The following is a 50,653-nucleotide window of genomic DNA, read 5'->3' as shown; positions in this document are numbered from 1 at the left end:
GGTGTCCAGTAGTCACTCACCGACGCATTCAACCGCCACCACAGCACGTCTGCCAGCCACTATCCACGCCACCAGTCACCAATTGAGATGACTTCTTAGCCGCACCCCGTACCAGCCCGGACGGCCAACCTACGCACCCCTCATACCCCCGCAAAGATCGTGTCCGGCCATTGTTTGGCCGTTGGGTCAGCCCTGCCGAACAATGCGCCGGCCGCTGAACTTGATGTCGCGGGGCCCGAGAAGCTCGGTCTGACGACGCACTGTCGGACGGTCACGGGGCTCGCACTTCAGGGGGGAGCGGGATCGGCCTCCACCGTGCAGAGATGACGGCGGAGGCCGATCCCCAGTACGCCTCGCAAAACAGGATCGGAAAAAGTACTCAGAGGAGACAAGATGGTTCGTTCTACTCGGTTTCTTGCGGCATTAGGAGCAGGTGTTGCGCTCACAGCAATGCTGTCCGGCCCCGCACATGCCCGTGGCGGACAGGCGGCTCCTGCGGACTGCTACGTCATCGCCAATGAGCCCTGGTACAGCAGTCCGAATGTGTACGCGACGGGAAGCTTTTCCTGCGATGATCCCGTCGACATCGTGAAATTCGATGTATGGCTCACACGGGACGGATCCACGGCTGGCCACACCAACCAGTCGTGGTACTTCACGACCCACGGAAGCGACACAGCCGTCGGAACCAATCGCACAGGCAACCAGAAATGGTGCACAAGGGCCGATGCTCGATTCGAGCAAAACGGCACCGTCTGGTACGGCAGCGCCACTCAGTGCGAGAACGACGGGTTCTGATTTCCGCGCAGGGGCGATGAGCCCCCGTTCCTGCAGTCCACCACGCCGGGGCGCGAGTTCTCACCCGCTCGGGGCGGATTCCGATCGAAGACGGAGGCGGAAACAGTTCGGCCGACTACGGGTGTTACCAGCCGAGGCCCGTTCGGGACGGCCGTGTACGGGAGTATCTAGTCACTGACGGAACGCAGTGGTGTCGTTGGCGGCAGCCGACGATAAGGCCACTGCCGGAAGGTGGGGGCGGGCCGCTACAGCCGACAGTCCGTCGGCTGTAGCGGCCCGCTCCCACAGCAGCTTTCCCTATGCCGCCCAGTCGAGCCCGAGGTGGGCGAGTGCGGCGAGCTTGTCCGCGGTCAGCTTTGCGCGCCTCGACTTCGTGTTCGACAGAAATACCCCCAGCTTCACCTCTGATCCATCCGGCAGCGTCTCTGTGTGTCCTCTTGGGACGGTCAGGTGCCCTTCCCGTGCCTTGTATTGGGCGAGGGTCGCTACACCTCGTTCGGTTCTCCTCCGGCCGCCACAGCCCATCGCCCAGAGCCCGGCGGCGGAAGGTCTGCAGCGCAGCCGCGATGGTGTGCACCGTGGGCTCGTCCCGGTCCGCCTGGCTGCTGCGGAGCGTCTGGAACTCGTCGGGGGATAGCACGAGGGGGTGAGCGAGTCGCCCGCCAGAGCGGCGATCTCACCGCTGCCCATCTTTGCCATCAGTGGCGCGTACGCGTACCGGAACAGCTCGTCGGCCAAGAGCTCGTACCCAGGCCCCGTGAAGTTCTTGCGCGCAGGGCCTCGACCCGCTCGACCTGGTTGCGGATCTCGGTCGGGAGCGTGCTCAGCAGCTCGATGTTGCGGGGGCGAGGCCTGGCGGGCTTCGTCGGCATAGCTCTCTCCGGTGTGCTGCTCAGCAGCCTTTGGCGATACGAGTTGTAGCGCGGTCGCCTGCCGTATGCGTAAGTCGTCTGAGATTCCAGCGCTCGCGACGAAAGTTTTTGAAATTCAGCCGCGCGGCATTGCCGTTGCGGCAGCGTTGGGCAGGAACGGCGGCGCATCGCCGCGCAGGCGGTCCGGACAGCGGATCGAGGTCCTGGACGCAGCCGACGGCCGGTAGGCGGGCAGGGCAGCCCACGCGATAGAGCAGACGCCGACGTCAGCGGATCAGCGAGCGCAGCACCGGCACGCTGAGCCCCCCGGCTCCCAGCCCCGCCAGGACCGCTCCGGGGACGGAGAAGTCCGAGAGGAAGGTCAGCCCGCCGATGACCAGCCCGACCACGATTGCAGTCAGGAGGACGACGGCCGTGTGCATGCTGATGAAGGGCGGATCCGGCGGCGGGGGCGCAGGCGAACTCACGTGCTCTCCAGGGGTTGTTGGCGATGATGGTGTCCGCTCATACGTCGCGGTCGGGTCGGCACCCCACGGTTGATTTCTGCGCTGCGACCCACCCGAAAAAATCTTGAAAAAGTCCGTGGGGTGCCCGACGGCGGACGACTTACAAGGGGGCGTCTTCGTGCTCTGCCGGACCAGTTCGGAAGCTTGCGGCGGGCTGGGGAGGCAGGGGACGGAGCCGCCCCCGTGCTGTTCGGGGGCGGTGGCGACAACCGAAAGGGGAGGCAATGAGGGGCGACGACGAGGCGGCGGGCCGAGGGTCCGCCGCCGCGCGCGCCCGGCACCTACAACCTGTTGTAGGCGAGCAGGGGCTGCATCTCGGCGCGCCCGTGCCTCTCGAAGCCCAGCGTGAGATGAACCCCGTCGAAGCACGGCAGGCCAAAAGGCTGCAGGAAAACCTGGACCGACGGATGGCCGACCAGCAGATAGTGAGCCTGCTGTCCGAGAGCGGCTTCGCTGGGGCCCACTACGACCGTTTCGAGGAGGAGCTCGCCCGGTACGGGATCTCAGTGCTGCGGGGCTGGCTGTACTCCGGCTACGTGTTCAAGCTCGTCGCCTCGCGTGGGTTCGACCTTAAGCCACATGAGTTGGAGCTTGAGGAACTGGCCCACGACAGCGATCTGCGCGAGGAGCTGGCGATGATGACCGTCGCCCGGGCCCTTCCAGTCTTCCGCCAGCGTGCCCTGGTCGAGACCGGCTGGCGGACCGATGGCGGCGCCAGCATCGCCACGTACTTCATGGGCGCCTCCGCTTACGAGTTCCCCAACGAGTACCGTCGCCACCGCGTGCAGCAGAAGCGGTGGCACCGCGGCCGGGCCACCGAGGAGATCACCACCGAGGACAGGTTCGTCGTGCGTGGCATCGCCGACGATGTGCTGGGCAGGCTGCGCGTTCTCCAGGACCTCCGGGACATCGGCGACCCGCGGACCCGGGCCGCCGTTGCCCTGACGATCGACGGCTACACCCAGGAGGAGATCCAGCAGCTCGTGGACGCCAAGTCGATCCGCGCGGTCGAAGGCCTGCTGTACCGGTGGCGGACGAAAGCGAAGCAGCGCGAAGAAAGAGGCTTCCATGGCTGACCGGAACGACGACTTCGACGCGCTGCTGGAGGGAACGTCCCTGGGGAGCCGCGGGGCCCGCGAACTCCGCGCCCGCACGCCGGCCTACCGGGCTCGGGCCGTACGGGCGATCGCCAGCGCCGGATGGTGGGACAACTACTCGGACGGGCTGCCCAACTGGTTCCCGACGTACTTCGGCCTGGAGAACGTGGCCTCGCTGGTCCGCTCCTACGAGGTGCAGCTCGTGCATGGCCTGCTGCAGACGGAGGCATATGCCCATGCGGTCATCCGGGGCGGCATGAAGCGGGTGCCGGAGGCCGATGTGGAAAGGCAGCTGACGGTGCGTCTCGAACGGCAGAAGCGCCTCTTCTCCGAGAACGCCCTGGAGCTCCACGTCGTCCTGGACGAAGTCGCCGTGCGCCGCCCCTACGGCGACCGCGGGGTGATGCGCGGCCAGCTCCAGCACCTGATCGAGATGTCCGAGCTGCCCAACGTGCGCCTGCAGATCATGCCCTTCAGCTTCGGTGGCCACTCGGGCGAGTCCGGCGCCTTCACCATTCTGAGCTTTCCGGAAAGCGATGTTTCGGACGTGGTCTATGTGGAGCAGCTTGCCAGCGCCCTCTACGTGAACAAGCCAGGGGACGTTCGCCAGTACGAGATTGCGATGATGGAGCTGCAGCAGCACAGCCCTGGCCCAGCTGAGAGTCGCGACCTGCTGCGCGGGCTGGTGCAGCTGAGTTGAGTTCCGGTCTGCCATTCCCAGGCTGATCCTCAGACGCCAGTATCACTTGTCACGGACCATAGCCGTTGCCGAAGATGTTGCAGGATCAGTTGTCCGCGGCAGTGGTGGAATGTGGGAGACGGCAGTAGAGAGTCGGCGTCCTTAGACCGCTGAAGCGGGATGCGGACGCCGACCGGGTAGAGGCACGACGGCTTAGCGCCCCACGTTCAAGCTGTAGGAGGTGATTCCGCGTAGCGCGGCCCGCCTAGGGTCAGGCCAAGCATCAGGGCCGCTTCCACGGCTGTCATCAAGCCGACTACTATCTCGCGCTCCTCAGCCGTTCCGGCATCTGTGTGCTTGATTTTGGAGAGGCGGTTCCGCGCTGTCCTCAGCACGGTGGCGAAGACTTTGGGTATCAGCATCGCCTGCGGATTTCGACCGCCCTCAGCGTTGTACGACTCAGGGATGGGCGTACCGCCGAAGAAGAAGCAGAGCGCTTCCCCGTACTTCGTCGGCTTGACCACGCCGTCCTTGTCCGTGTGGGTGAGATCAGGCTCATCGGGCAGGTTGGCGTCGATCCACGCAAGAACCTGCGGCGGTGGAAACGCCTCACGCATCATCCGGTCGAGCAGCTCGACGAGCGAGTTCGCGGCCTGGGAAATTCCGTCGTCGGCTAGCCGGAGAGCCGCGCGAGCACCTCGCAGTTTGCGCACCAACGTCGCGCTGGACCGGCCCACCCGGTCCACCGATTTGGAGGAGACATCAAGGCGCAGACGTTGCGCCATCTCCTCCAGATCTTGCTCACTCCAACTCGCCAGATCGGTGGCGGCCGCCGGAGTAACCTCCATTGGCAGCGGCGCCAGGACCTTCTCGCCGAGAAACGCATCAAGCTGCACCAGCATGCGCAACCCGTTGGCGGCCAACGCCTCGCCCCCCTTCATAGCGCGCACCTGATCTGGTGACATAGCGCCGACCATGTCCGTCCAGGCGGCCGCGTAGGGCGCCAGACTGCGCAACAGCCGTCGCAGAGCCAGCGCGACGACCGCGCCGTCGGCCTTCAAGGCATCGACGGCAGATCGGTACTCCGCTGCGCCCAGGAGGCGCTTGGCGAAGCCCTGGAAACCGGCTTGCCGCAGGCGTCGCTGCCACTGCTCCAGAGCACCGCTCTGCATGACCCTCGCGAAGTCCGCGGCAAGCCGATCCAACTCGCCCTGCTGTTCGTCGGATATGGCGTCCGCCAGGCGGTCTGCCCACGGGCGCTCGTCACTTGAGGCGCAGAACTGCCGACACAACGAAACCACGATCTCGACGACCACCAGCACCGAGTCATCGATTTGAAGGGCCTGACGGTGCCCAGAGTCGAGTCCGCGTATATACACAGCGAACTGCGAAGGCTGATCGTCCAGCATCTGCAACATGCGTGCCTCTTAGTGACGTTGTCCTAAAAGGAACGGTAGTGCCGCAAAAACAGGATTGGTAGCGACTTTACTGAGCAGGGGAGCGTCCCGCCAACCGGATGCGCAGAGCACGCCCCGGGGCGGCCGACGTCTCCTACGGCGCCTGAGCCCCGAAGTGCGCGGGGCAATGACGGCACGCTCAACGCTCCGCCCCTTCTGTGACCGCCCAGTCGAGCCCTAGTGCGGTGAGCGCGGCGAGCTTATGCGCCGTCAGCTTCCCGCGCCTGCTCTTGCTGTTACTCAGAAACACGCCGAGCCGGACCTCAGTCCCGTCCTCCAACGGCTCTACGTGCCCCCTGGGCACCGTCAGGTGCCCTTCCCGTGCCTTGTATTGGGCGAGGGCCGCTACGCCCCGCTCGAAGGCGCTCAGGGCGCTTTGGGGGGCTGCGGGTTCCTCCGGCTCCGGGGCCGGCGGTGTGATGCCGAGTTGCTCCAGGCGCTCGCGCTGCCCGGCCGCGAGAGCCTCCCAGACCTTGGGCGTCCGCTGCCGGGCCAGCCACTTGCCGACGTCCATCCCATGCACGGTGACACCGGGGAGAACGATGTCGGCCTGGTCCTCATCGCGGACCAGTTCCCGCAGTGCGGCGTAGTGCCGCTGCCAGTCGGCCGGCCACGACGGGTTCCAGTCCTCGTCGACTGACTCCAGCGCCGTCTTCCACTCGGGGTGGTCCTCCAGTGCACCCGGGCGGCGCAGGTTGCTCAACCACTGTCCTACCGGCCTGTCCAGGGCCACGGCGGGCCTCGGAGCACAGAGGGTCCAGTGCTGCTCGTAGTAGGCCTTCGCGGCTTCCAGGTTCTCCTGGAACCGCTCATCGGCCAGGGACCAGACCATGCCGAGCTTTTCCAGACGCTGGGCGCGTTGGCCGGTCATCTGCCCGGCTGCGTAGGCGCGTCGCTGTTCTGCGACCCACTGTCCAAGGGGGAATGGTCCCTCGCGGTGCCCGTAGGGAACCCGGCCATGACCCTCACGTTCGGTGAACTTCTTGAGGTTCGCCCAGCCGCGTGCCCAGTCCTGCTTCTCGGTGTCGATGATGTTGAAGGACACCCAGTCCGCGACCATGACCGGGTCGCGTGGGGCGGCGAAACGGAGCAGGAGACGGGATTCGTCTTCGCCTTCCCCAGGTGGCGGGCCGATGTTCACGGACGGTTGGGCGACGTCCGTCTGCGGCTCCTGGGGGATGGCGAGGAGTTCGATGGCTTCTTCGTCGTGAGCGCGCAGTCCTTCGAGTACTTTCACCAGGGGCCGGTACGAGCCGGAGGTGAACATGTCCTCCGGCTTCTCCCCGGGCTGGAGAAAGACGGGCACGATCAAAGAGGCCAACTTCCCCTGCCCCGGCTTCTGCCGGAGCGCCCGGCCGATGGCCTGGACGATGTCGTGCGGCGCGCCCTTGGGGTCCAGGAGGGCGACGCTGTCCACGGCCCGGATGTCGACGCCCTCACCCAGGACCCGGCAGTTGGAGAGCACGGCCCGCTGCGCGGTGGTGCCGAACTCGCTCAGGACTCCGCGCCGGCGCTCGGGGACGTGTTCCCCGCACAGCCAGTCGGCCCAGATCTTCGACGGGTACGTCTCGGGCTGGTCAGCGTGCAGCTTGGCGGCCACGCTCTCCAGGCCTTCCGCGTACGCCTGTGCCTCTATGGTGCGGTGGTGGAAGGTGATGCAGGTCTGGAGCTGATGCTGGCTCATGGTGTGCAGGAGCGCGGCCTGCAGGGCTCCGAGCCGCTGCCCCCGCACCTCCTCGCCGCGCCGCTCCATGCCCAACCGCTCGGGCGTGACGACGGGGTCCTTGAGCTCCAGCACGATGATCTGATACCGCGCCAGCAGGCCGCGGGAGACGGCCGACGCGAGCGACAGCTTGTACAGCACGGGCCCGAACACGGCCTCGTCGTCCATGCTCGCCGCCAACTCCCGCGGCAGCGGGTCCCGTACCCCCTCGGCAACCTCCCGGCTGAGCCGCTCTTCCCAGATCCGCGGCGTCGCCGTCAGATACAGCCGCCGCTGCGCCGGGATGACACTCTGATCGTGGATGTCCGCCCACGCCTTGCCCATCGAGCCCGACGTCCGGTGCGCCTCATCGACCACCGCGAGGTCCACCGGCGCCAGTTGCTGCCCGTAGGCGCCCTCGAAGGCCTCCGCCAGCACCCCCAGCGACGCATACGTCGCGTAGATGGTGACCGGCCCGGACCCGTGCCACAGCGCCAACTGCACCGGGTTCGTCGTGGAGCGCACCTTCAGACCCCACAACTGCGGATCATCCTGCAGCGAACACACCGCGACCGCCGGCCCCCTGTGCCCCGCCTCGTGCCACGCCCTCACCGTCTGCGCCAGAAGATCCAGCGTCGGCACCACGACCAGGACACGCCCCCGGGGCACCAGCCGCTTCGCCGACGCGGCCGCCATCAAAGTCTTCCCCGTCCCGCACGCGGCGTGCACCTGCCCGCGCAGACCACGAAAAGGAATACCGCCCGGCGGGACATCAAGACCGCGCACGATGGCACTCACGGCCTCGATCTGATGGTCACGCAACTTCACGGCCATGTCTCGTGATCTCCTTTTCGCCGAACTCTGTGCGTCAGTCAGAATGATCCGCCGCTGACTTCGATCAGGACGACGCCTTCTCGCGCCAGCGCCGCGACCACTTCGCGGGCCTCATCCTCGGTGAACCCGCCGCGCTGGAAGTCGGCCGAGTTGAGCTTGACGCTCACCGCGAAGCCGGGCGACACCCGCGACCGTACGCGGCGTGTTGGCTTCGTTCAGCGCGTGTTCTCGAACCCGGGCCGTCCGCAGGAACTTCAACTGGCACCACCTTCCATCCCCGGGCGTGGCCCTTCTGGCGGCAGCGGATGCGAGGCCAGTCAGCAAGGGACGGCCCCACGCCCTCATGACTCTTGACCTTGCCCAAAGGCGAAGGCCGAGACTGTCTGTGGCGACCAAGCGGGCGAGCTGAGCGCTTGTCTTTGACCGAACCCGGATGAGAGGAACCTGCATGGATGACGACGCGGGGATTTCGCCTGCCGCGGCCTCTTGCCGTGCGCCCCGCACACTCCCGTGCCCGCCGATCGCGTGGTGCGCTGAGCACACAGGCGATCAGCGAGATCCTCGAGGGCGAGATGGTCGCCGTCAAGCATGCGGTTGAGGGTCGGCCGTGATGCACACCCTCGCGTCGAATGACGCCGGCTCACGGCGCGGTGGGCAGGTCGTCGACTGTGAGGTCGCCGCGGACGCGCAGTACGCGGGGGCGGTGGCGGAACCGCCCGAACTCGCGGGGGCCGCTCTGATCGGCCTCGATCTCTACGACCACCACGGGGATCACGGGCCGGTAGTGCACCGGATCGGCTCCGGGCAAGCCGCCCACACTCCCGGGCAGTTCCGCTTCCGTGTCCCCGGCCGGCCGCAGCAGCGGGAGCAGCTCGCGCCGTACCGCTTGGCCGAGAGGAAGGCTCACCCCCGCGGCCCGCATGCGGCCGCCAGTGTGCGGGAGGCCGAGGATGAGGCACTGGGTGGCGGGGGTACGGCCGCTCACCCCGAGGACCGCGGCCTCGCTGGTGTGCATCTGCCGCCACTTCAGCCAGCCCGAGTTGCGGCCCGCTACGTAGGGCCGGTTCGGTTTCATCACGACGCCCTCCACGCCGTTCAGGGCGCCCACCCAGTCCAGGGCCGTCGCGACGTCGTCGGTGACCGGTACAGGACGGATCGCCAGCGGCCCGTTCTCCAGCAGATCCAGCAGCCGCCCGCGGCGCTCCGCGTACGGCCTCGGCCGCCAGTCCGCGTCGCCGACGGCCAGAACATCGAACGCGGCCAGGTGCACGGTGAAGCCCTCGCCCGGCCGGGGGCCGCGCCCGGAGCGGGACTGCAGCTTTTCGAACGCCAGCTCGCCGCTGTCGAGGACCGCCACCAGTTCACCGTCCACCACGCAGTCCGGCAGCGCACGCGACGCCTGCGCGATGTCCGCGAACGAGGTGCTCAAGTCGGTGCCGTGCCGGCTCCACAACCGGCCCGCGCCGGTGCGGACCTGGCAGCGCCATCCGTCGAACTTGGGCTCGAGAGCAGCGATGTGGGGGCCGCCGCGGACTTGATCGACGGATCGGCACAGGGCCAGGGACACGGGAAGGTCGAAGGGCGGCACGCTGGCCCCTATCCGGCCGCGAGTGCGTCCACCAGCCGGCGCAGCGCGAGCAGCCCGGGCCGGGTGGGGGAGGTGTCGGCGGATTCCAGGACCACCGTCGCCGGATCGAGGACGTCGATCAGGCGGCCGCTCCGCACGGCCTGCGGGACATCGCGCAGCGAGGCCCGGAAGGCCGGCCCGCTCCACTGCGCACGGGCCAGCCCTTCGGCGAGCAGAAGCTCGCCTGCGTTCGGGGACCAGGCCCCGCCGTCGTACTCCTCAAGGAGCGCGCGGGCATCCCGCTCGAGAGCGTCGGTCATCGCAGCTGTCGTCACACGCGGTCAACGAGGTATGGGGGTGTTCCGTGACAGCGAAGCTTGAGTGCGTGCCAAAGAAGACTTCCGCCTCGGCTACATCGCTGCCGTGGACAGAGCTCCCGGTCGCAAAGGCTGCGGACGGCAGGAAGCGGCCCATTCGCAGAGGTGCTCGCCGAGGCCGTCCGAGAGCTTCGCCAGGTAGCCATCAGGATTCTCAGAGGCGCTCCTCGCCGCACGATCCAGGTCGTCGATCGTTACCATTTGCGAACCGTGGACGAAGTCCCTGTAGTGGAAGTCACGGAGCCGCTCGACGATCTTCCCAATGAGCTTGCCGATGCACCCCTTTACTCGCTCATCGGGATCGTCTCGCCAGATGCCGTAGAGGCGCACAGCGACCGAGCGCAGGGCACCCTCTTCTGCTGGGCTTGTCTTGGTCATCCTCACCAGTGCCTCGACGATGAGGAGCTTGGTCCTGGGACTGAAGGAGGGGATCCAGCAGCCGTCCACCGAGCTCGGCCAGTGCAGGGACTGGCAGGCGTCGAGACTTTCGGCGTTGCGACACAGCAGCTCCGCTGCGACGAGTTGGGCGCTGGAGGACGTTGAGCGCAGCGCGGCGTCGATCACCAAAATGGCTGTCTCATCCGAGATCTTGCCCTCGCTCTCGTCGTCCGACCACAAGTCCACAAGCAGCGCCACGGCGAGATCGGCGTAATCGAGCTTGGTGAGCGCGAGGAGCCCCGAGGCAAGAGCTGCTGGGTGTGCGGGCCCCGATTCGGTGGGGGAGACCAGCTGTCCGGCACGCATCGCTGCGTCCAGCCTGAGCTGACGACGCTGCTCTTCTTGCTCTTGTCCCAGGCGGCGTTCGGTCCGGTGGTTCAGGACGTATCCGATCAGAGAGACCGATGCACCGACGAGGACCCCGGTGAACGTGAGGACGGCCGCAAGTCGAGAGGTACTACCGCTCCCGAAGAATGGACCGAGCAGAAGTACCGCAGGCAAAACGGCGACAATGACCACGATGGCGATCGAGGTCATGACCAGCTTCCGACCGTCTCCACTCATGCGAGACCCCTCCTACACCAGCAGTGCTCGACGCAACGCGGCCCCATCATGACTCTGGCGGGGGTGCCTTGCCCACCCAAGCGGGCGGAGCAGGCCCCAACTCACCGATCGCCGCTGGCCGTCGGTCGACAGTCCTGGCTTTGAGCCGCCCCACTCAACACTCCATGGCACACGCTCAAGGTGAGATGACACAGGACAGTGGGATGTCTTGTGCCACCGATTTAGCGCGTGCCATCGAAGATTGATCGATGAAAGTCCTGGTCACAGCCCGCCGACAGGGGGGCCTCCCCCTGAGTGGTGGACACGCTGATACTGGATCTGCTTGATCCGGAGGAAGCGAGAAGACCGCCGATGGCGATGAAGGACTACTCGGACGAGTTCAAGGCCGATGCCGTGGCCCTGTACGAGTCCACACCCGGGGCGACGTACAAGAGCATTGCCGCTGACCTGGGCATCAACCGGGCCACCCTGCGGGAGTGGGTGCTGCGCGACCGCGAACGCCGTGGCGTTGCCGCCGCGGTTGCGAAGCCGGGCGCCCGGCCTCGGGAGGCGGTGGCGTCCGCTGATCCGGACGAGCGAGTGCGGCAGCTGGAGGCGAGGGTGGCCGAGCTCGAGGCGAGTGAGCGCAAGCTCGCCACCGAGCGGGACATCCTCCGCAGGGCGGCCAAGTATTTCGCCGGAGAGACGAACTGGTGATCAGCCGCTTCCAGTTCGTTGACGACCACCGGGACACCTACGAGGTGAAGCGGCTCTGCCAGGTCCTGGACGTGAACCGGTCCAGTTACTACAAGTGGCTCGCCGGCGCCGAGGCGAGGGCCGCCCGGCAGCACCAGGACCGGACCCTGGCAGAGGAGATCCGTGAGGTCCACGGCGAGTCCGGCGGCGCCTACGGCTCCCCGCGCATCACGGCCGAACTCCGCGAGAAGGGGCGGCAGGTCAACGAAAAGCGCATCGCCCGGATCATGCGGACGTTCTCCATCACCGGTATCCGCCTGCGCAGACGCGTCCGCACCACCGTCCCCGACCCGGCAGCCTCACAGGTTCCGGACCTGTTCCAGCGAGACTTCACCGCCACCGAGCCAGGGCGCAAATACATGGGCGACATCACCTATCTCCCTTTGGAGAACGGGGAGTTCCTCTATCTCGCGACCGTGCTGGACTGCTTCAGCCGCAAGGTCGTCGGCTGGTCCATCGCCAACCACATGCGCACCGACCTGGTCGCCGACGCACTGCGGATGGCAGCCTCGACCCGAGGCCGCCTGGACGGCGCCGTGTTCCACTCCGACCACGGAGCCCAATACGGCTCCAGGGCCTTCGCCGGTCTCTGTGACCAGTTCGGGGTCACCCGGTCGATGGGCGTGGTCGGCACCAGCGCGGACAACGCGGCCTGCGAGAGTTTCCACGCCTCCCTGAAACGCGAGACCCTCCAGGGCGCCCACAACTACGGCGACACCGACACCTGCCGCCGCACCGTCTTCGCCTGGCTGACCCGCTACAACACCCGCCGCCGGCACTCCGCCAACGGCCACCTCAGCCCCAACGAATACGAACACCGACACCACACCGCTAAACTCACGCTCGCCGCGTGATCAATAACCGCGTGCCCACCATCACGGGGGAAGGCCCACCGTCGGTGAGCGCACGGAGCGCCTGATCCCGTGCGACGCCTTCGCTGCGTTTGCCTGCCATGTGGCATCCGCCGACGTGGACGTACACGGCGGGTCCCTCGCCGATGCCCCGCTCGATCAGCCAGTCAGGCTCGGCCGGCCGAGCCTGGATGCCCCGCTGCCGCTCTTGCTCGCGCTGTTCCTCGGCTGCGATCCACCGTCGGGTGCGCCCGAGGTCTTGGCATGTTGACTGAACTAAGAAGGGAGTCTCTGCAGGTCAGCTGATGTTCTGCTAGCTTCCCGGCCATGGCTGAACCAGCAGGTGCCCAACGGGACTTGGCATGCTTTGAGTTACCTGAGATCGGCCGTCTGCACGAGACCGGTGATCAGTGGGAGCCGTACATGCTCCTCGACCTCGAAGAGGCTGTCGTCGTGCCAGCGCGATCCTTCTTCGCGGATCTGCAAGGTGCTTCCAGGTCAGCTACCACGATCCGCTCGTACGGTATGGACCTGCTGCGATGGTTCCGGTTCCTCTGGGCTGAGGACGTGCCATGGAACGAGGCAACGCGGGTTGAAGCCAGAGACTTCTCTCGCTGGATGGCCGGGACGTCCTGCTGGCCATGGAAGTCGACGGCAAGGGTGTCGTCATGCGGCCCGAGGCTCTGCGACCTGCCACCCAAAGAGCCCGCCTCGCCGCCGAGGTCGGGCACCGCAGCAGACTCGCACCGGGAGAGAAACCCAATCGCAAGCGGATGGCTACCGTGGCCTGCCTCTTCGACGCCATCCCGGCCCCCAGGCGCCCGCACGATGTGATCCATCCACCCGGCGGCCGCAGCAGTCGGCGCCAGGTCCGCCGGGGCCCGGCAGCGGAGCGAAAGTGGTGCACCGCTTCCCTCGTCCACCCGACCGAGAAGGTCATCGCCGATGTCTTCGCCCAAGCCGAAGCCCGAGATCCCGGCCACCACCGGTGCTGGGTGATCCTGGTCGACGGCGCCCGCCACCAACTCGACCTGATCCAGCGCGAGGCCGACCGTCGCGGCTGCACGATCAACGTGCTCCTCGACTTCGTGCACGTCACCGAGTACGTCTGGGATGCCGCTCATGCCTTCCACAAGCCCGGCACCGCCGCGGCCGACGCCTGGGCCGCCGGCCATCTGACCACGATCCTTGCAGGCCAAGCAGACCACGCCGCCCAGGAGATGACCACCCAGGCCAACCGGGACGGCTTCTCCGCCAATCGGCGAGGAGCCGTCGATGCCTGCCACCGCTACCTCACCGGCCACCTCGACCAGCTCCACTACGACATCGCCCTCGCGGCCGGCCGGCCGATCGCCACCGGCGCCGTCGAAGGCGCCTGCCGCCATCTGATCGCCGACTGCCTCGACATCACCGGCGCCCGCTGGGGCCTCACCGGCGCCGAAGCCGTCCTCCAACTCCGCGCACTGATCACGAACGGTGACTTCGAGGACTACTGGATCTTCCATGCGGCCCGCGAACATCAACGCCTCTACCCCAGCCCTGGCCAGCAGAACTACAACCTCACTGCTTGATCCCGACCGTCACTTCAGAGATCCGTACCCATCCCTGCTGACGGGCTCGCCTGGCCAGGCGAGTCGACGGCGTTCCTTGCCGCGGCTGGGGACGGGGCTGTGATGGTCGGCAGTCACATTCAGGGAGTTTCTCTGTCGGCGCTGGCCTGCCAGTACACGGCGCCTTCCCGAGTGGCCCGGGTGTCGGGGTGGTCCGGTCCCAGGACGCGGAGGCAGTCCTCCAGCAGCTGTGAAAAGGCAGTCGCAGCCCCGTCCGCGTCGCCTGCCATACCTTTGCAGTAGGCGAGTTGACCTCGCGCGGACAGAGCGTCCGGATGGTCCGGGCCCAGAAGGCGCATGCGCCCGGCCACCAGTTCTTCGAGGGCGGCAGCAGCGCCGTCCGGGTCTCCGGCCTTCCCCAGGGACGACGCCAGCAGGTTCCAGGCGGTGATTGTGTCGGGGTGGCCCGGCCCCAGTACCCGCACGCGAGCCGCAAGCAGCTTCTTCCACGCCGCTGCGGCACCGGAGTGATCTTCCGCTTCTTCACGCCAGTGGGCGAGGATGCCCAGCGTGGTCAGAGTGTCCGAATGGTCCGGGCCCAGCACGCGCAGGCAAGCTTCCAGAAGTTCCTCCTGCGTGGCTGCAGCCCCCGCCGGATCTCCTGCCGTACCTCTCGTGTAGGCGAGGCTGGCCCAGGCTTGCAGGGTATCGGGGTGGGCCGATCCCAGGACGTGTGTTCGTTCCTCCAACAGCTTTACAGCCGCGTCGACTGCAGACTCGTCCCGAGGAGCAGCGGTGGTGTCTCGGGATGTGCTTGCGTGGGAGTCTGGTGCCAGTCGCTCGTCTGCTGGTACAGGTCCGGCTGCGGCCCTCGCCTCACCCCGATCGCAGGCAATGGCGTGGACGACGGCGAGGTTGCCTTGCACCGTCTGAGTGAGCGAGTGGTTGCTGCCGAGTAGTTGCTCGCAGTCCGCGAGCGTTGCCTCAAGGAGTGAGATGGCGCGGGCCAGATCCCCCGCCTCCTGGTAGGCGTGGGCGAGGTTGCTGCGGGAGGTCAGGGTGTCGGGGTGGTCTTCGCCCAACACCTGCAACCGGCTGGCCAGGGTCTGCTCGAACAAGGGAATGGCGTGGGCCGGGTCCCCCGCCTCCTGGTAAGCGCTGGCGAGGTTGCTGCGGCAGGTCAGAGTGTCGGGGTGGTCTTCGCCCAACACCTGCAGGGTATCGGTGAGCGTCTGCTCGGACAGGGGAATGGCCTTGCCCAAGTCACCCACTGATCGATATGCGTTAGCCAGGTTGTTGCGGGAACTGAGTGTGTCGGGATGGTCCTGGCCCAGTACCCGAACTCGGTCCTCCAGAATCTGCTGCCTCAAGGGAATAGCGCGGTCTAGATCTCCCGCCGCTTCATAGGCAGCGGCGAGGTTGCTGTACGAAGTCAACGTGTTCGGGTGGTTCTCTCCCATCAACCGCACCATGTCTGTGACTGTCTGCTGAAACAGGTGGATAGCACGGTCAAAGTCGCCCACGGATGAGTATGCGAAAGCGAGGTTGTTACGAGAGACAAGGGTGTCGGGATGGTCATGGCCCAGCACCTGACCTCGGTCCTCCAGAATCTGCTGCAGTAGGGCAATGGCACTGCCCTGATCTCCCGCCGATAGGTAGGCATACGCGAGACTGTTGCGGCAGCTCAGTGTCCTGGGGTGATCATCGCCCAGTACTTGCACCATTTCGGCGGCAGTTTGCTGCAGCAGGGGGATGGCGCGGCCGGGATCCCCTGCGGCCTTGTATGCCATGGCGACTTCACTGCGGGAGCTCAAGGTGAGCGGGTGGTCACTGCCCAGCACCGCGATTCTGTCGGTAAGGGTCCGCTCGTACAGCGGGATGGCACGGCGCACGTGCCCCGCCGCCTGATAAGCACGGGCGAGGCTGTTACGGGAGGACAGGGCGTCAGGGTGGGCACTGCCCAGAACACGCTGGGTGTCGGCGAGGTTTTGCTCGAGTAGGGGGATAGCGCGATGAAGGTCCCCTGCCGACAGGTGGAAGGCGGCGAGGTTGCTGCGGATGGTCAGGGTATCGGGATGGTCCTCGCCGAAAACTCGCGCGGCGTCGGACAAGACATGCTCGCAAAGGGGAATGGCATGCTTTAGGTCCTCCAAGGCGCCGTAGGCACTGGCCAGGTTGTTCCGGCAACCCAAGGTGTCGGGGTGGTCCTCCCCCAGAACGCGCTCATAGGTGGCAAGGGCGCGTTGGAGGTGTGCAGTTGCTCGTATGAGCATTTCCTGGTCGAGGAGGAATACTGCGGCTCTGTTGAGGATGCGCGCTGTTGTTATCGTGTCGGCCTGTGCGGAAGCGTGGTCGGAGAGGGCGTCAATGTGAGGCAGCAGAGTGCGCCAGGCAGGCCAAGTAGCGGAATCTTCAACAGTGGCGGGTAGGGCGTTGTACAGGTTGTTGGTGGCCTGCTCGCGGGCCTGGTCGGTGTGATCACGTGTGCGGTGGGGGTCGTCGGTGTCCGGGGTTCGGGCGACAGCTTGGACGAGGCGGTGGATGGTCAGTGTGCCGGTTCCGGGGTCGGGGGTGATCAAGTTGTAGGCGGTGAGTAGGCCGATTGCCTGGTTCAGTGCGGGTGGGTCGGTGGAGCCGTCGGCAAGGGTGGTGGGGATGTTCTCGGGGGCGTACCAGGCCAGGGTGCGTAGGAGGTCGGCGGCTGCGGGCTGGCGGGTGGTGATCTGGTCCAGGGTGATGTTCCAGATCCGGGCGATGGTGCGCTGAGCGGGGGTGGTGGCTCCGCCGTGGCTGTACATCGCCGTCGGGTGCTGGGTGAGCCGGTGGAGGTAGCCGCGGGGCGTGACCAGTGGGTTCTGGGCGAGGTAGGCGGCCGCTTGGTCGACTGCCAGGGGTAGATGGCCGAGTTCGGTGCACAGGTCGGCGGCGCCGTCGAGGTCGCGGGGGCCGGCTGCGGTGGTGATTCGGGTGAGGAGAGCGAGGGACTCGGCCTGGTCCAGGACGTCGAGGCGCACCGTGGTGGCGTCGCTCCAGGCGGTGGTGAGTCGGCTGGTGATCAGGAACCGGCCGCCGTGGGCACGGGCGATCAGCCCGGAGATGTCGGCGGGATCGTTGACGTTGTCGAGGACGAGCAGCCAGCCGGTGTGGCTGGCCAGCCATTGAAGCCCGTATTCGGTGAGTGCCTCGGTCGGCAGTGCCTGGGCCAGGGCGGGCTGCAGTGCGGTGGTGAGGGCGGCCAGGCCCTGCTGGACCCCGGCGGGGCTGTCGGCGGCGATCCAGCGGACCGGTGTGCAGCCGTGCGGGCGGGTGGCGGCCCAGTGAGCGGCCAGGGTGCTCTTGCCGATCCCGCCCAGGCCGTGCACCAGTACCGTGCCGGGTGTGCTGAGGTCCGAGTTCAGTTGATCGAGGGCGTGGGTGCGGCCGACGAACTGCGCCGGCCGGTAGGGCAGGTCGTCCATGCCCGTGGGGGCGTCCACCTCGGCAGGGGGGCGCATCGCCTCGGGCGGCAGGTTGACGGTGGGGCTGAAGATGCCGGTCACGGCGATCCCGCCATGGGATGCCGTCGCGTTCCCGCTCTCGATCACCACCTGTTCGGCGCCCGGGGCTCCGGGTGCAGGTTCCGAGGGGGAGTCACGTGGAGCCCACTGCGCTCCGCGGCCACTTCCCCCAGCAGCGTTCGCCGGCGCAGAAGCTCCCTCGCCCGAGTCGTGCTTGCCCCACGGTCGCCTGACCATGCCGACTCCCTGCTTGCTCGGATCAGTCGGGGCGAGGGCGGGGGCCGCTATTCGTTGACGACGCCGCTGACGGCGCTGGAACCGGTCCCTGCCGCTTCGGCGTCGCCGGTGTTCACCGCAGTCGCCGGGCCCGAGTGGCTGTCGCCCGTGCGTTTGACACCGGTGACCGCGCTGCCGCCCTCCCGGGCAGTGGCCTTGCCCGTTCCGATGGCCACATCACCGGTTGAAGCAGCAACGAACGACAGCAGCTCCTGCAGCTGCTGAACTGCCCGTTCCTGCCCGGGGGCATCGAGGCTCTCCAGCAAAGTCTCGAACCGTCCCTGCCACAGGCCTTCCTGCCGCAGCCGTTCGGTGGCGATATCACCTGCGCTGCTCAAAACCTGCGCAGTGTGGTCCAGCCGCTCGATCTCAGCAGCCCCGCGCGCGGCGTCGCCGCGCGCGAAAAGATCCCCCATCCGTCGCTGCAGGCCGTTCCACGCATCGGTTCCGGCGGCCCGGACCACCGCGGAACCGCCGGCCAATGCCAGGCCCGTCAACGCCTCGACCAACACGCGATCACCGCTCTCCGCGATAGGGCCACCTCGGCCGTCCACATCGAGCAGCCGAACGGTCCTCAGTCCCTACATCCAGCAAAACCCACATATACCGACAGTGCAAAGCGCACCAAGCTGTACACGTAGCCGGGTACCAAGTTGGACAGCTTCACGGTTCTGGCAAAATATCCGCAGCCGGAGATCATTTGGGTGCTGAGGCCGGCCGGCTTGCATACCGGCGACGGATATGGGCGATCAGGACGACGCCGGTGGCGGAGGAGCGGAACACCGGCGTGTCCTGCGTGCTGGTCTTCGCGCAGAGCTCCGACGAGGCCGGCAAACGGTGGCAGTCCACTGTGGGAGAGCTCGTCGAGCCAGGAAGACAGAGAGTACCGCGCAGACTTTCGACAGTTCTCTCATATTCATCCTCAGTGAACTCGGGCGACCGCATCTCACCATTGCCGTAGCCCTTCACCCACCCAATGCCGAACGGAGCCAGCGCCGTCTCCTCGGTATTGAGCAGCCGATCATCCCTTCAAAGGATCTGCACCCAGCGGCGTTTTGGCGGTGGCGTTGCAGGTTCAGCCACTTGCCCAGCGCGAACCCCTCATGCCGGGCGGGCTGGGAGACGGCGAGGTGGCCGTGCTGTTCGGCGAAGTCGCGCGCGTGCTTCAGGCCGATGGTGACCGGCCGGCGCCGCCCGGGCCACGACCGGTAGCGCTCGACCTCGGCCGCGGTGAGGCCAAGGCGGGCCAGCAGCTGTTGCTGCCCGGCATCCAGGTGCGGGTAGTGGGCGATCTGGTGCTCAAGCCACCGGGCCAGCCGGCGCGGCAGCCCCGCCAGGTTGTCGCCGCCGCGGACGGGGCCGTGGGCGCGGGTGTGTGCACGGGCGCGGTGCCAGGCACGCTGCCAGTCGATCGGCCAGGGCGGATTCCACCACGGATCCAGCTCGGCAAGCAGCCGTGCCTGCCCGGCGCTCAGCGCACCGGCCTCGGCCCGCAGGTGGGCCAGCCACCGCCCCAGATCGAAACCCGTATCGCGGCCGCCGGTGTGCGCGACGGCCAGGTGCCCGTGGCGGGCCGCAAAGGCGCGGGCATGGACGAGGCCCTCGGCGAACTGCTGCTGGCGGTGCCGGTGCAGGCCGCCACCGCCCAGCCGGTGCGGGACCCGCACTCCGTCCGCACCCCGTGCTCCCGGCCCGTCACCCGCCGGTCCGAGCCTGCCCGCGTCCACGACCGCCTCGATGCTCGCCCCGGCCGGCCACGGGTCCTCGCCCGCCTCCACCGGCCGGTGCCGCGCGCGCACCCACCACACCCCGCGGTGCACCGTCAGCGGCGACGTCTCCTGCCCGCGGTGTTCGCGCGCGAGGGCCGTCATCCACGTCGCCAAGGCCCCCGGGCAGCCCGCCTGTTCCACCTCCGCCAGCCAGGCCCGCCCCAGCCGGACGTCCAGCGCCGCCGCGAACCGTCCATCCCGCCCCGCCCCGCCCCGCCCCGCGCACCAGCGCCCGGGGCGCGCCGCCGGTGACCAGCGGCTGCAGCGCCGGATCCACCAGCGCCCCCGCGAGGGCCACCACATCGGGGAAGGCGACCGCATCCCGCACCCGCAGCCGCCACCACGCCGCCGCCCGGCCCACCGCCTCCGGCCGGCGCCGGCACGTCGCGCCCACCACCCGCTCCAGCCGCGGCCCCCACACCCGCTCCCGCTCCCAAAACGCCTCCTGCTCCCACCACCCGCACACCACCGCCCGCGCCACCGCGAACACCGCCCCCGGATCGACCCCCGCCCCTACCGCCCGCCGCGCCACCCGCACCCACCGCGCCCCGGCCAGCCCCTCAAGACCCCCCACGTCCAGACCCTGCAGCGGCTGCGTGTCGCCCGCATCCAGCAGCCACCACCCGTGCCGCACACACACCCGCACCCACCGCGACCGGTACACCCGCACCCCCTCCCCACCCCCACCTCCGCGCCGTGCTGCGCACCGCGGGCAGCCCCAGCACACCGGCCCCCACGCCCGCACCCCCACCCGCCACCGCGCCCACCCTCCACCACCGGCGCAGCCGACGAGCTCCGCAGGGCCGGCCGTCCACGACGGCAGCGCCCGCGCCAGATGCGCAGCCGGAACGCGACACCACGGCCGACACCTGCGCCGCTTCGTCGAGGAGCACCTCGCCCTGCACACGGCCACCGCGGCCTGTACGGCTGGCTAGGGCGTTCGATATCGGCCCCACCAAGGCGAGTTCAACTGGCCCCAGTTCGCGGATGATTCGTGAAGATCAGGCGCCGTGCGGTGGCCCCGGAGGGCGGCTCGATCTGGGACCACCGCTGCGGAGGTGGGGAGAGGCGAGCGCCTGAACGGATTTCAGCGCGTGCGGTGAAATCCGGGGCATCGAGCCAAGCGCATCATATCGTCCCGTCGGCGTTGGTGCGGCGAGGGAGCAGACAGTCGAAGACGATCCCGGCCAGCCTCCCGGGCCCGTCATTCGTGCCGCGGTGGCGGCCGGCCGTCAGTGCGGCCACGACGATGGCCTGCACGTCGGCTGCATCCACGTCGTCGCGCACTGCCCCGGCCTGCTGGGCGCGGGCGAGGAGTGCGCCGAACAACTCGCGTAGCTGTGCTGCCAGTTCTTCGGTTGCGGCCCCCATGGGGCCGCCCGCCGCCGTAACGGCTTCGGTCAGGTCCTGCTTCGCATCGGCCTCGGTGGTCATCTGGGCGAGGAAGGCGAAGAACGCCGGCCCGGCCTCGGCCTCGGTCAGGGCGGCGCGGACGTCGAGTGTCAGCTGCTCCAGGTGCTCGCGCACGACCGCCTCGAACAGTGCCTCCTTGGTGGGGAAGTGGCGGTGGACGGTGCCCGGTCCGACCCCGGCCCGGCGGGCGATCTCGTCGAGGGGGACGGCGAGGCCCTCGGTGGCGAAGGCTGTGCGGGCGGTTTCCAGGATGCGTTCCCGGTTGCGGCGTGCGTCGGCGCGCAGGGGGCGCTGTCGCTCGGTGGTCAAGTGTCCTCCCGGGATTGGGACTTGGGGTGTTGATAAGCGGGGCCTGCGCCCCGTATATTCAATCACGCAACCGGGGCAATCGCCCCGGTTATGTCGAGAGGAGTGTCCCATGACCACTGCCGCACCGCGGGAAGTCCTCCACCACTTCCTCCGCCTCACCGCCGACGGCCCCAGCGAGGCGATGGCCGACCCGTTCACCACGGACGCCGTCTTCGAGATGCCCTACTTGCCGCCGGGCGCACCCGCGCAGGAGCCGGGACGGGACGCCTTCCGGGCTCACCTGCGGGAAGGGGCAAAGCTGCAGAAGTTCACCGCCGTGGACCACGTCCACGTGCACGAGACGACCGATCCCGAACTCGTCGTCGCCGACTACCGCCTCCACGGCCGCGTCCTGGCCACTGGGAAGCCGTTCGCCTTCGACATGGTGATGTTCGCCCGCATCAGGGACGGACTGATCACCTGGTCGCGCATTTACTCCAACCCGCTCGACGGGGCGATCGCCTTCGACGCGGCCGAGGGACTGCTTGCCGCAATCACCGCTGCCTAGGACCTCACCCCTGCTGACCAGAGGCGATCATTTCGTCCCGTTAGCCTTGTTCGCCCTGGTGCGGGCCAGGCGGTAGGACTCGGTGCCGGTCTCGATCAGGGTGGCGTTGAAGGTGAGCCGGTCCACGATCGCTGCGCAGAGCCGCGGGTCCGTGAAGGTCTTGCTCCAGCCCGTGAACGCCTCGTTAGAGGCGATGGCGATACTGTTCTTCTCCTCCCGCTCGGTCAGAACTTGGAAGAGCATCTCGGCGCCGCGGCGGTCGAGTTCGAGGTAGCCGAGTTCGTCGATTTCCAGAAGGTCGACGCGTCCGTAGCGGGCGATCGTCTTGCCGAGTTGCTTGTCGTCGGCGGCCTCGACCAGCTCGTTCACCAGGCTGGCCGCGGTGGTGTAGCGGACGCGGTAGCCCGCCATGGCGGCCGCGGCGCCCAAGCCGGTGAGCAGGTGGGACTTGCCGGTGCCGGAGTCCCCGATCAGACACATCGGGTAGCCCTTGGTGATCCAGTCGCAGGTAGCGAGGCTGTGGATGACGGCCGGGTCGACGTTGGGGTTGGCGCGGTAGTGGAAGTCGCGCAGCGACTTCTCGCGCGGGAAGTGGGCAGCCCGAATGCGGCGTTCGGCCCGGCGCCGGTCGCGGTCCTCGCACTCCGCCATCAGCAACTCGGCGAGGAAGCCCGCGTAGGACAGACCCTCCCGTTCCGCGCGGGCGATGGTGTCGGCGGCCTGCGAGCGCATGGTGGGCAGCCGCAGCATGCGGCAGGCGGTATCAATGGCGGCATCGGACGCCTGTGCGGTGAGCGCGTGATGGGCGGCAGTCATGACGGATCCTTCCGGCGAAGCTGGAACAGTTCGTCCCACTGCTCCAGGCGGGGCAGAGGGCGGGCATCTTCGGGCAGCGGCCTGGCCAGTCGGTGCGCGGTGAGATGGCTGACCTGCGGCAGCTGCGGATCGGCAGGCTCGGGCCGGTCGGGGGTTGCCGGGGCGGCGGTGACGGTCGGGGCCCGGCCGTCGGCCTGTGCGGCCTTGCGGGCCTCCAGGGCAACCACGTCCTCGCTGCAGGTGCCCAGCCTGAGTGCGGCGCGAAGGCCGACGATCACGTCGCCGTGCTGCTGATGGCGGTGCAGGAGAAGGATCCTGACCAGGGCTTTCGTCCCGTCGATCTCGCCGAGCTGCTGCTTGGCCAGAGCCCAGAATGCCTCGTGCTCAGCGGTGAAGGTGCCCTCGGCGCGGGCCTGGTCATCGGGGAGCGCCTGGATAAGCCCCATCTGACGCTTATAGCTGAAGAATTCGGCCCAAGCTTGTTGTCACCCGGAGAAGTGGCGCGGTTCCCTCAAGCGAGCGACCGATATAAGGCTCGGGTCACGCCTGTTGCGGTTCGGTTCACGGACGGGGATGGTCTCGTGTGGTTCCGGGATTTGGGAACGGGGGAAGTGATCTCGGCGAAGACTGCGGAGTCTCGCTTTGGGTTCGGTTTCAACTGGCGTCGGCACGCTCGCTCTCGGGATGCTTTGTATGGCTTTGAAGTTCCGCTGGAGGAGCGTCGCCCGCTCTGGCGTCGAGTTCGTTGACGTTGCCGCCGAGGCGAGGGGCGTCGTATCCGGCGTCTGTAACGATCAGGACGTCCGGGTCGCCCGTCTGCCACTGTCCCGCGGCGGTATGTCGGACCGTGTGGGCGGTTCCTCGGGTGTCTGGGTTGGTGGGCCGTCAGTGCTCCCTCCTGTCTCCTGCTGTTTCTGTTCCTTCTCTGTCGTCTGTCTCTGTGTCCTGGGGGGTGTGGGTCCTGCCGGAGGCAGGCACACCCCCCCCAGGCCACTCCCGGCTTCCTTCACTCCTGTGGGGGTTGGGTCCCGGAGGGACCCTTTCTCTTTTTGTATTCCGTGATTTACTTTTTCTCACGGAATACAATTCAAGTCTCCTTGGTTTTAAGGGAATCGGAGATTCCCCCTGAACCTCACTCCGGGAATGGGGACGTGACGAACCGTCAACTCAATCCCCAACTCAAACTCGAACTCCCCGCCCCTACAACCAAAATCAGCACCCGGATTTGTGCCAGAGGCACAAACCCTCTCCGCCTCTTCTCGTGCCGGAGGCACGCAAGTTGTGGAATGGCCGGAGGCACCCCCAACGACGTCGCCGAATCTGTCGCCGCACGCGTGGTCCGCTCCCGCTTGCTCTACGAGGGCGGCCCACCGCTTCGTCGTCCTCATGGAGGAATCCGTTCTGCGCTTCCGCACCGCCGGCCCCGACGCCATGCGCGGGCAACTGCGCGACCTCCTGGCCGTGATGCCCCTGGCATCCGTGTCCATCGGGATCATCCCGTTCACCGCGCAGCGCACCGTGTGACCCCTGGAGGCGTTCTACCTCCACTACGACGTCCAGGCCGTGGTGGAAACACTCACCGCAGAGATCAACGTGACGCAGCCCCGCGAACTCGCCGACTACGCCAAGGCCTTCTCGCGCGCACCGTCGACACCATGACGCTGCCGCTCGCCGAACTGCTCCTGGCCACCTGCCGCGCCGTGCTGCCCTGGCTGCCGCTAGCGCAGCGCAGCGTCTGGGAGCCAGCCCCCGAGCCCGTCGCGCCGGGCTCACTGGGGAGGATCGTCGCGGCCACGACCGACGTGCGGGCTGCGGTGGCGCTCCTGCTGGACGGGATTGCCGGCGCCCCCGCCACCGGAACGCCGATTGTGCCGCAGACCCCGGCTCGGCAACCTGCTCGCCGCGATGACTCTGCCGTCCATGTCGCTCGGCATCATCCCGGCCGCGGCCGCGCAGGAAGGGGTCGTGTGGCCGCTGGAGCAGTTCACGGTGTTCGACGACTCGCGCATCCACGTGGAGCTGCTCGTCGCGAAGGTGACCGTCACGGCCCCCGGTGAACTGGACATCTACCTGCGTGCGTTCGCCCGGCTCACGGAGCTTGCCGTGTACGGGGCAGAGGCGCGCACCCTGATCGTGAAGGCGCTCGACGCACTGGGCTGAGGGGTGCGGCGATCCGCCGCACCCCCGGACATGACGAAAGCCATGCTCTCAACCGCTGGTGCGGGCCCCGCGCGTGAACGGCTCGAAGGTGTGGCTGAAGTGCCACGTGTCCTGGGCGATGCCGGAGCAGGAGTTGGCGCCTGCGGTGCCCACGCAGCCGCCGTTGTCGCGCTGGAGGGCCCAGAAGGAGAGCGTGTTGATCCTCTTGGCGACAGCCCAGTTCTCCACCGTGACGGCGTCCTGCGTGGTGAAGGTCTCCTGCGGGCCGTAGTCGTCGATGCCGGGCATCTCGGTGACGCCGATCATGTGCCAGAGCTTCGCCGAGCTCTTCCTCGGGTAGAGGGTCGCCAGCTGGTCGTGCAGACCGGCGGCGGCGGTCTCGGTGTCGGCCGCCATGTCATGGGTGGCGCCGTCCCAGTAGTCGAACGTCATGATGTTGACGACGTCCACGCGCGCGCCGTTGTCGACGGCGTTCTGCAGCAGGGCCACGCCGCCCGGCGCGAGGCCGGTGTTGGTGGTCGGCAGGGTGTAGGAGAACTGCACGCTGCGACCGGTGTGTTGGGCCCAGCGCTGGACCTTGGCGATGGCCTTGTTGCGGCGGTCGATCCCGGCGGTGTTGTTGATGGAGTCGGCCTCGATGTCGAGGTCGATGCGGGAGACGCCGTACGTCGTGACGAGACTCTTGTAGACCTTGGCGATGGAGTCGACGCTGGTGCAGCTGTCGGCCAGTTCGGTGCCGGTGGTGTCGGCGCTGTAGCCGCCGAAGGACGGGATGACGTTGCCGCCGCGCGCCTGCATCGTGGCGATGTCCTTGCCGAAGGTGGCCTTGCCGATCGGCTGGGTGGTCAGGCCGTTCCAGTACGCGGCGCAGGAGCCCGCCGCGTCCGTCTGGAGGAAAGCCATGGTCAGGTACTTGTTGCCCGACTCGGCGGCGAGTGCGGCCGGGCTCTCGCCGGTCCACGCCTCGAAGTAGGGCGCCGTCACGTGTGCGGGCATGGGCTTCGCGCCGTACGAGGGCGCCGGTTGCGCGGCGAACGCGCCACCTCCCCCGAGGGTGACAAGCCCGGCCGACAGGGCGGTTACGGCCATGCAGGACAGCAACGTGCGAAGAGGAACAGGTCGTCTCATTGACGCTCCCATGAGAAAAAGTGCAGGCGGAGACAGCGGGTACACATGCTGGGACTTCCGCCCGGCCGGCAGACGCAGGAGAACTCCCCCTCGACCAGGGGCGAACAGTCCCATCGTTGGACTAGACCAATTATCTGTCAAGGTTCTTTACGGTTAACTGACCTGAGTGGGCACGGGAGGTGGGCGATGAGCGATGGGAGGGTGACGGCTTGCGAGCCGGTGCGCGTGGCGAGTGATCGGGTGTGAGTAGTTGCGGCCCACGCCGTCCGGGTGCTGACCGGGTGGCTGCGCAGCGGCGAGATCTCCGAGCAGTGCGCCCGCCGCCGCATCCGCATCACCATCCACTCCGTAGAGTTGGAGATCTTCGCGCGCAACGCGGAAGTGCGCTCGACCCTCGCGATCGAGGCAGTCATGGCGGCCGGCCCCGAGTTCACGGAGCGGGCGCTGCGCGGGGGCGACTGGGACCCCGACAAGGGGGTCTGCATGTTCACGTACTTCGTGGGTGCGTGCCTTTTCACCTTCCGCGACGTCTTCAAGAAGTGATCCCGCGACCTGATGCGGCAGATCAACAGGGTGACTGCGGACCTGAACAGTCAGGACCCCGAGGAGGGCCAGCTGTACTTGTGGCACTCGAACTTCGGCGACCCGGCCCGTCGGACTGCCGACCGGGACACCGGGCGCCGGATCCTCGCGGAGGCCACCCCGGAGGCCAACGCCATCTGCCTGCCGAAGTACGAGGAACCCGACCTGACGTACAAGCAGATAGGTGAACGCCTCGGCGGCATGACGTCCGGGCGGTCGAGGGGCAGCTCCAGCGGCTGCGCGGCACCGCGTTCCGGCTGGCACGCGAAGGGAAGATCGACTACGTGCGGAGGGCCGGCCGGTGAACGCCGGGATACGCGGCACGCTGTCGAGCACCGGAAGCGCCCTGGTCGGCCACCTCGCCGGGGCACCCTGGTGGGCCGTCACAGGATGCACGGTCCTGCTGTTGGGCATCATCGCGCTGCAGAGCGTCTTTCCCCAGAACTCCGCCGACCGCCTCGCCTGGTGGAAAGACCGGCGCCGCTACCGCAGGCCCGGCCCTCGCAGGGACCGGCCGCCCGCTGTACCTCCCCCGCCGCGGACAGGCGCGATCAGGCCCACACGTACGCCTCGGCCGGCCCGGAGGGGAAGTCCGGATGGTTCGTCAAGAACTGCGCTTCTGCCCGCATCCAGTTGAGGGGCTCCGTCGCCGCCTCGACGTCGCCGTGGTCGAGGTGCGCGGTCAGCCGGCCGTACGCCTCGCCGAGCATTCGGTGATACTTCGGCCGCCGTTCCACTTCCTCGAACCGCGCTTGCAGGAACTCGTGCCAGCGCTCCGCCTCGACGCGCAGCGCGTCGAGACCGCCGTAGCGGGGTCGCACTTGCCTGCCAGTCGTGATCCGTGCCCCGGCCATGGTCGGCTCCTTTCCGGTGAGGGGGCGGACGTCATGGTCGTCACGCCGTGTACCGAGATCAACGAGCAACCCGCCCGAGACGCACGCCCGGCCGCGGTCTCCGGCCGGGCCCGCCGACGCAGCCGTTCGCCGGCGGGCCCGGGGCGATCGGACTTACCCCGCCGACGGAGTGTCGGGCGTGAGGTAGCCCAGCACCCCCAGGCCGAGGCCAGCTATGCCGACGAAGGCAGCGCCGCCTGTGGTCAGCGCCGCAGGTTCGTGGAGCCGAGGGCGAAGGCGACGATGCCGCTCACCAAGGCGCTCACCAAGGCCGCCAGCAACACGACGACGACGCCCATGATCTTGGGACTCACAAAGTTCCCTTCCGGGTGGGAAGGGGTGGCCGATGTCCGACGCCCTCGTGGCAGCCGAGCCCGACCACCCCTGACGAAGTACGAACAGGTGTGATCAACACGAGCGCGGCCGACTCGCACTCGCAGGGCGCTGGCTGCCTGCTGTCTTCGCTCCGTACGAACCTGTACGGCTGCCTTCGGACTTACAGGGAAAGCTCCGGGCGCAACTCCCCTTATATCGGCGGGGACGCAACGCCAATTATATGTGATGGCCGTGACACCCGGCGGGCTACTGCCGTGCCTCCGGGCCGGGCTGATCAGCCGGTTCGCCATCAACACTGCGAACAGGTCGAGCGCGTCGTCGACCGCCTGCGCCTCCAGCTGACGGACCACCGCCGTCAGCAGTGCGGTCCGCGGCTCCGCGCCCGCCCAATCGTCTGCGCCTTGCTCAGCCGCCCGTACCGGGCCAGCGCGGACAGCCGGTTCACCGGCACCCGCGACAGGTTCACCCGGCCCAGCGCGAACGCGGAGATCGATGCCAAACACGTCTGCCGCCTCCTCCGACGATCCGACCGTCGTGGCCCGGCGTCAGGCGTTCGGGCGGCGTCTACGGGAGCTCCGTGTCGCCACGGGCCGCACGCAAGCCAGCACCGCTGCGGAGGCGGGGATCGATCGCGCCTTCTAAGTGAATGTCGAGAACGGGAAGAACAACATCTCGTTGGACAAGATCTTTGCGTTGGCCGATGCCCTGAGCGTCGATGTGGCGGAACTCTTCCGCGGTCTCGAGTCCTGACAGCAGGTCTTGCGTAGACACCGCCTACCAGGGCAGCTTCGCGGTGCGTTCAGGGTGGGCCGCGGTGATGTACCGCATGGCGGTCTGCGTGCGAACGTTTGCATCAGGCTGTCGTCCGGTTGAGCGGAGGACGACTTGGCAGGCTTCGCGTGTGGCTCGATGAGGCCAAGCGCAACCCGGAGACTGTCCTATCGTTCGGCGAGTCGTTCTTTCGATGTCTCTGAGGACACGGATGCCTTGGGAGTGGAGTTCATCGGATACGTCCGCGGAAACCCCGGCCGTCAGGCCGGGGAGGAATCGGACTCCTGCGGAGCAGGGCAAGGTGCCGGGATCCGCTTGGGCCTCGACATCGCCGTCACCATCCGCTCTAGGCGGGTTAGCCGGGTCTTCTCGGTGCGGGCGGTGACCAGGCTGAGGTAGAGGGCGAACTGGTCGGATTTGCTGAGTGTTTCGTAGAACGCCCGCGTGGCCGGGTTTGCGTCGAGCGCTTTGACGAGATCCGGCGGTGCGGTGGCATTCTTCTGCGAGGTGTATGCCGTTTCCCAGCGGCCGTCCGCCCGCGCCGCCTCGATCTCGGCGAGGCCGCGGGGGCGTATCCGGCCTGCCGTGATCAGGGCCTTGGCTTTGTCGACGTTCACCTGCGACCAGGCGGAGCGGGGGTTGCGGGGTGTCGTGCGCTGCAGGAAGTAGGTGTCGTCAAAGCCGCGCCGCAGAGCGTCGATCCAGCCGAAGCAGAGCACCGTGTCGACCATCTCTTCCCAGGTGAGCGACGGGATGCCGGTGTGCTTCTTGGCGATCTTCACCCAGAGCGCGGTGCGTTCCCCGTGATGCGTGTCGAGCCAGGCCTCAAGCTTGGCCGGGCTCGCGGGGACAAGGATCTCGACGCCGTCCTCGTATTTCTGCATAAACCGCAGACTAGAGGCCGTATAGGGCAGATGTTGACCTACCCGAACGCACCGCTCAGGTGACCTGCTCAAGCGGCCTACTCATTTGAGTTGACGGTCTTGACGGGCGTCGGTGGGTTCGCGTCGGTGATTTTCAGCTTCGGCGCCGTGTTCGTGGTGCGGGTCTTCGAGGACGCCGCCAGGTTCGAGTTGGCGTCCTTTGAGTGCTGCACCGGCTTCCGGACGGTGGCCCTTCACGGGTGGTGCCCGGTTCGGGCCGGCGATCTGCAAGGGTGACGCCGGTTCGCGTTTACGGCTTTTGAGCCGTTGTCAGTGGTGCCGGGCATGATCGGCGGGTCAGCTCGTAGTGGAGACAGGGGAGTGGCATGCCGATCACCAGCCAGCGGGTAGCGGGACGCGCGTTTTTGCGGCAGATGTACGGCGACTCGTACTTCCCTGATCACGTGGTCGACAAGGGGAAGGCCATCCTGTTGCGGCTGTGCGAGCGAATTGAGGCCGAGCAGCCGTCGGATCTGGAGACCTTGTATGCGCTCACCCAGGCTGCGACGGAGGAGTTCAACCTGCTGGACAGGGAGTTCGTGGTGGCCGGGAGCGAGATCGAGACGGTTGCGCGTGAGTGGATCTGTGACGAGTTCTGTTTCGTCGCGTCGGCATACGGGTTCACGGACGCGGACGCGGAGGAGCTGACCGCCGGCCGGGACTGGTGAACGAAGACGAGAAGGCCACCTCCGATCAAAGCCGTTCGTTGAGAGCTGCGATCAGCACGGTGGGCCTGGGCCGCTGGAGGTGGCACACCTGGTCGGGGATTTCGTCGGCGTTGTCTGCGGTCGCGCCGCCAACGGCACTCGCGGCGGCCGCCTGCCCGTTGAGGAGCAGACCCCCGTCGGCAAGGCGGCCGGTAACACGGCAGGCAGGAACTCCCGTGCCGCTACCGGCGTCGGCAAGAACGCCAAGAACGCCAGGAGCGCCGGGGGGATCAAGGGCAGCGGGGGCGGCCGGGCGGTGGGGCCGTCAGGCGGGGCAAACCCCGCCGGGGTGCCTGACTCCCGCTGTGGCGGGCCGTTGCCCTTGAGTCCGTCGCGGTGGTCTCCTGGGTGGTGGCCAAATAGGTGTAGGGCGGTGGGGGTTGGCCGCGTGGGTGGCTGTTTGTCTGCCGTTAGGGCCGAGGATCTCTCAGTCGCCTTTTTGTCTGTGTCGTGTGCGTCCTGCCGGCGATTACGGCCTCGTCGTGGATTGCGGTCGGTTGCCGTGTCGGCGGTCTGTCTTTGCGGGGGTGCCTGTAGTGCCGCATGCCGTCCCGCCCGTGGGGGTGGTTTGTCTGTCATGGCCGGCTGCTAGGGCTGTTATGGCCGTCCGTGTCCTTCCTGCTGTGTGGGGGTTGTGGTGGGGTGCGAGGGTTTCTCGAGTGGGTGGGGGGAGGGTGGGGGGTGCAGTCGGGTGGGGGAGGGGGGTGGGGCGTGGTGTCGGGGCGGGTGGGTTCTGGTGTTCATACCGTTGAGGTGGGGGCTCCGGCTGGGGTTGTGTATGGCTTGTTGGCGGATGCCGGGCGTTGGCCTGTCCTGTTGCCTTGGTATGTGCATGTGGAGCGGATGGATTTTGATGGCAGTGTGGAGCGGCTGCATTTGTGGGAGTTGCAGGGGGGTCGGGTGTGTACGTGGCATGCCCGGCGGGTGTTGCATCCGCATGCTTACGCTGTCGATTTTGAGCAGTACGAGCCCGCTCGCCCTGATGTGGTGGTCAGTGGGAGTTGGCGGGTGGAGGCGGCGGGTGCGGAGCGTTCGCTGCTGACCTTGCGTCAGGAGCGCACCCTTGACCCCCCGCCCCATGACGTCTCGTCCCATGGCCCCTCGCCCCGTGACTCCTCGCCCCTTGACTTCCCGTCCCACGGCCTGCCGCCCCGTGACCTTCCGTCCCATGACTTCCCGTCCCATGACTTCCCGTCTCATGGCCTCCCGCCCGATGACCTGCCGCCCCTCGGCCTTCCGCTTCATGACTTCCCGGTGCTTGACCTGCCGCTCCATGCCCCCTCGCCCCACGGCTTCTCGCCTGAGGGCCTGCCGTCTCATGACTTCCCGCCTCACGGGCGGTCGTCCGTTGACTCGTCGTCGGTGGGTGGTGTGCGGCGGGTTTTGGAGGTGGAGGTTCGGGCCCGGTTGTCTCAGGTGCGGGAGTTGGCCGAGTGCTGGGAGAACCTCGATGAGCTGTTGTTGTGTTTCGAGGACAGTGTGCGTGTGGAGGGGCCTGCCGAGTTGGTCTACGACTTCCTGTATCGCATCGGGGAGTGGAGTGAGCTGCTTCCGCATGTCGAGTGGACCAGTGTCGTCGAGGACGTGCCCGGTATCCAGTTGGCGGCGGTCGACAGTTGTGGGGCGCAGGACGGGCAGAGCTTCACCACGCATGCGGTGCGGCTGTGTTTCCCGCATGCGGGGCGGATCGTTTTCCAGGAGACGCTCTCCGAGCAGTTGATTGCCGCGCACAGTGGTGAGTGGTCGGTGGTGCCTGAGGGGGAGGGGGTGCGGGCGGTGTCGGAGCATCGTGTGCTGCTGCGGGCGGAGGCCGTCGAGGCGGTGCTGGGTCCGGGTGCGGACCTGGCCCTGGCGCGTCGTGAGGTCCGTGAGCGGCTGGGCCGGGCCGCCGTTGAGGCGTTGCAACTGGCCCAGTGGCACGCGCAAAGCGCCGTCCGCCGCCTGCATTGACCCCTCCGGGCCCGCCCGCAGGGCCCGCAACCCCCCGGCATTCCACCCGTCCGACCAGCCCGGCAGCCCAGCCCGAGACCACCGAGACCACCAGGACCGCCCGAGACCGTCAGGACCGCCCGGACCACCCGCAACCCCCTCGCATTCCACCAGCAGCCCAGCCCGAGACCACCGAGACCGCCCGGATCGCCGGGACCGCCCGTGACCGCCTGGACCGTCAGGAGCGCCCGAGACTGTCTGGATCGCCCGGGTCTTCGGGGACCCGGCCGGCAGCCCAGCCCGGGACGACCAGGATCGCCTGAGATCGTCAGGACGGCCCGGACCGCTGGGGAAGCGCCGGGGCCGTTGGGAATGCCGGGGGCGGGGGCGGGGGCGGGGGAGCGGTTGGGGGTTGTGAGCGCTCGGTGGTGCCGGGGGCATGGAGGGCGTCGGGTAGTTCGCGGGGGCCCGGCAGGCCGACTGTGGCCGGGCCGCGGATGCAGGCCGGGATGCAGGTGTGGATGCAGGTGTGGATGTAGGCCCGGGTGTAGGCAGGGTTGTTGGTGTGGGTGGAAGGGAGTGGGTGATGGTCAGCAGCGGGGCTGGGGTGTTGCGTGTGGGTGCCGGCGGTATGGCTACGGTGGCGGCGTCGGGGTCGGGCGGGGCTGCGGTGGTGCGTGCGGCGCGGTTGGAGATGTTGCTGGGTGATCCCTGGCAAGGCGGTGGCGTGCACAGTCTGTGTGCTCTGGCGGCGGCGGGTGGGCCGCCGGTGGCGACGTTGGAGTTGTTGCGGCTGGCGGGCACTGCCGGTGAAGGTGTGAGTGTCGCGCAGGGCGGGCAGTTCACGACGGCTGAGGAGTATGTGCGTGCGCTGCGTCCGGTTTTGCGCCGGGATGTGGCGCTGGGGTATGCGGTGGGTGTCGCCCCGCTGCGCATCCCGCAGTCGGCTGTGCCGTACGGCATCCCGCAGTCGGCTGTGGTGTATGGCGTTCCGCAGTCGGGTGTGGTGGATGGTGTTCCGCAGTCGGGTGTGGCGGATGTTTTGTGTCGGCCTGGTGTGCGGGGGGTGTTGACGGCGGCTGTGGTGACTGCCGTGGCCGGCACCGTGTTGCGGGCGGCGGCGGGGGTGGTTGCTGTCCGGGGCGGTGCGGCGGTGCGGCAGTGGCAGGGTGTGTTGGCTGCGTTGTTCGCGGAGTTGCTGGCGTGTGAGTGTCTGACGGGGGTGGCGTTGCGTGCGTTGGGCCGGCCTGGTGGTGCGCCGGTGCTGGGTGCGCTGACGGGCTATCTTGTGCCGCATCTGGTCGGTGAGGGTCTGGAGGACCTCGAGCTGGTTTTGAATGAGAATGGCTGTGCGCCGTCGTCGGCGCAGCGGCGTACTTTGGACAAGGTGTGGGGTGATCTGCCCGGCGTGGGGGCCGGCCCTGCGGATACGGCGCGCCGCCTGGCGCGGCTGGTGTCCTGTCTGCCGGCGCTGGCCGATGCCGCCGGGCGGGGTGAACGCGCCGTGGACGGTGCCCTCTTCCGCCTCGGCGGGCAGGACGCACCGGCCGACACGACAGCCCTCCCGCACCCCGCCACACCCCCCGTCTCACCCCCCGTCTCACCCGCACTCCCGGCGAGGGCGGTGTCTCCGTCCATGACCACCCCGGCCCGGCACCCGCTGCCGCCCGCCTCACTCGTGCACTCCGCCGGACTCGTGCACTCCGCCGGACTCGTGCATTCCGCCTCACCCGCGGATCCCGCCGGATCTGTGCATCCCGCTGAGGCGGTGGTTGAGGCGGTGGGGGTGGTGGGTGCGGATGGTGTGCTGTTTGCCGTTCTGGGTGGTGCGGCTGCCCGGTTGGCTGGTGCGGTGGGGGAGGGTGAGGTGGCGTTGGGGCGGGTGGCGCGGCGGTTGGTGAGTGAGCAGCGTGTGTTGCTGGGTCCGTGCCGCACCACCGCCACCGCCGCCGACATGGGTGGTGTGGGTGGTGTGGATCCGGTGGGGTGTGGGCTTGCTGAGCGGCAGGCGTTGCTTGGGTTGGCGGGTGCGGTGTTGGGGGTGCGGGAGGCGGCGGTGGGTGGCGGGGGCGGGTTTTTGGCTGGTGCGGGTTGGGCGGTGGTGGCTTTGTCGCGGGTCGCGGAGCGGTTGGGTGTGCCGTTGCCGTCGGTGGTGCCGGCGGGTGCGGTGGAGAGTGTGTGGGTGGAACTGGCTGACCGTGTACGGCAGGGCAGGGACGTGGACGTGTATGCCACGCGGTTGCCGTGGTGAGCATCCCCGGCGCCCGCCCGGACCGGGACCCGGACCCGGGTGTGGGCCCGGGCCGGGACCCGGGTGCGGGTGCGGACCGGGACCGGGGCCGGGATCCGGGTGTGGGTGGGGGTGGGTGGGAGGTGGCGCCGTTGCATGTTGCGGGTCCGGGGGGTCCGTGGGAGTGGGTGCAGGAGGTGTGGGAGGACACCGGCCGGGTGGTGGTGCATACGACGTGGGGTGAGTGGCTGACTGCGGTCTTGGCGGATCCGGGTCTGCGGCCGTTGTTGGGGCGGGACTGGCCGCGTTACCGTCAGCAGGCCGCGGCGGAGGGCCGGTATCGTTTCGCGGTGTCGCGGATGGTGGTGAAGTATGCGGCGGCGGCTGTCTTGCAGGTTGATGCGGCTGGTCTGGATCTGGGCTACAAGCCGGGTGGGCGGCCGTTTTTGCGTGGGTTGGGTGCGGGGGTGGACGTCAGTCTGGCGCATACCGGTGATTTGATCGTGGTGGGTGTCAGCCGTAGCGGGCCGATCGGGGTGGATGCCGAGCCTGCTGATCGGCGGCCGTCGGTGGAGCTGATGGGCGCGCATGTGTGTACTGCGGCGGAGGCTGCCGAGCTTGCGGCGTTGGGCGAGGAGGAGCGTGCGCTGCGGTTTTTGCAGTTGTGGACGTTGAAGGAGGCCTACACCAAGGCGCTGGGGCACGGGATGCGGCGCCGGTTCAGTGCTTTCGGTTTCACGCGTGACGCGGGGGGCCGCATCGTGCTGGACAGTGATGATCCGGGTGCCGCGGCCTGGAGTTTGGCCACCCATCTCGTCCAGGGCCGTTACCTGCTCAGCACCGCACACCGCGCCGCCCTCGGCGCCTCGCCCTGATCAGTACCCGCTGATCGTGCCGCCCCGGATGCCTTGCCCTGATCGGTGCCGCTGCCGGCGCCTCGCTCTGATCAGCACCGCCCCGGATGCTTCGCCCTGATCGGCATCGCTCACTGTGCCGCCCCGGATGCCTTGCCCTGATCGGTACCGGTGACCGTGCCGCTGCCGGAGGCTTGTCCTGGCATGTGTGCGGGGTGGGTTGTTCTGGGGGGAGTTAGGGGTGGAGGCGCTGGTGGTGGCCGCCTACCGTGGCTGGCGGGAAACGCCACGCCCCTCCCGCGGTGCTGCCGGCACCCCCGAGGTCCGAACTCCCGGCCCCCGCCCGCCTGTTTGCCGGGGGCGGGCGGGGGTGGGGTGGGCCTGTTGTGCGGGGTGGTGTGGATTGTGTGACGGGTATCGAGACGGGAGGCACCTCATGACCAGCGAGCCGTGGACTGTGCCGCGGCCGGCGTCTGCCGCGCCGGGCGCCGGTGTGCTGGGGGAGGTGAGGGCCGCGTTGGCGGGTGTGCTGCACATTGATCCCTCTCACCTCGATGCCGCCCAGCCTTTCCAGGCTCTGGGTCTGGACTCGTTGCTCAGCGTCGAGTTCGTGGCCCTGCTCAATGCCCGTCTGGGTACCCGTCTGGCCCCTGGCGTGCTCTATGACCATCCCACTCCGGCCGCGCTGGCCGCTCATGTCGCTGCCGCGGAGAACACCCCCGCCCCCGCCCCCGCCGGCGTCCCCGCCCCGGACTCCGGCCCGGGTTCGGGTTCGGTGGCGGGGGAGGTGTCGGCGCAGGCGGCCGTTGCGGAGGTGCTGCGTGGGCAGCTGGCGCAGATTCTGCACTGTGATGCCTGGGAGATCGATCCCGGTGCTGCTTTCGCTCACCTGGGTATCGACTCGCTGCTGGCCGCGGAGTTCGTGGCGGGCATCAACCGCGCCTACCACCTCACCGAGCGGCCCGATGTGCTCTACGACTACCCCGACATCGCGTCGATGTCCGCCCACCTCGCCGCCCGCATCACCCACACACCCCCCAACCCCAACCCCAGCCCTGGCACCAGCCTCAGCCCTGGCACCAGCTCCAGCCTCAGCCCTGGCTTCGGCACCGGCACCGGCTCCGGCTCTGTCACCGGTGCAGGCCTCGGCGTCGGCGGCGGCGTCGTGTCGGGTGTGGTGGCTGGCCCGGTGGCGGGGGAGGGTGCGGTGCCGGGTGGGCCGGTGCGGGCGCCGTTGGCCGAGCAGGAGCTGAATGTGCTGCTCGACGCGGTCCGCGCCAACGTGCTCAGTGTCGACCAGGCGGTCGCCCTGCTGGCGGCCCGGACCGCCTGACCTCAGGGAGTAGGCATGGACAACCGGGAGATCCTGACCCGTTTCAAGAACGGCACCCTGGAAAGGGAACACGCCCTGGCCCTGCTCACCGCCACCCCCCTCACCAACCCGCCGGGCTTGCCGGGCTTGCCGGCCGCACCGGGCGCAGCGGGTGCAGCGGGTTTGGCGGTTTCACCGGCTCCGCCGGCGCTGTCCCTGCCCGCCGTACCGCTTGGGTCTGCCGTGGCTGTTGGGTCTGCCGTGCCGGTGGTGGCTGCCGCGCTTGCGGGGCAGGCCGGCACACCGGATCCGGGACCGGGGTTGGGGTGGGTGGGTGAGCGGTATGCCGTGACCGGGGTGTCGGGCCGTTTCCCGGGTGCGGGTGATCTCAGCGGGTGGTGGCAGCATCTGCTGCAGGAGCGTGGGGGCGCGGGGCCGGTGCCGCCCGGCCGTCCCGCCGCTGCCGGCCGTCCCGCTGCCGGCCGTCGCGCTGCGGGCCGCCCCGGTGCGGGCGGCGTCGGTGGCGTGGGTGGGGGTGGGCGGGGGTGGTTTGTGGAGGGTGTTGAGGAGTTCGATGCCGCGTTTTTCGGGTTGACGGATGCTGAGGGTGCTCTGCTGGATCCGCAGGAACGCCTTTTCGTGGAGTGTGCCTGGCAGTTGCTGGAGTGTGCCGGGTATGCCGGGGCGCGGCTGGAGGGGCTGAGGGCGGCTGATGGGCAGTCGCGCAGTCTGGGTGTGTATGTTGCGGCCGGCCCCGGCGATTACGCGCTGCTTACTGCTGGCTGTGCCGGGGCGGGTGGGGGTGCGGGGCGGGCGGGCGGTGTGTGGAGTCTGCCCAACCGGCTGTCCGCGCTGCTGGATGTGCATGGGCCGAGTCAGTGTGTGGATGCGGCCGAGGCGTCGTTTTTGGTCGCTGTGCACCAGGCGCTGGCCGCGCTGCGGGCGAAGGAGTGCGCGGCTGCTCTGGTCGGCGCTGTTGACCTGCGGTTGCATCCTGGCCGCCACGGTGGCGGGGAGGGTGTCGGGGCGATCCTGCTGCGGCCGCTGGATGCCGCGCAGGCGGCCGGTGACACCGTCCATGCCCTGGTGTGCGCGAGCGCGGTCGCCCACACCGGCCGCTTTCCGGCGCCGGGTGCGCCGGCTGGGTCCGGCGGGGCGGTGGAGGCCCGGCTGGAGCGGCGGGCCGCGGACCTCGCGGGCGTCGAGGTGGGGCAGGTGGAGGTGCACGAGAGCGCGGCCACCGCCGCGGCCGGGATGGGGGACGCCGGGGCGGCCACCGGCCTGGCGGCACTGCTGCGCGCGGTGCTGCAACTGCACCACGCCACCCGGCTGCCGGTGCCCGCCACCTCCCCGGCCGCTGCCTGGCCGGCGCCGCGCGACGGGACGGGCCGCGTCCTGCCGCGCCGCGCCACCGCCCGCGCCCGCGGCACGGGCGGCACCGCCGCCCACGTCCTGCTGGAGGAATCCCCCCGCCCCGCCAGGCAGCAGGAACAGCAACAGCAGCAACAGCAGGAACAGGAACAGCAGGAACAGGAACAGCAGGAACAGCAAGGGCAGAGGCAGGAATGGCAGGGATGGGGGGAGCAGGAGGAAGCGCAGGAGCGGGGAGGGCTGGGTGAAGGGGGGGTACGGGCGGGGCTGGAAGAGGAATTGGTGCTGTTGTCGGCGCCTACTCCTGCGCATCTGGCCGCCACTGCACGGCGGTTGGCCGATGCTTTGACCGTGCCGGCCGGGTGCGGGCTCGCGCTGGCCGAGGTGGCCCGGGAGCTGGCGCTGGGCCGTGCGGTGCGGGAGTGCCGTCTGGTGGTGACCGCCCGTACCACCGCTGAACTGGCCGCCGCACTCACCGCCTTCACCACCACCGACCCCGAGCACGACCACGGCCCCGACTCCGACCACGACTCCGACCCCGACCGCGGGCACGACGGCGACGGTGGGCGTGACCGTGACGGCGACGGTGGGCGTGACCGTGACGGCGACGGTGGGCGTGACCGTGATGCCGGCCGCGGCGGTGGGCATGGTGGTGCCGGTGGGTGTGGTGGTGTGGGTGTGGTGGGGCGGGTGCGTAGTGCGGATTTGCGCAGCCCGCGGGCGGAGGCGGTGTTGCTGGCTGATTTGCCGGAGACTGCGCACTATGTGGCGGCGTTGTGGCGGGCGGGCCGGCTGGAGGCGTTGGCCCGGTTGTGGCTGGCTGGTGTCGATGTCACGGGGGGCGCGGCGGCCCGTTGTGGCGGGGGTGTGGTGGCGTTGCCGCCCAGTGTGCTGCTGCGCCGGCGGTTGTGGGCGGGCGAGGAGACGGGTGGGCCGGTCCGATGACGCTGACCACCACCCCCACCACCCCTCCTGCCGTTCCCGCCACCTCTCCTGCTGCTGCCGTTCCCGCCACCTCTCCTGCTGCTGTTCCTGCCACCGCTCCTGCTGGTGTTCCTGGTGTGGTGGGTGAGACGGTGGCCGGTTCGGGGCGGGGTGTGGTGCCGGTGGCGCCGGTGAAGTTGTGGATTTGTCCTAATGATGATCTGGCGCCTGCTTTGGCGGATTTGCTGGCTGCGCACTGGCTGGATGAGCAGGAGCGTCAGACGTGTGGGCGGTTCTTGTTCGAGCGTGATCGTCGGCAGTATCTGGTGGCGCATACGCTGGTACGGCGGGCGTTGGCGTTGGAGGCCGGGCTTGCCGAGACGGACCTGGTCATCTGGCGTTCCTCGCGGGGGCGTCCGTTTTTGCGGCCTTCGCCGGGCGGGCTGCCGCGCGGTGGTGCGCATCTGGACTTCAATCTTTCCCATGCGGGTGGCTACAACCTGCTGGGTATTGTGCGCCGGCACCGTATCGGGGTGGATGTGGAGCGTCTGGACCGTGATGAGCAGGCGCTGGCGACCATTACGCAGACCTTCGCGCGCGCGGAGCGGGAGTGGGTGGCGGGTGCGCCGCCGGGCCGGTTGCGTGAGCGGCGGGTGCTGCGGCTGTGGACGCTGAAGGAGGCCTATGCCAAGGCGCGGGGGCTGGGTCTGGGGCTGCCTTTCGATGAGTTCTGTTTCACGTTGGACGACGAGCGTGGGGTGCGGGCGTTTTGCCCGCCGGCTGATGACCGGGGTGGCCGCTGGCGGTTTGTGGAGCTGGAGCCGGTGCCCGATGTGCTGGCCGCTGTCGCGGTGCCGGCCGATGACCAGCAGGATCCTGTGCTGCATCTGCATTACGGATTTCCCTGGAGCAGGGCGGCCGCCCGCCCTGTGGTGCTGCCCGATCCGGTGGGCGACCCGCCCGCCTGACCCGCACCCGCACCCGCACCCGCACCCGCACCCGCACCCGCCCCCGTCCCCGCCCCCGCCCCTGCCTCCGTCCCCGCCTCCGCCTCTGCCTCCGTCCCCGCCTCCGTCCCTGCCCCTGTCCCCGTCTCTGTCTTGGTACCTGCCTGTGTCCCGGTCGCAGCTGCGACCGGGACACAGGCAGGTGTGGGGCGGGGGGTGGTTACGGTGTGGGGGTGGGGTGGGCCGGCTGGTGTGCGGTGTGGATGTCGTCCATGATCGCGGTGGTCAGGGCGGGGAGGCTGTGGTGGAAGTAGAAGTGGCCGCCGTCCAGGAGGCGCAGGCCCAGGTAGCGTTCGCTGTGGGTTGCCCAGCGGGCCAGGTCGGTGGGGTGGGCGGCGGGGTCGTGGGTGCCGCCGAACACGGATACCGCCACTGTCGCGGGCAGTGGCGGGGCGGGTGCCGGCTGCCAGTTGGCCACCAGGCGCAGGTCGGCGCGGATGACGGGGGCGAAGAATGCCCACAGGCCGTTGTGTTCGAGCACTTTGGGCGGGGTGCCGCCCAGTTGGGCCAGTCGCTGGCGTAGTTCGGCGTCGGATGCTTCGTGCAGCAGGGCTGTGGCGGGGCGGCTGCCCGGGCGGGGGGCGCCGCAGGCGGACAGGCCCAGCCAGAGGGGGGGTGTGCGGCCCTGGGCGAGCAGCCGGCGGGTGAGTTCGTGGGCGATGAGGGCGCCCATGCTGTGGCCGAAGAACGCGAAGGGCTTGGGTGAGGCGTCCAGGCCGGGGCCCAGCCGTGTCAGGAGGTGGCTGACCAGGGCGTCGCCGTCGGTGAGCGGTTCCTCGCCCCACCGGGTGCCGTGGCCGGGCGCGTCGATGGCCGCCACGTCCCAGGTGGCGGGGAAGCGGGCGGCCCAGTGGTGGAACATCATGCTGGAGCCGCCGGCGTGCGGGAACACATACAGGCGCAGCCCGTCGGCGGGCGGGGTGCAACGGGCCGGGTCCATCACGGTGTTGTCCTTCTGCTCGGCTGCCGGGAAATCCCACCCTGCCACCGCCGCACGGCCTGCCGGGCCGGGTATCGCGCCGGCCGCCGGCCCGGCGGGCGGCCGGTCAGCGGCCGGTCAGCGCAATGTCAGCCGCCCCCGCCCCCGCCCGCAGTCGCTCCCGCAGCCGGGCGCCGGGTGAACGGCCGGCCCGGCCGGTGGCCGGTGGCCGGGCGGCACGGTGGCCGTGCGCCGTGGTGGCTGTGTGGCGTGTGGCGTGGTGGCCGTGCGGCCGGGGCTGGTGGTCGGTCAGTGGTGGGCGCTTTGCAGCCGGGTGAGGGTTTCCCACAGCACTGCGGGGGTGGCGAAGGTGTCCAGGGACAGGGCCTCGTCGACGAACCGTACGTCGTAGGCGTTTTCCAGGGAGCCCAGCAGTTCGACCGCGCCGAGGGAGTCCAGGCCGTTGTCACGCAGGTCGGTGTCGGCTGCGAGCGGCTCGTCCTCGTCGAGGAAGGGCAGGTAGCCGCGCAGCAGTTCTTCGAAGTTCTGGTCCCACGCCATGGGTGACCCCACCTTTTCCTCTGGGTTTGTCTGTCGGTCGGTCGTTTGGTCGCCGCACCGGCCGCACCGGCCCGTGTGCCCGCGTGCCGGTTGCCCGTATGCCGGGTGTGCCCGCGTGCCGGTGTGCTGGTGCGCCCGCGTGCTGGTGTGTCCGTATGCCTGCGTCTGCGCGTCTGCGCGTCTGCGCGTCTCGCGTCTGCGTGTCCGCGCGTCTCGCGTCTGTGCGCGTGTGCGTGTGTCTGTTCTGAGCCAAGCCCGGGCGGGGGCGGCGGGGAACCCTGCCGCCACCCCTAACTCTTTCCCTGACTCGTGGGCGGGGGTGGGGGGTTCAGATGTTTGCGGTGGGGTGGGCGAGGGCGGGGGTGGTGGTGTGGCTGGTGGGGCCGCCCAGGGCGAGGTCCATGGGCAGGTCGCCGCGGCCGCTGATGTGGAGTTTGCGGTAGACCTTAGTCAGGTGTTGTTCGACGGTGCTGACGGTGAGGTAGAGCTTCGCGGAGATTTCCCGGTTGGTCAGGCCCTGGGCGGCGAGGGTGGCGACGCGTTGTTCGGAGCTGGAGAGCCGGTGTTCGAGGCGGTCGTCGGTGGTGTCGTGGGGGCGGCCGCGGACGGTGTCGGCGAGCGGGGCGTCGGGCAGGATTTCCTTGCACAGGGTGGTGGCGCCGCATTCGCGGGCCAGGTTCCATGCGGCGCGTACGGTGGCGGTGCCTTTCATCGGGGCGTTGCCCTCGCTTTGGGTGTGCTGGCCGAGGTCGGCCATGGCGCGGGCGGTGGCCAGCCGGTCGCCGGAGCGGTGCAGTTCCTCGACGGCCTGTTCCAGCAGGGTGATGCGCCGGCTGCCTGCGCCGGGTGCGGCGGCCAGGGCCCGTTGGTGCAGGGACAGGCCGCGTACCCAGGGCCGTCGGGCGTCGGGCAGGGCGAGTTGTTGCAGGGCGAGGCGTTCGGCCTGCTGGGGGCGGCCCAGTTCGCGCAGGGCCTGGGCGGCGTCGGTGCGCCAGGGCAGGTAGGCGGGCCGGTCCAGGCGGCGGTGGGCCAGGATGCGGCCCAGTGTCAGGAAGTCGGCGAGGGCGGCCTGGGGCTGGTTGCCGGTGAGGTGGTGCAGGCCGCGGGCGCGCAGGAACGCCAGTCCGTGCAGGCTTTCCAGCAGGCCGGGCGGCAGCGGCCGGTCGCAGTGGCGGGAGGCTTCGGTGTAGTGGCCCATGGCGTCGTGTGCGCGGACCAGGACGGCGGTGGCGGCGTAGGGGAAGGCGCCGCTGTGCCGTTCGGGCAGCAGTGACAGTGCCTTCTCGGCCAGGGTGGCGGCGCCGGCCAGGTCGCCCAGGCGCAGCAGTGCCTGGGCGTGCACGGTGGCGAACACCGCGCTCCAGCCCGGTGCGCCGCGTTCTTCGGCGTCCTGGGCCAGGGCGCGGCTCCAGGGCACGGCCCGTTCGGGGTGTTCCGACCACAGCAGGCAGTGCAGTACCTGGACCAGGCAGCCCAGGGTTGCCTCGGTCAGGGTGGCCGAGCGCAGCAGTCGTTCGGCGGCCGGTGCCCCGGCGTCCAGCATGACGTCCAGGGCCGAGGCGCCTGTCTCCGCGCCTGGGTCGGGGGGCTGGGTGGTGCTGTCCGGTTCGCCCAGCAGGTGCGCGGCGGTGCTCAGCCGGCCCTGCAGCAGCAGTAACTGGGCCAGTGGCTGGGCGTGTTCGCCGGCCGGGGTGCCGGCGTCCAGTGCGGCGAGGGGGCCGGCGAGGCGGCGTTCGGCGGCGGCGGGGTTGACCCGCCAGCTCACCCGGGCCAGCCGCAGGGCGACCGCTTCGCGCTGTTGTGCATCGGCGCATTCGCGGTGGGCCAGTTCCAGCAGCGCCAGTGCCTGGGCGCCGTCGTCGTGGGCCAGCCGGCTTTCGGCGGCCTCGCACAGTACCTCGGTCTCGGCGGCGGTGGCCGTGTGCGGCCGGCTTTCGCAGGCGGCCGCGGCCAGCAGGTGCCGGGCGGCTTCCATGGCGGGGCGGCGGCGGTGCAGCAGGGCGGCTGCCCGGCGGTGCAGCGCGGCCCGCTGGGCGGGCGGGGTGTCGTGCACTACCGCGGCGCGCAGGGCGGGGTGGCGCAGCCGCACCCCCTCGCTCAGGCCCGCCGCGGCCAGCGCGGCGAGCTGCTGGGCCACGGCGGGCCCTGGCAGCGTGAGCAGTTCGGCGATCTGCGCTTCGTCGGCGGCGTCCTGCAGCAGTGCGCAGGCGCGGGCGACGGCCAGGGCGCGGGGCCCGGCCCGGTGCAGGCAGGCGCCGACGGCCTGCGTGAAGGGGCCGTCCACCTCCACCTCCCGCCCGGGGGAGGGCTGTTCTTGCAGCAGGGCCCGCAGCAGCAGCGGATTGCCCCCGCTGGTCTCGTACAGGAAGGCGGCGTCCGCGCCCCGGCCGGCTGCCTCGGCCAGCGCGGCCGCCCGCTGGGGGGTGAGCCGGCCCAGCACGATCCGCCGGAACGCGGGCTGGCGCATCAGTTCGGTGGTGAAGGCGTGCCGGGCCTTTTCGTGGTGCAGGCAGCCGGTGACGACCACCAGGATCCTGGCTGCCCGGGCGTGGCGGGCCAGATACTGCACGAAGCCCAGCGAGGCGTCGTCGGCGTCGTGCACGTCATCGACGCACACCACCACCGGTGCCTGCGCGCTCAGCTCCCGCAGCCGCAGGCAGAACGCCTGCATGTCCTCCATCCGCGGCACCCCCGCCCCCGCACCCGCCCCGGCTGTCGCGCCGCCGCCGCCGTCGCCGTCGGCGGTGTCGTCCTGCACCCCGGCCGGTGCGCAGGGTGTGGGGGGCAGGGTGAGGCGGCGGTCGCCGCCCGCCAGCTGCCGCAGCACGCCCAGCGGCGTCGCGCGTTCGGCGGGCGTGCCCACCGCGCACAGCACCACCGCTCCGGCCGCGCCGGCCCGCTCGATCACCGCGTGCAGCACCGAACTCTTGCCGCACCCGGTGGGCCCCTCCACCAGCACCGTGCGCAACTGGCCCGCGGTGCAGTCCGCGAGAGCGTCGTCCAAGGCCCTGACCGCCGCTGTCGTACCGACCATCGTCATAGTCCCCCCGTCCTGCCCGGTCCACCCCTAACCTCCGCCAGCCTGCGCACGGCGCCTATAAGGGTGGTGGAGTGGCGGCGGAGCAGCCGATCAGGGGGGCGTACGGGCGTACGGCAGCAGACGGGAGCAGAGCCGGGAGCCGAGGGCCGAGGGCCGGGGGGCGGGGGCCGGGGATCGGGTCGGGCCGGGGAGGGTGGTCAGGGTTCGGCGCGCACCAGGCCCGCGTCGCGCAGTTCCTCCACCCAGATGTCCAGATCGGCGCGCGCGTTGGCGGGTGCGGTGTCCCACAGCGCGGCCAGCATGCGGGCGGCGGCGGCCACATCGCCGTCGTGCTGGCGCAGTGCCAGCCACATCGCCGTGCCCACCGGCCCGCACCGGAAGCGGCGGGCCGGGAGAGTCTGGGGCACCACCACGTCCAGGTGCCCGTCCGCGTCGACGCCGATCCTCAGGCCGGGCACCGGTCGAACACGCACACGCACCTCCAGCCCGTGGGCTGCCCACGGCTTTCCCGGCCCTTTTCCCGCCGCCCGTCGCACAATCATCCGGCCGGCACCGGAAAACAAAAAAGGAAGGGCTACCGGCATGCTGCGGCGGCGCGCGTATCGAATCCATCGTGAGGCGCCCAAGCAAGGGGTGGCAACAGGGCAACGCCCCCTACAACAGCGGCCGGGAGCGCCCGCCCGCTAGGGGGGTAGCAGCCGTGTGGCCTGTAGGGTCCCCCCTTTGGCAGCCCGCCGAAGGAATCCGGCCGATTCAATTCCCCAAACCGCCCGGAAATTGGCCGAATGGCGGCCCGGCCACAGGCCCGGAAAACCCGCGAAGAACGCCGGATTGTTTCCGCCCACCCGCATTCCGCCCCCGTCTGCGCCCCCCGGTCCCCGTCTTCGCCCCCGGCCCCGTATCCGGCTCACGCCGCGGGCGCCCGGGGCGGATGCGGGCGGCCGCCCGGGCGCGGCTTTCCGGGAACACCCCGTCCGCGCACGCCGCTCACTCCGCCCGGGCATCCCGCCGGCAGGACCGGGGGCAGAGAGCGGAGAGTGGAGGCGAGGGCGGGGTGCGCGGCCCGGGCGGGGCGGGCTCGAGGAGCGAACCCGGGCCCGGGCGGGTGGCTTTGGTTGACCGGGCGGGCAGCAGTTGGGGCAGCGGTTGGGGCGGCGGCGGTCCCTCAGGTGCGGCAGTCGCAGCCGGGACGGCAACCGCACGCACTCTTCTTCGGCGGCCACAGGCTATGGGCCTGCCCGGCGTCGCGGCCTTCCTCGACCGCGAGAGCGGCGAGAGCGGCCAGGCGGGGGTGGCGATCGGGTCGCCCAGGAGCAGCCGAGGGGGTGTTGAGGACCAGGCCCGCCGGCAGGGCAGCGGACAGGCAGGTGCACAAGCAGGATCTGTCTGCAGGCCGCGACCGTGCGGGCGTAGGCGAGTTCGCGTCCGGCCCCGTGCGGGGCGGCGGACAGCAACGGCATCACGGCCAGGCCCGTGCCGCTGCGGCCCGGTGGACCTCGGCTGCCGGATGCGTGAACAAAGGCCGGGCGGGCCGGGCGTGACACCGGGGGCGCGTGCCCCCGGCCGCGAGTGCGGTGCCGTGGTGCGCCCGCCGCCGGCCCCTGCTCCCGGGGCGCTTGCGTACCGGCCCGGCCGACCGGCCCCGGCCCCGGGCTCGTTCCGGTGCGGGTGCGGGTGCGGGTGCGGGTGCGGGTCAGGGTTGTCTTCGGGGCCATCCGATGTCGTCGTCGTGCGGTCCGTCCTGGGATGGCCCCGGCCGGCCGCCGTCCTCCATGGAGGCAGCACGGCGGGCAGGAACCGAGTGCTTCATCAACGACTCCCGGGCGAGGGCGTGACAGCGCGAGGCGCCGCCGGCTTGGTGCTCGAGATGGTGCCCGGAGTCGTTGGAGGACCGCTTGAGGAATGCCTGACGACGGACCCAGGATCCGCCCGCGGCCCGCGGCGGGCCGCCGGCACGCAGCCGCTGCCCACCGCCGGTGCCGTAGGCTCGCCCCGGGGTGAAGCCCCGCGGGCCCTGCCGCCGCTCCGGCGGCACTCGAGCGCTGCTGCAGCGGGGCGGGCCACGCTCGGCGCGGCAGCCCTCCTCCCGCGCCCGCGCGCATCACGCCCGCAGACGCTGCGGGAGGCGCCCGCGGACGACACGGTTGACGCTGACGGGTGTTGACGCCGACGGAGGGGGAGAGCCGCAAATGACGTCCTTCTCCCTCCCCTTCTCCCTCTCCTGCTTCTGCCGGATGGCCGCGGCGCGGCCCCGCCCGGGGCGCGTTGCCTCGCCCGTGCCGGCTGCGGCCTTTGCCGGGTCGGGAAGCCTGTGGTGAGCGGGCCGGACATCTCGCCGGCCGCGCATCCGGATCCGGATGCGGGCGGTATGCGGCAGGCCTGGTGTCCCGGCGGTGCTGCCTATGCTCCGGAGTCCGTGGTGCTGGGAGTGCGCCGCGGTCTTGATGGCCAGGTGGTGTATCTGGCGGATCCGGTGCCGGCTGCTGCTGTGCTGGACCAGGTGCCGCCCGGTATCGAACCCCGGCGGGTGCTGCGGTTGGCGTCGCACTGCGTCGCCGTATGCGTCAACCGCCGGGGCGGTGAGTGCACTTTGGTGGAGCGGATCGTGGCCGGTGATCCGGCCGGAGGTGCGGGGCCGGTGCCGCGCTGCCACCTGCGCGCCGTGTGCAAGTGGTGGCTGCAGAGCGGGGTTGCTGCCTGCCGCCGCTGCCCGGGGCTGGCCGCCCGTGACCGTGCCGACGACGCCGCGGTCACGGTGAGGGCCGGCCCGGCCGCCGTCCGCCGGCAGCTCGGCGCCCTCTTCCCCCGCACCTGACCCCCCGTCACGCCTGCCCCCCCCCGGCCATGCCTGCCCCCCCCGTCATGCCTGACTGCCGTGATGCCTGCCTCCCGCCCTGCGTGGCCTGCCGCGTGGCCGGCGTGCCGCGGTGCCGGGCCCCGCGCAAGGGTGGGGCGGGGGTTTCAGGCGGCGTGGGCGAGGGCGGGCGTGGTGGGGGTCTGCTGTGTCATCCGGCCGTGCATCCAGGTGACCTGTTGCCCTGTCAGGTGGGGGAGGTCCACCAGGGCGGCGAAGCGGCGGGTGTCCGTCTGCCGTGCTTCCGGCAGCGCGCACACCATCCGTGGCCGGGGCAGGTTGCGGGTGCCCTTCATCCAGCGCAGGTAGCGGGCGGCTTCCTCCAGCAGTGGCTGGGTGCTGTCCAGGGTGAAGGTGGGGACGTGGGCGGTGCGTTGCAGGTAGTCCGCGCTCAGTGCGGCGCTGTCGCAGCGCAGCAGGACGACGTCCACGTCGTCGCGGCTGAGCAGGCTGTCGGTGAAGGCGGTGGCCCGGCTGCTCTCGACGAGCAGGACGGCGGGGCGGATCGGGGTGGCGTTCATGACGTGCTCCTCAGGAACTCGGGACGCGAAGGCGCGGGGGCTGGGGGCGCGGGGGTGGGGGTGGGTCAGGGGCGGGTGAGGTGGTGCAGGCAGTGGGGGTAGGGGGCGGGGGGATGGGCGGGGTGCCAGCCGGCGGGCAGGGGTGCGGTGGCGGGCCACAGGGTGTGGTGGCCGTGGGGGTGGGTGAGGACGTGGAAGGTGGCGGTTTCGTCGGTGAAGGGGTCGTCTGCGGCGGGGTGGTGGTGGATGCGGAGGTTGCCGGCGGCATCGAGGTGGGCGGCGTGGCCGGTGCGCCACATGAGGGTGTGGGGGCGGGGGTGGTGGGGGTCGGGCAGGAAGTGTGCGGCGGTGGCGGCGGGGTGGCCGAGGTAGCCGTGGGCGGTGCCGGCGCCGGTGATGTAGAGGCTGCCGGTGGCGCCCGGGGCCACGGGCTGCAGGTGGGCGTCGAGGATGCGGATGGCGTAGCCGGGGGCGGGGCGCGGGCCGTGGGGGGTGTGTTCGACCAGCAGGCGGCCCTCCGCCCAGCCCCCGCTGACCGTCAGTACGGTGTTCTCGGCTTGGGCCAGTGCGACCAGTGCGCCCAGGGCGTCGTCGGCGCCGCCCAGCACCGCGCGGGCTCCGCACTCGCGCAGCCAGCGCAGCACTTCGTGCGGCACGGCGTGGGTCAGGGCGGCTTCCGGCACGTGCACCCGGGCCCCGGACACCAGCGCGCCCAGCAGGTCCAGTGCGGCGTCCGCGTCGGGGTAGCCGCGCACCAGCCAGGCGGCGTCGGCGGGCTGGGCCAGGGTTGCCGCGGCCACCGGTGCGGCCCCGATGGCCACCGTGCCCTCGCGGCCCGCGGCCAGCACGACCGCATCGCGTGCGAGCAGCGGGGTGATGCGGTCGTGGTCGGTGACGGGCCAGTGGCCGCTCGCGGGCCGTAGTTCGGCGGCCGTGTCCCGCACCAGCCGGGCCGCTCCGGGCACGGCGGGCAGCAGCAGGTCGGCGATGTCGTCGAGCAGCAGGACCACCGGGCGGGGGGCATCGGGCAGTCCCGCGGCGGGGTCGACGGGCAGGCAGGCGGCGCCGGTCTTGGCGGTGGCGAGGGCGGCGACGGCGAAGGCGGTGGGGCAGGACAGGGCGGTCAGGACGGTGGTGCCGGGGCCGGCGTGATGGCTGATGAGGGCGTGGGCCAGCAGGTCGGAGCGGGTGTCGAGGTCGGTGTAGGTGAGATGGGGCAGTGCGGGGGCGTGCGGGGCGCGCGCCACCTGGGCGGCGAACAGCTGCGGCACGGTGTGCGCGGGCAGGGGGGCGGGGCCGGCCTGCCAGCCGCCGCCGGCCGGCTGGTGCTGCCCGGCCAGCGGCAGCCGGCTCACCGCCGTGCCCGGCGCGCGTACGGCCGCTTCGAGCAATGCGGTGAGCTGTCCGGTCAGGGCGGCGGCGGCGCTCTCGCCGGTGGTGTCGTGGCAGTAGGTGGTGCTCAGGGTGATGCCGGCGGGCCGGCCGTCGGGCGTGTGGCGCTCGCTCAGCGCCCAGGCCACATCGGCGGCGGGCTGGGGCAGTTGCGCCGGCTCGGGCCGGATGCTGAGGCCGGCGGCCTCGAACACGCCGCAGGTGTCGGGCAGCAGCGTCAGGGCGAAGCCGCCGGGGCGGGCCAGCGGCGCGTCGGGGGTGCGGTAGGCGGCGAGGTCGGCGGCGCGCACCCGGTGCAGCAGCCCGGCGAAGGAGGGATCGCCGCCGGCATCCACGGTCAGGGCCAGCGTGCGGGCGTGCGCGCCGACGGCCTGCTGCAGGGCGGGAGTGTGACGGGCCGCGGCGGGCGCGGCGACGGTGAGGGGGCCGGCGGCGCCCAGCCGGGTCAGCAGGGCGGCCAGGGCGGCGTGCACCACCATGAACACGCTGGCGCCGTGCTCGGCGGCGCAGCGGGCCACCTGCTGGTGCAGGCCGGCGTCCCAGTCCCGCTCCATGCGGCCCGCACTGCCGCGCCCGGCCGGCGGCAGCGGCGGCCGGCCGGGCAGCGGGGTGGGCGCCAGGTCACCGCACAGCGCCCGGGGCGCGGGCTCCGCGGCATTCTCGGCCGGGTGAGGGGCGGCGCCGGCGGCGTGGACGGCGTAGCAGCGGGCGAGGCCGGCGGCCAGCGGCAGCAGTGACCACGCGTCCACGGCATCGGCGGGCAGGGCCAGTTCGAGCAGGTGGTCATCGGCGGCCGACGCCCGCAGCCGGGTACCCGCCGCGCCCAGCCGGGAGTGGCGCAGCGCCGGATGCCGGCGGCCCAGGTCGGCCAGGGCCAGGTGCAGAGCGCCGGTGTCCAGGGGGCCGCGCAGCCGCAGCGCCAGCAGCGCGCTGTCGCTGTCCGCGGCGCCGGGACCGGTGCGCGCGGCCGGCACATCCCCGGCCAGCACGGCGAACGCGGCGGGCGTGGGCGCCTGGCGCAGGGCGACGGCGTCCAGCTCGGTGCCGAGCACCTGCCGGACGCGGGCCAGCAGCCGGGCACCGTCCAGCAGATCACCGCCCAGGCCAAAGAAGTCACCGTCCGCCGCCACCTCGCGCCGCGGCAGACCGAGCACCTCGGCGAACAGGCCGCAGACGATCTCCTGCAGGGGAGTGCCGGGCACAGCGCCGGGCCGGGTACGGGTGTCGGGTGCGACGAGACCGGTGAGAGACATCGACGGGCTCCTTACGGCAACAGCTCCAACGTGGCAAAACCTTGCCAAGATGTTGGCAACACCTGTCGGAGGATCGGTGTCGGACCGCTGGAGCCGCACTGGAACCGCAGGCCGGCGGACCCCGCCGCGCAGCGCCCGCACCCGGCAGCAGGACAACCCGCGGCAACAGCCCCTGCTTTCCCTCGCCGAGAACCCCTGCGAAGCAGCCGCTCTCCGCACCCCGGCCGACAGGCCCGGCGTCGGACGGAAGCGGAAGCGGAAGGGGAGGGGGAGGGGGAGGGGGAGGGGGAGGGGGAGGGGGGGAGGAAGGGGAGGGGGTGCTGCCGAGGCGG

Annotated in this window: 40 protein-coding genes and 5 pseudogenes; 19 read left to right on the top strand and 26 right to left on the bottom strand. The window is 70.1% G+C overall.

Annotation, left to right across the window (positions count from 1 at the left end; all coding sequences use genetic code 11):
• Positions 1–1,095: 1,095 nt before the first annotated feature.
• Together ACN6LB_RS36260 and ACN6LB_RS36255 are read right to left on the bottom strand one after the other, a co-directional pair.
• Positions 1,096–1,296 (bottom strand): annotated as a pseudogene (locus ACN6LB_RS36260) (helicase associated domain-containing protein); the annotation flags it as partial.
• Positions 1,297–1,936: 640 nt separating this feature from the next.
• The gene (locus tag ACN6LB_RS36255) at positions 1,937–2,137 is read right to left on the bottom strand and encodes a hypothetical protein (RefSeq protein ID WP_445029560.1); all 201 of its coding nucleotides are present in this window, start codon (positions 2,135–2,137) and stop codon (positions 1,937–1,939) included.
• A 263-nt stretch (positions 2,138–2,400) separates the two neighbouring features.
• On the opposite strand from ACN6LB_RS36255, the gene ACN6LB_RS36250 reads away from it, so the two are divergent.
• Positions 2,401–3,252 (top strand): hypothetical protein, encoded by an 852-nt coding sequence (locus tag ACN6LB_RS36250; RefSeq protein WP_445029559.1) that lies wholly within the window; start codon positions 2,401–2,403, stop codon positions 3,250–3,252.
• A complete protein-coding gene (locus tag ACN6LB_RS36245) occupies positions 3,245–3,973 on the top strand; it encodes a DUF5753 domain-containing protein (protein ID WP_445029558.1) in 729 nt (242 codons plus the stop codon). Before ACN6LB_RS36250 ends, ACN6LB_RS36245 begins: the two co-directional genes overlap by 8 nt.
• Before the next feature lie 206 nt (positions 3,974–4,179).
• Here the strand turns inward: ACN6LB_RS36245 and ACN6LB_RS36240 are convergent, their stop codons facing one another.
• The 6 genes from ACN6LB_RS36240 to ACN6LB_RS36215 form a co-directional block, all read right to left on the bottom strand.
• Positions 4,180–5,370 (bottom strand): hypothetical protein, encoded by a 1,191-nt coding sequence (locus ACN6LB_RS36240; protein ID WP_445029557.1) that lies wholly within the window; start codon positions 5,368–5,370, stop codon positions 4,180–4,182.
• Between the two features lie 178 nt (positions 5,371–5,548).
• Positions 5,549–7,945 (bottom strand): Helicase associated domain protein, encoded by a 2,397-nt coding sequence (locus tag ACN6LB_RS36235; RefSeq protein ID WP_445029556.1) that lies wholly within the window; start codon positions 7,943–7,945, stop codon positions 5,549–5,551.
• Between the two features lie 38 nt (positions 7,946–7,983).
• Positions 7,984–8,130, bottom strand: a complete 147-nt coding sequence (locus ACN6LB_RS36230; RefSeq protein ID WP_445029555.1) for a hypothetical protein — start codon at positions 8,128–8,130, stop codon at positions 7,984–7,986.
• 455 nt (positions 8,131–8,585) lie between these two features.
• Entirely contained in the window at positions 8,586–9,533 is a 948-nt protein-coding gene (locus tag ACN6LB_RS36225) for an ATP-dependent DNA ligase (RefSeq protein WP_445029554.1), read from the bottom strand.
• Positions 9,534–9,541: 8 nt separating this feature from the next.
• On the bottom strand, positions 9,542–9,832 hold the full coding sequence (locus ACN6LB_RS36220; protein ID WP_445029553.1) for a hypothetical protein: 291 nt from the start codon (positions 9,830–9,832) through the stop codon (positions 9,542–9,544).
• Between the two features lie 90 nt (positions 9,833–9,922).
• Positions 9,923–10,864: a hypothetical protein gene (locus tag ACN6LB_RS36215; RefSeq protein ID WP_445029552.1), complete on the bottom strand. Its 942-nt coding sequence runs from the start codon at positions 10,862–10,864 to the stop codon at positions 9,923–9,925.
• Positions 10,865–11,242: 378 nt separating this feature from the next.
• Here ACN6LB_RS36215 and ACN6LB_RS36210 point away from each other — a divergent pair.
• Positions 11,243–12,480 (top strand): IS3 family transposase gene (locus ACN6LB_RS36210; RefSeq protein WP_445029551.1). Its coding sequence is split into 2 segments (ribosomal slippage): positions 11,243–11,566 and positions 11,569–12,480, totalling 1,236 coding nucleotides; the frame shifts between segments, so codons are not numbered across the junction.
• Here the strand turns inward: ACN6LB_RS36210 and ACN6LB_RS36205 are convergent.
• Entirely contained in the window at positions 12,464–12,637 is a 174-nt protein-coding gene (locus tag ACN6LB_RS36205) for a DUF6233 domain-containing protein (protein ID WP_445029562.1), read from the bottom strand. The two genes, ACN6LB_RS36210 and ACN6LB_RS36205, sit on opposite strands and share 17 nt — an antisense overlap.
• Before the next feature lie 365 nt (positions 12,638–13,002).
• Here ACN6LB_RS36205 and ACN6LB_RS36200 point away from each other — a divergent pair.
• Together ACN6LB_RS36200 and ACN6LB_RS36195 are read left to right on the top strand one after the other, a co-directional pair.
• Positions 13,003–13,074, top strand: a pseudogene (locus ACN6LB_RS36200) (site-specific integrase); the annotation flags it as partial.
• 44 nt (positions 13,075–13,118) lie between these two features.
• Positions 13,119–14,048: pseudogene (locus tag ACN6LB_RS36195) on the top strand (ISKra4 family transposase); the annotation flags it as partial.
• A 119-nt stretch (positions 14,049–14,167) separates the two neighbouring features.
• On the opposite strand, the gene ACN6LB_RS36190 reads toward ACN6LB_RS36195, so the two are convergent.
• The 4 genes from ACN6LB_RS36190 to ACN6LB_RS36175 all read right to left on the bottom strand — a co-directional run bounded on the left by ACN6LB_RS36190 (position 14,168) and on the right by ACN6LB_RS36175 (position 21,291).
• Positions 14,168–17,614: a tetratricopeptide repeat protein gene (locus ACN6LB_RS36190; protein WP_445029550.1), complete on the bottom strand. Its 3,447-nt coding sequence runs from the start codon at positions 17,612–17,614 to the stop codon at positions 14,168–14,170.
• A gap of 194 nt (positions 17,615–17,808) precedes the next feature.
• Complete coding sequence (locus tag ACN6LB_RS36185; RefSeq protein ID WP_445029549.1) at positions 17,809–18,312, bottom strand: hypothetical protein; 504 nt, start codon at positions 18,310–18,312, stop codon at positions 17,809–17,811.
• 453 nt (positions 18,313–18,765) lie between these two features.
• The gene (locus tag ACN6LB_RS36180; protein WP_445029548.1) at positions 18,766–19,872 is read right to left on the bottom strand and encodes a helicase associated domain-containing protein; all 1,107 of its coding nucleotides are present in this window, start codon (positions 19,870–19,872) and stop codon (positions 18,766–18,768) included.
• Positions 19,873–20,697: 825 nt separating this feature from the next.
• On the bottom strand, positions 20,698–21,291 hold the full coding sequence (locus ACN6LB_RS36175) for a TetR/AcrR family transcriptional regulator (RefSeq protein ID WP_445029547.1): 594 nt from the start codon (positions 21,289–21,291) through the stop codon (positions 20,698–20,700).
• A 109-nt stretch (positions 21,292–21,400) separates the two neighbouring features.
• Between ACN6LB_RS36175 and ACN6LB_RS36170 the strand changes: the two genes are divergently transcribed.
• On the top strand, positions 21,401–21,838 hold the full coding sequence (locus ACN6LB_RS36170; RefSeq protein WP_445029546.1) for a nuclear transport factor 2 family protein: 438 nt from the start codon (positions 21,401–21,403) through the stop codon (positions 21,836–21,838).
• A 27-nt stretch (positions 21,839–21,865) separates the two neighbouring features.
• Here ACN6LB_RS36170 and istB read toward each other — a convergent pair whose 3' ends face one another.
• Positions 21,866–22,654: an IS21-like element helper ATPase IstB gene (istB, locus tag ACN6LB_RS36165; RefSeq protein ID WP_445029545.1), complete on the bottom strand. Its 789-nt coding sequence runs from the start codon at positions 22,652–22,654 to the stop codon at positions 21,866–21,868.
• Complete coding sequence (locus ACN6LB_RS36160; RefSeq protein WP_445029544.1) at positions 22,651–23,100, bottom strand: hypothetical protein; 450 nt, start codon at positions 23,098–23,100, stop codon at positions 22,651–22,653. Before ACN6LB_RS36160 ends, istB begins: the two co-directional genes overlap by 4 nt.
• An 849-nt stretch (positions 23,101–23,949) precedes the next feature.
• Here ACN6LB_RS36160 and ACN6LB_RS36155 point away from each other — a divergent pair.
• Both ACN6LB_RS36155 and ACN6LB_RS36150 read left to right on the top strand, forming a co-directional pair.
• A pseudogene (locus ACN6LB_RS36155) lies at positions 23,950–24,313 on the top strand (Scr1 family TA system antitoxin-like transcriptional regulator); the annotation flags it as partial.
• 246 nt (positions 24,314–24,559) lie between these two features.
• Entirely contained in the window at positions 24,560–24,814 is a 255-nt protein-coding gene (locus tag ACN6LB_RS36150) for a Scr1 family TA system antitoxin-like transcriptional regulator (RefSeq protein ID WP_445029543.1), read from the top strand.
• Between the two features lie 48 nt (positions 24,815–24,862).
• Here the strand turns inward: ACN6LB_RS36150 and ACN6LB_RS36145 are convergent, their stop codons facing one another.
• Positions 24,863–25,903: a chitinase gene (locus ACN6LB_RS36145; protein WP_445029542.1), complete on the bottom strand. Its 1,041-nt coding sequence runs from the start codon at positions 25,901–25,903 to the stop codon at positions 24,863–24,865.
• A gap of 309 nt (positions 25,904–26,212) precedes the next feature.
• Between ACN6LB_RS36145 and ACN6LB_RS36140 the strand changes: the two genes are divergently transcribed.
• Positions 26,213–26,485 (top strand): hypothetical protein, encoded by a 273-nt coding sequence (locus tag ACN6LB_RS36140; RefSeq protein WP_445029541.1) that lies wholly within the window; start codon positions 26,213–26,215, stop codon positions 26,483–26,485.
• Positions 26,486–27,075: 590 nt separating this feature from the next.
• On the opposite strand, the gene ACN6LB_RS36135 is transcribed toward ACN6LB_RS36140, so the two are convergent.
• Positions 27,076–27,378 carry a hypothetical protein gene (locus ACN6LB_RS36135; RefSeq protein ID WP_445029540.1) on the bottom strand — a complete coding sequence of 101 codons (303 nt, stop codon included), beginning with the start codon at positions 27,376–27,378 and terminating at the stop codon, positions 27,076–27,078.
• A 730-nt stretch (positions 27,379–28,108) separates the two neighbouring features.
• On the bottom strand, positions 28,109–28,252 hold the full coding sequence (locus ACN6LB_RS36130) for a hypothetical protein (protein ID WP_445029539.1): 144 nt from the start codon (positions 28,250–28,252) through the stop codon (positions 28,109–28,111).
• Positions 28,253–28,395: 143 nt separating this feature from the next.
• Here ACN6LB_RS36130 and ACN6LB_RS36125 point away from each other — a divergent pair, with 143 nt between their 5' ends.
• Complete coding sequence (locus ACN6LB_RS36125; protein WP_445029538.1) at positions 28,396–28,503, top strand: helix-turn-helix domain-containing protein; 108 nt, start codon at positions 28,396–28,398, stop codon at positions 28,501–28,503.
• A 281-nt stretch (positions 28,504–28,784) separates the two neighbouring features.
• Here the strand turns inward: ACN6LB_RS36125 and ACN6LB_RS36120 are convergent, their stop codons facing one another.
• Positions 28,785–29,408 carry a YdeI/OmpD-associated family protein gene (locus ACN6LB_RS36120; protein ID WP_445029537.1) on the bottom strand — a complete coding sequence of 208 codons (624 nt, stop codon included), beginning with the start codon at positions 29,406–29,408 and terminating at the stop codon, positions 28,785–28,787.
• A 77-nt stretch (positions 29,409–29,485) separates the two neighbouring features.
• On the bottom strand, positions 29,486–29,620 hold the full coding sequence (locus tag ACN6LB_RS36115) for a hypothetical protein (protein ID WP_445029536.1): 135 nt from the start codon (positions 29,618–29,620) through the stop codon (positions 29,486–29,488).
• Between the two features lie 153 nt (positions 29,621–29,773).
• Between ACN6LB_RS36115 and ACN6LB_RS36110 the strand changes: the two genes are divergently transcribed.
• The 8 genes and pseudogenes from ACN6LB_RS36110 to ACN6LB_RS36075 all read left to right on the top strand — a co-directional run bounded on the left by ACN6LB_RS36110 (position 29,774) and on the right by ACN6LB_RS36075 (position 39,742).
• A complete protein-coding gene (locus tag ACN6LB_RS36110) occupies positions 29,774–30,115 on the top strand; it encodes a DUF5713 family protein (RefSeq protein WP_445029535.1) in 342 nt (113 codons plus the stop codon).
• Between the two features lie 582 nt (positions 30,116–30,697).
• Positions 30,698–31,186 (top strand): annotated as a pseudogene (locus ACN6LB_RS36105) (aromatase/cyclase); the annotation flags it as partial.
• A 393-nt stretch (positions 31,187–31,579) separates the two neighbouring features.
• A complete protein-coding gene (locus ACN6LB_RS36100; protein WP_445029561.1) occupies positions 31,580–32,104 on the top strand; it encodes an SRPBCC family protein in 525 nt (174 codons plus the stop codon).
• Between the two features lie 565 nt (positions 32,105–32,669).
• Positions 32,670–34,334: a hypothetical protein gene (locus ACN6LB_RS36095; protein ID WP_445029534.1), complete on the top strand. Its 1,665-nt coding sequence runs from the start codon at positions 32,670–32,672 to the stop codon at positions 34,332–34,334.
• Positions 34,335–34,501: 167 nt separating this feature from the next.
• Positions 34,502–35,188 (top strand): 4'-phosphopantetheinyl transferase family protein, encoded by a 687-nt coding sequence (locus tag ACN6LB_RS36090; protein ID WP_445029533.1) that lies wholly within the window; start codon positions 34,502–34,504, stop codon positions 35,186–35,188.
• A 415-nt stretch (positions 35,189–35,603) separates the two neighbouring features.
• Positions 35,604–36,500 carry a phosphopantetheine-binding protein gene (locus ACN6LB_RS36085; protein ID WP_445029532.1) on the top strand — a complete coding sequence of 299 codons (897 nt, stop codon included), beginning with the start codon at positions 35,604–35,606 and terminating at the stop codon, positions 36,498–36,500.
• Positions 36,501–36,515: 15 nt separating this feature from the next.
• A complete protein-coding gene (locus ACN6LB_RS36080; protein ID WP_445029531.1) occupies positions 36,516–38,795 on the top strand; it encodes a beta-ketoacyl [acyl carrier protein] synthase domain-containing protein in 2,280 nt (759 codons plus the stop codon).
• Entirely contained in the window at positions 38,792–39,742 is a 951-nt protein-coding gene (locus ACN6LB_RS36075) for a 4'-phosphopantetheinyl transferase family protein (RefSeq protein ID WP_445029530.1), read from the top strand. The genes ACN6LB_RS36080 and ACN6LB_RS36075 overlap by 4 nt, the downstream gene beginning before the upstream one ends.
• Positions 39,743–39,941: 199 nt before the next feature.
• Here the strand turns inward: ACN6LB_RS36075 and ACN6LB_RS36070 are convergent, their stop codons facing one another.
• From ACN6LB_RS36070 to ACN6LB_RS36055, 4 genes are all read right to left on the bottom strand, one after another.
• Positions 39,942–40,769, bottom strand: a complete 828-nt coding sequence (locus ACN6LB_RS36070) for a thioesterase II family protein (RefSeq protein WP_445029529.1) — start codon at positions 40,767–40,769, stop codon at positions 39,942–39,944.
• A 240-nt stretch (positions 40,770–41,009) separates the two neighbouring features.
• Positions 41,010–41,261, bottom strand: a complete 252-nt coding sequence (locus ACN6LB_RS36065; protein WP_356143679.1) for a phosphopantetheine-binding protein — start codon at positions 41,259–41,261, stop codon at positions 41,010–41,012.
• Positions 41,262–41,589: 328 nt separating this feature from the next.
• Entirely contained in the window at positions 41,590–44,301 is a 2,712-nt protein-coding gene (locus tag ACN6LB_RS36060; protein WP_445029528.1) for an AAA family ATPase, read from the bottom strand.
• Between the two features lie 197 nt (positions 44,302–44,498).
• The gene (locus ACN6LB_RS36055) at positions 44,499–44,774 is read right to left on the bottom strand and encodes a PqqD family peptide modification chaperone (RefSeq protein WP_445029527.1); all 276 of its coding nucleotides are present in this window, start codon (positions 44,772–44,774) and stop codon (positions 44,499–44,501) included.
• 1,841 nt (positions 44,775–46,615) lie between these two features.
• Between ACN6LB_RS36055 and ACN6LB_RS36050 the strand changes: the two genes are divergently transcribed.
• Complete coding sequence (locus tag ACN6LB_RS36050; protein WP_445029526.1) at positions 46,616–47,116, top strand: hypothetical protein; 501 nt, start codon at positions 46,616–46,618, stop codon at positions 47,114–47,116.
• A 146-nt stretch (positions 47,117–47,262) separates the two neighbouring features.
• On the opposite strand, the gene ACN6LB_RS36045 is transcribed toward ACN6LB_RS36050, so the two are convergent.
• Positions 47,263–47,676, bottom strand: a complete 414-nt coding sequence (locus ACN6LB_RS36045) for a hypothetical protein (RefSeq protein WP_445029525.1) — start codon at positions 47,674–47,676, stop codon at positions 47,263–47,265.
• Positions 47,677–47,741: 65 nt separating this feature from the next.
• A complete protein-coding gene (locus ACN6LB_RS36040; RefSeq protein WP_445029524.1) occupies positions 47,742–50,321 on the bottom strand; it encodes an AMP-binding protein in 2,580 nt (859 codons plus the stop codon).
• Positions 50,322–50,653: the final 332 nt, after the last annotated feature.

This window comes from Streptomyces sp. SAS_270, from assembly GCF_052543295.1.
This window is presented reverse-complemented; position numbering and strand designations above follow the sequence as displayed.

Bases quoted from the DNA above. Each gene is read 5' to 3' on its own strand.
- ACN6LB_RS36250 (WP_445029559.1), top strand. From the start codon at position 2,401: ATGAGGGGCGACGACGAGGCGGCGGGCCGAGGGTCCGCCGCCGCGCGC.
- ACN6LB_RS36245 (WP_445029558.1), top strand. From the start codon at position 3,245: ATGGCTGACCGGAACGACGACTTCGACGCGCTGCTGGAGGGAACGTCC.
- ACN6LB_RS36240 (WP_445029557.1), bottom strand. From the start codon at position 5,370: ATGTTGCAGATGCTGGACGATCAGCCTTCGCAGTTCGCTGTGTATATA.
- ACN6LB_RS36235 (WP_445029556.1), bottom strand. From the start codon at position 7,945: ATGGCCGTGAAGTTGCGTGACCATCAGATCGAGGCCGTGAGTGCCATC.
- ACN6LB_RS36220 (WP_445029553.1), bottom strand. From the start codon at position 9,832: ATGACCGACGCTCTCGAGCGGGATGCCCGCGCGCTCCTTGAGGAGTAC.
- ACN6LB_RS36215 (WP_445029552.1), bottom strand. From the start codon at position 10,864: ATGACCTCGATCGCCATCGTGGTCATTGTCGCCGTTTTGCCTGCGGTA.
- ACN6LB_RS36180 (WP_445029548.1), bottom strand. From the start codon at position 19,872: ATGTGGTGGCCCTCGCGGGGGCGCTGGTGGATCCGGCGCTGCAGCCGC.
- ACN6LB_RS36170 (WP_445029546.1), top strand. From the start codon at position 21,401: ATGACCACTGCCGCACCGCGGGAAGTCCTCCACCACTTCCTCCGCCTC.
- istB (WP_445029545.1), bottom strand. From the start codon at position 22,654: ATGACTGCCGCCCATCACGCGCTCACCGCACAGGCGTCCGATGCCGCC.
- ACN6LB_RS36160 (WP_445029544.1), bottom strand. From the start codon at position 23,100: ATGGGGCTTATCCAGGCGCTCCCCGATGACCAGGCCCGCGCCGAGGGC.
- ACN6LB_RS36150 (WP_445029543.1), top strand. From the start codon at position 24,560: ATGACTCTGCCGTCCATGTCGCTCGGCATCATCCCGGCCGCGGCCGCG.
- ACN6LB_RS36145 (WP_445029542.1), bottom strand. From the start codon at position 25,903: ATGGCCGTAACCGCCCTGTCGGCCGGGCTTGTCACCCTCGGGGGAGGT.
- ACN6LB_RS36135 (WP_445029540.1), bottom strand. From the start codon at position 27,378: ATGGCCGGGGCACGGATCACGACTGGCAGGCAAGTGCGACCCCGCTAC.
- ACN6LB_RS36120 (WP_445029537.1), bottom strand. From the start codon at position 29,408: ATGCAGAAATACGAGGACGGCGTCGAGATCCTTGTCCCCGCGAGCCCG.
- ACN6LB_RS36110 (WP_445029535.1), top strand. From the start codon at position 29,774: ATGCCGATCACCAGCCAGCGGGTAGCGGGACGCGCGTTTTTGCGGCAG.
- ACN6LB_RS36095 (WP_445029534.1), top strand. From the start codon at position 32,670: ATGGTCAGCAGCGGGGCTGGGGTGTTGCGTGTGGGTGCCGGCGGTATG.
- ACN6LB_RS36085 (WP_445029532.1), top strand. From the start codon at position 35,604: ATGACCAGCGAGCCGTGGACTGTGCCGCGGCCGGCGTCTGCCGCGCCG.
- ACN6LB_RS36080 (WP_445029531.1), top strand. From the start codon at position 36,516: ATGGACAACCGGGAGATCCTGACCCGTTTCAAGAACGGCACCCTGGAA.
- ACN6LB_RS36075 (WP_445029530.1), top strand. From the start codon at position 38,792: ATGACGCTGACCACCACCCCCACCACCCCTCCTGCCGTTCCCGCCACC.
- ACN6LB_RS36065 (WP_356143679.1), bottom strand. From the start codon at position 41,261: ATGGCGTGGGACCAGAACTTCGAAGAACTGCTGCGCGGCTACCTGCCC.
- ACN6LB_RS36060 (WP_445029528.1), bottom strand. From the start codon at position 44,301: ATGACGATGGTCGGTACGACAGCGGCGGTCAGGGCCTTGGACGACGCT.
- ACN6LB_RS36045 (WP_445029525.1), bottom strand. From the start codon at position 47,676: ATGAACGCCACCCCGATCCGCCCCGCCGTCCTGCTCGTCGAGAGCAGC.
- ACN6LB_RS36040 (WP_445029524.1), bottom strand. From the start codon at position 50,321: ATGTCTCTCACCGGTCTCGTCGCACCCGACACCCGTACCCGGCCCGGC.